59 protein-coding genes, 1 pseudogene and 3 riboswitches (2 of these 63 only partly in view) are annotated in these 57671 nt (G+C 39.3%); of the genes and pseudogenes, 45 read left to right on the top strand and 15 right to left on the bottom strand.

The window, feature by feature from the left end:
- The 3 genes from E2K98_RS07080 to E2K98_RS07070 all read right to left on the bottom strand — a co-directional run.
- Positions 1-432: the beginning of a GerAB/ArcD/ProY family transporter gene (locus E2K98_RS07080; protein ID WP_133333550.1), read on the bottom strand. Its footprint begins 657 nt before the window's first position; only the first 432 of its 1089 coding nucleotides appear in the window; its start codon is at positions 430-432; its stop codon lies beyond the left edge, outside the window.
- A gap of 17 nt (positions 433-449) precedes the next feature.
- Positions 450-1937, bottom strand: coding sequence for a spore germination protein (locus E2K98_RS07075; RefSeq protein WP_133333549.1), 1488 nt, complete (start codon positions 1935-1937; stop codon positions 450-452).
- A gap of 143 nt (positions 1938-2080) precedes the next feature.
- Positions 2081-4141, bottom strand: a complete 2061-nt coding sequence (locus tag E2K98_RS07070; protein WP_133333548.1) for a peptidoglycan D,D-transpeptidase FtsI family protein — start codon at positions 4139-4141, stop codon at positions 2081-2083.
- A 222-nt stretch (positions 4142-4363) separates the two neighbouring features.
- On the opposite strand from E2K98_RS07070, the gene E2K98_RS07065 reads away from it, so the two are divergent.
- Entirely contained in the window at positions 4364-4750 is a 387-nt protein-coding gene (locus E2K98_RS07065) for a hypothetical protein (RefSeq protein WP_235824740.1), read from the top strand.
- A gap of 20 nt (positions 4751-4770) precedes the next feature.
- Here the strand turns inward: E2K98_RS07065 and E2K98_RS07060 are convergent, their stop codons facing one another.
- Genes E2K98_RS07060 through E2K98_RS07050 form a run of 3 tightly spaced genes read right to left on the bottom strand, consistent with a single transcriptional unit; the run spans position 4771 to position 8434 of the window.
- Complete coding sequence (locus tag E2K98_RS07060) at positions 4771-5259, bottom strand: (2Fe-2S)-binding protein (protein ID WP_133333547.1); 489 nt, start codon at positions 5257-5259, stop codon at positions 4771-4773.
- On the bottom strand, positions 5256-6095 hold the full coding sequence (locus E2K98_RS07055) for an FAD binding domain-containing protein (RefSeq protein ID WP_133333546.1): 840 nt from the start codon (positions 6093-6095) through the stop codon (positions 5256-5258). The genes E2K98_RS07060 and E2K98_RS07055 overlap by 4 nt, the downstream gene beginning before the upstream one ends.
- Positions 6092-8434: a xanthine dehydrogenase family protein molybdopterin-binding subunit gene (locus tag E2K98_RS07050; RefSeq protein ID WP_133333545.1), complete on the bottom strand. Its 2343-nt coding sequence runs from the start codon at positions 8432-8434 to the stop codon at positions 6092-6094. Before E2K98_RS07050 ends, E2K98_RS07055 begins: the two co-directional genes overlap by 4 nt.
- A 248-nt stretch (positions 8435-8682) precedes the next feature.
- Between E2K98_RS07050 and E2K98_RS07045 the strand changes: the two genes are divergently transcribed.
- On the top strand, positions 8683-10215 hold the full coding sequence (locus E2K98_RS07045) for a carboxypeptidase M32 (protein ID WP_308913268.1): 1533 nt from the start codon (positions 8683-8685) through the stop codon (positions 10213-10215).
- Positions 10216-10568: 353 nt separating this feature from the next.
- Entirely contained in the window at positions 10569-11336 is a 768-nt protein-coding gene (locus E2K98_RS07040) for a TerC family protein (protein ID WP_133333544.1), read from the top strand.
- 51 nt (positions 11337-11387) lie between these two features.
- Here the strand turns inward: E2K98_RS07040 and E2K98_RS07035 are convergent, their stop codons facing one another.
- Positions 11388-11813, bottom strand: a complete 426-nt coding sequence (locus E2K98_RS07035; RefSeq protein ID WP_133333543.1) for an EamA family transporter — start codon at positions 11811-11813, stop codon at positions 11388-11390.
- Positions 11814-12008: 195 nt separating this feature from the next.
- Here E2K98_RS07035 and E2K98_RS07030 point away from each other — a divergent pair, with 195 nt between their 5' ends.
- From E2K98_RS07030 to pssA (E2K98_RS07005), 6 genes are all read left to right on the top strand, one after another.
- The gene (locus E2K98_RS07030; RefSeq protein WP_133333542.1) at positions 12009-12614 is read left to right on the top strand and encodes an undecaprenyl-diphosphatase; all 606 of its coding nucleotides are present in this window, start codon (positions 12009-12011) and stop codon (positions 12612-12614) included.
- Positions 12615-12675: 61 nt separating this feature from the next.
- Complete coding sequence (locus E2K98_RS07025; RefSeq protein ID WP_133333541.1) at positions 12676-14364, top strand: DUF6044 family protein; 1689 nt, start codon at positions 12676-12678, stop codon at positions 14362-14364.
- 21 nt (positions 14365-14385) lie between these two features.
- On the top strand, positions 14386-15378 hold the full coding sequence (locus tag E2K98_RS07020; protein WP_133333540.1) for a glycosyltransferase family 2 protein: 993 nt from the start codon (positions 14386-14388) through the stop codon (positions 15376-15378).
- An 8-nt stretch (positions 15379-15386) separates the two neighbouring features.
- Positions 15387-15812 (top strand): GtrA family protein, encoded by a 426-nt coding sequence (locus E2K98_RS07015; RefSeq protein ID WP_133333539.1) that lies wholly within the window; start codon positions 15387-15389, stop codon positions 15810-15812.
- Between the two features lie 67 nt (positions 15813-15879).
- On the top strand, positions 15880-16542 hold the full coding sequence (locus E2K98_RS07010; RefSeq protein WP_133333538.1) for a phosphatase PAP2 family protein: 663 nt from the start codon (positions 15880-15882) through the stop codon (positions 16540-16542).
- 21 nt (positions 16543-16563) lie between these two features.
- On the top strand, positions 16564-17265 hold the full coding sequence (gene pssA, locus E2K98_RS07005) for a CDP-diacylglycerol--serine O-phosphatidyltransferase (protein ID WP_208025325.1): 702 nt from the start codon (positions 16564-16566) through the stop codon (positions 17263-17265).
- A 70-nt stretch (positions 17266-17335) separates the two neighbouring features.
- Here pssA (E2K98_RS07005) and E2K98_RS07000 read toward each other — a convergent pair whose 3' ends face one another.
- On the bottom strand, positions 17336-18106 hold the full coding sequence (locus tag E2K98_RS07000) for a HipA family kinase (protein ID WP_165976197.1): 771 nt from the start codon (positions 18104-18106) through the stop codon (positions 17336-17338).
- Between the two features lie 172 nt (positions 18107-18278).
- Between E2K98_RS07000 and pssA (E2K98_RS06995) the strand changes: the two genes are divergently transcribed.
- Positions 18279-18770 (top strand): CDP-diacylglycerol--serine O-phosphatidyltransferase, encoded by a 492-nt coding sequence (gene pssA / locus E2K98_RS06995; protein WP_133333536.1) that lies wholly within the window; start codon positions 18279-18281, stop codon positions 18768-18770.
- A gap of 40 nt (positions 18771-18810) precedes the next feature.
- Here the strand turns inward: pssA (E2K98_RS06995) and qoxD are convergent, their stop codons facing one another.
- From qoxD to qoxA, 4 genes are read right to left on the bottom strand one after another with little or no spacing between them, the layout of a single operon-like run.
- Positions 18811-19107, bottom strand: coding sequence for a cytochrome aa3 quinol oxidase subunit IV (gene qoxD / locus E2K98_RS06990; RefSeq protein ID WP_133333535.1), 297 nt, complete (start codon positions 19105-19107; stop codon positions 18811-18813).
- 1 nt (position 19108) lies between these two features.
- Positions 19109-19714 (bottom strand): cytochrome aa3 quinol oxidase subunit III, encoded by a 606-nt coding sequence (qoxC, locus tag E2K98_RS06985; protein WP_133333534.1) that lies wholly within the window; start codon positions 19712-19714, stop codon positions 19109-19111.
- Positions 19704-21683: a cytochrome aa3 quinol oxidase subunit I gene (qoxB, locus tag E2K98_RS06980; RefSeq protein WP_133333533.1), complete on the bottom strand. Its 1980-nt coding sequence runs from the start codon at positions 21681-21683 to the stop codon at positions 19704-19706. The genes qoxC and qoxB overlap by 11 nt, the downstream gene beginning before the upstream one ends.
- Entirely contained in the window at positions 21673-22695 is a 1023-nt protein-coding gene (gene qoxA / locus E2K98_RS06975) for a cytochrome aa3 quinol oxidase subunit II (protein WP_133333532.1), read from the bottom strand. Before qoxA ends, qoxB begins: the two co-directional genes overlap by 11 nt.
- A 365-nt stretch (positions 22696-23060) precedes the next feature.
- Between qoxA and E2K98_RS06970 the strand changes: the two genes are divergently transcribed.
- From E2K98_RS06970 to E2K98_RS06960, 3 genes are all read left to right on the top strand, one after another.
- Positions 23061-23372: an iron-sulfur cluster assembly accessory protein gene (locus E2K98_RS06970; protein WP_133333531.1), complete on the top strand. Its 312-nt coding sequence runs from the start codon at positions 23061-23063 to the stop codon at positions 23370-23372.
- A 308-nt stretch (positions 23373-23680) separates the two neighbouring features.
- Positions 23681-24436, top strand: a complete 756-nt coding sequence (locus E2K98_RS06965; protein ID WP_133333530.1) for a Cof-type HAD-IIB family hydrolase — start codon at positions 23681-23683, stop codon at positions 24434-24436.
- Positions 24437-24552: 116 nt separating this feature from the next.
- Positions 24553-24753 (top strand): cold-shock protein, encoded by a 201-nt coding sequence (locus tag E2K98_RS06960; RefSeq protein ID WP_026575266.1) that lies wholly within the window; start codon positions 24553-24555, stop codon positions 24751-24753.
- Between the two features lie 177 nt (positions 24754-24930).
- On the opposite strand, the gene hpaB is transcribed toward E2K98_RS06960, so the two are convergent.
- Positions 24931-26364 (bottom strand): 4-hydroxyphenylacetate 3-monooxygenase, oxygenase component, encoded by a 1434-nt coding sequence (gene hpaB, locus E2K98_RS06955; protein ID WP_133333529.1) that lies wholly within the window; start codon positions 26362-26364, stop codon positions 24931-24933.
- Positions 26365-26550: 186 nt separating this feature from the next.
- On the opposite strand from hpaB, the pseudogene E2K98_RS31415 reads away from it, so the two are divergent.
- Both E2K98_RS31415 and E2K98_RS31605 read left to right on the top strand, forming a co-directional pair.
- A pseudogene (locus tag E2K98_RS31415) lies at positions 26551-26658 on the top strand (catalase); the annotation flags it as partial.
- A gap of 9 nt (positions 26659-26667) precedes the next feature.
- Positions 26668-26769: a hypothetical protein gene (locus E2K98_RS31605; protein WP_235824754.1), complete on the top strand. Its 102-nt coding sequence runs from the start codon at positions 26668-26670 to the stop codon at positions 26767-26769.
- Between the two features lie 47 nt (positions 26770-26816).
- On the opposite strand, the gene E2K98_RS06945 is transcribed toward E2K98_RS31605, so the two are convergent.
- Complete coding sequence (locus tag E2K98_RS06945) at positions 26817-27731, bottom strand: DMT family transporter (RefSeq protein ID WP_133333527.1); 915 nt, start codon at positions 27729-27731, stop codon at positions 26817-26819.
- 198 nt (positions 27732-27929) lie between these two features.
- Between E2K98_RS06945 and E2K98_RS06940 the strand changes: the two genes are divergently transcribed.
- The 26 genes from E2K98_RS06940 to thiE all read left to right on the top strand — a co-directional run bounded on the left by E2K98_RS06940 (position 27930) and on the right by thiE (position 51686).
- Positions 27930-28418 (top strand): Lrp/AsnC family transcriptional regulator, encoded by a 489-nt coding sequence (locus E2K98_RS06940; protein ID WP_372512651.1) that lies wholly within the window; start codon positions 27930-27932, stop codon positions 28416-28418.
- A gap of 139 nt (positions 28419-28557) precedes the next feature.
- Positions 28558-29022 (top strand): GyrI-like domain-containing protein, encoded by a 465-nt coding sequence (locus tag E2K98_RS06935; RefSeq protein WP_165976196.1) that lies wholly within the window; start codon positions 28558-28560, stop codon positions 29020-29022.
- A 107-nt stretch (positions 29023-29129) separates the two neighbouring features.
- A riboswitch (FMN riboswitch) is annotated at positions 29130-29274 on the top strand.
- 128 nt (positions 29275-29402) lie between these two features.
- Positions 29403-30485: a bifunctional diaminohydroxyphosphoribosylaminopyrimidine deaminase/5-amino-6-(5-phosphoribosylamino)uracil reductase RibD gene (gene ribD / locus E2K98_RS06930; RefSeq protein WP_165976195.1), complete on the top strand. Its 1083-nt coding sequence runs from the start codon at positions 29403-29405 to the stop codon at positions 30483-30485.
- 10 nt (positions 30486-30495) lie between these two features.
- Positions 30496-31155 (top strand): riboflavin synthase, encoded by a 660-nt coding sequence (gene ribE / locus E2K98_RS06925; protein WP_133333524.1) that lies wholly within the window; start codon positions 30496-30498, stop codon positions 31153-31155.
- Between the two features lie 23 nt (positions 31156-31178).
- On the top strand, positions 31179-32372 hold the full coding sequence (locus E2K98_RS06920) for a bifunctional 3,4-dihydroxy-2-butanone-4-phosphate synthase/GTP cyclohydrolase II (RefSeq protein ID WP_133333523.1): 1194 nt from the start codon (positions 31179-31181) through the stop codon (positions 32370-32372).
- Between the two features lie 38 nt (positions 32373-32410).
- Entirely contained in the window at positions 32411-32878 is a 468-nt protein-coding gene (gene ribH / locus E2K98_RS06915; RefSeq protein ID WP_133333522.1) for a 6,7-dimethyl-8-ribityllumazine synthase, read from the top strand.
- Between the two features lie 138 nt (positions 32879-33016).
- A riboswitch (cobalamin riboswitch) is annotated at positions 33017-33208 on the top strand.
- A gap of 171 nt (positions 33209-33379) precedes the next feature.
- A complete protein-coding gene (locus E2K98_RS06910) occupies positions 33380-34342 on the top strand; it encodes an ABC transporter substrate-binding protein (protein WP_133333521.1) in 963 nt (320 codons plus the stop codon).
- Positions 34308-35369: a FecCD family ABC transporter permease gene (locus tag E2K98_RS06905; protein WP_133333520.1), complete on the top strand. Its 1062-nt coding sequence runs from the start codon at positions 34308-34310 to the stop codon at positions 35367-35369. Before E2K98_RS06910 ends, E2K98_RS06905 begins: the two co-directional genes overlap by 35 nt.
- A gap of 3 nt (positions 35370-35372) precedes the next feature.
- Positions 35373-36839, top strand: coding sequence for an adenosylcobinamide amidohydrolase (locus E2K98_RS06900; RefSeq protein ID WP_133333519.1), 1467 nt, complete (start codon positions 35373-35375; stop codon positions 36837-36839).
- A complete protein-coding gene (gene cbiB / locus E2K98_RS06895) occupies positions 36836-37819 on the top strand; it encodes an adenosylcobinamide-phosphate synthase CbiB (RefSeq protein ID WP_133333765.1) in 984 nt (327 codons plus the stop codon). Before E2K98_RS06900 ends, cbiB begins: the two co-directional genes overlap by 4 nt.
- The gene (gene cobD / locus E2K98_RS06890) at positions 37776-38864 is read left to right on the top strand and encodes a threonine-phosphate decarboxylase CobD (protein WP_133333518.1); all 1089 of its coding nucleotides are present in this window, start codon (positions 37776-37778) and stop codon (positions 38862-38864) included. The genes cbiB and cobD overlap by 44 nt, the downstream gene beginning before the upstream one ends.
- Positions 38834-39409, top strand: coding sequence for a bifunctional adenosylcobinamide kinase/adenosylcobinamide-phosphate guanylyltransferase (locus E2K98_RS06885; protein ID WP_133333517.1), 576 nt, complete (start codon positions 38834-38836; stop codon positions 39407-39409). Before cobD ends, E2K98_RS06885 begins: the two co-directional genes overlap by 31 nt.
- A complete protein-coding gene (locus E2K98_RS06880; RefSeq protein ID WP_133333516.1) occupies positions 39406-40914 on the top strand; it encodes a cobyric acid synthase in 1509 nt (502 codons plus the stop codon). Before E2K98_RS06885 ends, E2K98_RS06880 begins: the two co-directional genes overlap by 4 nt.
- A complete protein-coding gene (cobS, locus tag E2K98_RS06875) occupies positions 40911-41690 on the top strand; it encodes an adenosylcobinamide-GDP ribazoletransferase (RefSeq protein ID WP_133333515.1) in 780 nt (259 codons plus the stop codon). Before E2K98_RS06880 ends, cobS begins: the two co-directional genes overlap by 4 nt.
- The gene (locus tag E2K98_RS06870; RefSeq protein ID WP_133333514.1) at positions 41648-42259 is read left to right on the top strand and encodes a histidine phosphatase family protein; all 612 of its coding nucleotides are present in this window, start codon (positions 41648-41650) and stop codon (positions 42257-42259) included. Before cobS ends, E2K98_RS06870 begins: the two co-directional genes overlap by 43 nt.
- Positions 42211-42657 carry a bifunctional adenosylcobinamide kinase/adenosylcobinamide-phosphate guanylyltransferase gene (locus tag E2K98_RS06865; RefSeq protein WP_133333513.1) on the top strand — a complete coding sequence of 149 codons (447 nt, stop codon included), beginning with the start codon at positions 42211-42213 and terminating at the stop codon, positions 42655-42657. The genes E2K98_RS06870 and E2K98_RS06865 overlap by 49 nt, the downstream gene beginning before the upstream one ends.
- A gap of 2 nt (positions 42658-42659) precedes the next feature.
- Positions 42660-43244: a cob(I)yrinic acid a,c-diamide adenosyltransferase gene (locus E2K98_RS06860; protein WP_133333512.1), complete on the top strand. Its 585-nt coding sequence runs from the start codon at positions 42660-42662 to the stop codon at positions 43242-43244.
- Complete coding sequence (locus E2K98_RS06855; RefSeq protein ID WP_235824738.1) at positions 43234-43737, top strand: ECF transporter S component; 504 nt, start codon at positions 43234-43236, stop codon at positions 43735-43737. Before E2K98_RS06860 ends, E2K98_RS06855 begins: the two co-directional genes overlap by 11 nt.
- Positions 43734-44450 (top strand): ATP-binding protein, encoded by a 717-nt coding sequence (locus E2K98_RS06850; RefSeq protein ID WP_133333511.1) that lies wholly within the window; start codon positions 43734-43736, stop codon positions 44448-44450. The genes E2K98_RS06855 and E2K98_RS06850 overlap by 4 nt, the downstream gene beginning before the upstream one ends.
- A gap of 54 nt (positions 44451-44504) precedes the next feature.
- Positions 44505-44615: riboswitch (TPP riboswitch) on the top strand.
- A 74-nt stretch (positions 44616-44689) separates the two neighbouring features.
- Positions 44690-46024, top strand: coding sequence for a solute carrier family 23 protein (locus tag E2K98_RS06845; RefSeq protein WP_133333510.1), 1335 nt, complete (start codon positions 44690-44692; stop codon positions 46022-46024).
- Positions 45993-47111, top strand: a complete 1119-nt coding sequence (locus tag E2K98_RS06840; protein ID WP_133333509.1) for a LuxE/PaaK family acyltransferase — start codon at positions 45993-45995, stop codon at positions 47109-47111. The genes E2K98_RS06845 and E2K98_RS06840 overlap by 32 nt, the downstream gene beginning before the upstream one ends.
- Positions 47112-47122: 11 nt before the next feature.
- Entirely contained in the window at positions 47123-48589 is a 1467-nt protein-coding gene (locus tag E2K98_RS06835; RefSeq protein WP_133333508.1) for an acyl-CoA reductase, read from the top strand.
- A 16-nt stretch (positions 48590-48605) separates the two neighbouring features.
- Positions 48606-49373 (top strand): 3-oxoacyl-ACP reductase, encoded by a 768-nt coding sequence (locus E2K98_RS06830; RefSeq protein ID WP_133333507.1) that lies wholly within the window; start codon positions 48606-48608, stop codon positions 49371-49373.
- Positions 49374-49392: 19 nt separating this feature from the next.
- A complete protein-coding gene (thiM, locus tag E2K98_RS06825; protein ID WP_133333506.1) occupies positions 49393-50211 on the top strand; it encodes a hydroxyethylthiazole kinase in 819 nt (272 codons plus the stop codon).
- A gap of 1 nt (position 50212) precedes the next feature.
- A complete protein-coding gene (gene thiD / locus E2K98_RS06820; protein WP_133333505.1) occupies positions 50213-51037 on the top strand; it encodes a bifunctional hydroxymethylpyrimidine kinase/phosphomethylpyrimidine kinase in 825 nt (274 codons plus the stop codon).
- Complete coding sequence (gene thiE / locus E2K98_RS06815) at positions 51021-51686, top strand: thiamine phosphate synthase (RefSeq protein ID WP_133333504.1); 666 nt, start codon at positions 51021-51023, stop codon at positions 51684-51686. Before thiD ends, thiE begins: the two co-directional genes overlap by 17 nt.
- Before the next feature lie 236 nt (positions 51687-51922).
- On the opposite strand, the gene E2K98_RS06810 is transcribed toward thiE, so the two are convergent.
- The gene (locus E2K98_RS06810; protein WP_133333503.1) at positions 51923-54025 is read right to left on the bottom strand and encodes a transglycosylase domain-containing protein; all 2103 of its coding nucleotides are present in this window, start codon (positions 54023-54025) and stop codon (positions 51923-51925) included.
- A 191-nt stretch (positions 54026-54216) separates the two neighbouring features.
- On the opposite strand from E2K98_RS06810, the gene E2K98_RS06805 reads away from it, so the two are divergent.
- The 4 genes from E2K98_RS06805 to E2K98_RS06790 form a co-directional block, all read left to right on the top strand.
- Entirely contained in the window at positions 54217-54483 is a 267-nt protein-coding gene (locus E2K98_RS06805; protein WP_133333502.1) for a phage holin, read from the top strand.
- Positions 54484-54676: 193 nt separating this feature from the next.
- A complete protein-coding gene (locus tag E2K98_RS06800; protein ID WP_133333501.1) occupies positions 54677-55858 on the top strand; it encodes a hypothetical protein in 1182 nt (393 codons plus the stop codon).
- A 62-nt stretch (positions 55859-55920) separates the two neighbouring features.
- On the top strand, positions 55921-56910 hold the full coding sequence (locus tag E2K98_RS06795) for a lysylphosphatidylglycerol synthase transmembrane domain-containing protein (protein ID WP_133333500.1): 990 nt from the start codon (positions 55921-55923) through the stop codon (positions 56908-56910).
- A 2-nt stretch (positions 56911-56912) separates the two neighbouring features.
- Positions 56913-57671, top strand: the 5' portion of a protein-coding gene (locus tag E2K98_RS06790; RefSeq protein WP_133333499.1) for an alkaline phosphatase family protein. 735 nt of this gene lie beyond the right edge of the window; the window shows 759 of its 1494 coding nt (coding positions 1-759); the start codon lies at positions 56913-56915; its stop codon lies off the right edge, out of view.

Genomic DNA, 57671 nt, shown 5'->3' with positions numbered 1-57671 from the left:
GACAGTTCTAAAACCTCCGTATAATATATAGATTCCTAATCCACAAAAAGCCAAGGAAAACCAAAAGGTACTTAAATCTTCAAACATCCAGGCTTGAATGACTTCAATAAAAGGTCTTAACGTGATAATAGCCGCAAGCAAGTATACCAAAACAAATGGTAAGGACAGGAGGTTACCCATTATTTTCCCAAATATAAAGGTATGGACTGACATTATATCTCCATTTACTGTTTCTGAGATTCTGTACATCATCCAAATAATGATATTTACACTTAAACCGGCAATCACAACGGAAATCCATGCATCATATCCCGCTGTTAATGCGATAATGCGTTGGAAGCCGAGGACCCCGACACCAAACTGCATCGTATGAATGAGAAAAAATACTAAGAAAGGAGATACTTTTGCTTTTTCAGGCAGTACTTGTTCCATATTCCTTCCTCCGGTTCCTATTCGTCAATATCACTTTTTTTACTTTTTTTACTCGGAGTAAAACGAATAGGGTTTTGTGTTCTTAAAGTTAACGGCCGGTGTGATTGTTTGCTGAATGGAAGCCTAATAAGTGAATCTTTAAGGTCTTTCATTCTAGGTGGATAGAGTGGTTCTAAAAAAGGCCGATTAAGGGATGTAAGTCGTATTAAGTGGGTTAATAATATACAAAAACAGAATACGATTCCAATCAGTCCCCACAATTCAGCAAAAAACAAAAATGGAAAGCGCAGTAAACGAATCGAATTGCCCATTTTATAAACGGGTGTTGTAAAAGACGCGAGTGCTGCAAGTGCTACGATAATCAGGAGGACATTACTTGTCAATCCTGCTTGAACAGACGCAGTTCCAATAACGATACCGCCTACGATACCAATGGTCTGCCCAACCTTGGTCGGAAGTCTTGCCCCTGCCTCTCTGAGCAATTCGATGGTGAGCTCTAAAAATAGAGCCTCAAGGATAGGGGGAAGTGGAATGGCACGCCGGGACGTAACCAATGTATTCATCAAATCCGTAGGTATTAGTTCGTAATGGTAAGACAATGTAGCTACATACACTGGGGTTATTAAAATAGAAAATGCAACGGAAAACAACCGAATCAGCCGAAAAAAAGATGATAAAATCCAGTTTAAGAAATAATCCTCGAATGAGCTAAAAAATTCAACCAATGTTGTTGGCGTAATTAAAACATGTGGAGATCCATCAACAAATATGGCAACTTTACCTTCTGCCAGGATTGCTGTAACCCTGTCCGGACGCTCCGTATCTAGAAGCTGCGGGAAAGGGGAATTTTTATTATCCGATATTAATTGAACAATATAGGAACTGTCAGTAATCGCATCAAATTCAACATTTTTTATCCGTTCTTTAACTGTTTGGACATTGACGGGATCTGTAATGCCGTCAATGTGCATTATCACCACTTTTGTTTTAGAAAGAGAACCTACTGTTAACTCGTCTAAAATAAGTTCTTTAATAGGCAGCCTTTTACGAATTAAGTTAATATTTTGCTCGATTGATTCAACAAATGCTTCCTTCGGACCGATAACACTAAACTCTACCTCTGGAGTTGTGACACTTCGGACAATTTCTTTTTGCGCAGCTAAAAACGCAAATTTCTTTTTTTCTGATTCAAGCGTCAGGAGAATATATCCATTAAATAATTTTTGTTCGATAATACTTTGATCCTCGCTGATTTCCACGTCCGAGAGGGGGATGATTTTTTTTATGTCCTCGATTGTTTCAAACGATTTTTCAAGTAAGTAAGGAAGTGCGCTTTTCTGTATAATTGACTCATCAATGAGAGTGGAAATAAATGAAAAGCTAAAATGGTTGTTGGTTTTCTGATTGACATAAGAAACTTTTTTAAAATCTTTTGATTGCTGAAGATATTGTTCCAATGCTTCTTTTTTATCATATTGTCCTTGTTTGTTTTTAAACCAAACCATTGATTCCAACTCCCAGGCATCTTTCTTTTCCGATTATGTTTCCCTTTTTTGGAATAATTATGAATCCTAATCTTATTTGCAAAAAAGGATATCTTTAAATGAAAAATAGCTTGGAGTCATGAACTCCGAGCCATTTTTGATGATTATTTTTGTTTTAAATGAAAATAAGTATCCATTACCCTACGGCCAATGCGGAAATTTGCTTTATTTTCTGATTGACCTGTATAGGCCCATGGTACGAGCACAGCCATGGCAACTTGAGGATTGTAGCTCGGTGCATAGCTCACAAGACTTAGGTTAATAACCCCCGGTGGTTCTTTACCATATCTCCAGCGGTCAGGCCCGTCATAAAATCCTTCCGCCGTTCCTGTTTTTCCTGCCGGAGAATAGGGGGCACCCTTAAAGTACGGATAGGCGGTCCCACCGGGCTCTTGAAACACTTTTTTAAACCCTAGCTGAACTCGGCTTATCCACTCTGGTTTCATGTCAAGCATATTCAAAACTTTCGGGTGGATTTGTTTAAAAACAGGACCGACCACCTCAGAGCCAGTTAATGGTTCTCGAATTTCTTTTACCATATGGGGCTGCATCCGATAGCCGCCATTGGCAAGTGTCGAAACATATTGAGCCATTTGCATTGGAGAATAGGTATCATATTGTCCGATGACAAGGTCAAGTAAAAATCCCGGCAATCTACTTGAACCTTTAAACCCTGCTTGTTCGTTTGGAAGGTCAATTCCGGTTCTCGTTCCTAGACCAAAGCTTGCAAAGGAATTACGAATAATATCAAAGCTATTTGGTTTTAGTGATAATGGATGATCGGGAATATAATTTCCCCCGCCAATTTTGATGGCTGTCCGGAACATATAGACGTTAGAGGACAGTTTTAGGGCATTAAGATCGTTTAAGGTCCCTAAATACATCCATGATTTCTTAACAGGCGTACTCTTAATTCTGATTGGTTCGTCGCTCAAATAGGTATTAGGAGAGATTGCCCCTGTTTTATAACCAGTTAATACAGTAGCTCCTTTAACAGCAGAACCAACATTATACGTTGTGGTAAAAGTTCCAAGTGCATCGTCAATCATTTCGGTTCTTCCAGTTTTCTCATCCCGAACGATGCGTTTTCCCGCCATTGTTAAAATTTCACCAGTTTTAGGGTCCATTAAAACAACATAGGCACGATCTAAGAAATGAGTACCAGGCAGTCTCTTTAATGACCAGAGCTCTTCCTCAATAATGTGTTCGACCTTTTTCTGCAATTCCATATCAATGCTTAGAACAACGTCTTTCCCACGCTGGCCATCATATACAACCTCAGTATCTACCACATTTCCTTGTGTATCGGTGACGTTTTTAACCCGTGATTTATATCCATGCAGGATATCTTCATATTGGGCTTCTAAATAACTTTTTCCGACACGGTCATTTCGATTATAACCTTTTGATAAAAAATAATGCAGTTGATCCGCAGGCAGCCCTTCATCTGATTTCGTAACTTTACCTAAAACAGATTTTAAGGTCTTATCAAAATTATAGGATCTTTCCCAATCCGTTGCCGTATCCACGCCAGGAAGGGACTGAAGATTTTCGCTGACAACTGCAAATTCCTTCTCCGTTACATCTTCATTTTTAACGATTTGCGGGGTGAATTTATAACCATTTCGGAATTCACGAAAAATCGCAGCCACCTCTAGGTCTTCTGGTGTAAGTTGTTTTAAATCCTGCTTGGTAATCCGCATTATTTTTAATTCATATAAGTTTTTATCTTTTAATTTTTTTGCTTTGTATAGTTCATTTTCACTTTTAGTGATTTTGTCGTCCGCTAACTCGGGGTATTTTAAAATCCAATAATCTTTTTTATCCCAATCTGTCAGTTTATCAGTTTTTTTGTCGATAAGTTTTGCTAAAGTCTTTGCAGTATTCAGCATTTCCTCTTGGTCGGATCCCATGTTTGTATAGGTAATGGCTTTTTTCGGGATGTTATTGACAATCACTTTATAATTACGATCGAGCATTTTTCCCCTTGGAACAGGATTTTTTATCGTAATATCCTCGTTCCTTTCAAGGTCACGCTTGAAATTCTCGCCGTAAACAATTTGTACAAAACCAAGACGTAGTATAAGTGCAGAAAATAATAGAAAAACGCAAAAAAACAATAGATTAATTCGAAAAGGAAAGTGGGACTTTTGCTTTTTCTCCATTTTTGTAACACATCCTTTATGCCAACCGTGCTAAGTCTATTTTATTATGCCCTATCCATAAGTTGGTATTATTACTATTTATTTTACAGATGGAGCTGCATAGGTGTAAAGGATTACCTTCTCAACAATTTTTTGTAAATAGGGCTTTAAAAAAATGATGGATAAAAGGAAATTGATTAATGAAAGCTAGAAGAAGAGGGAAAATTAAAGGAGGTACTCTTTGTGGAAAGACATGCTCAGCAGCAATCGCAAAGCTTTCAGCAGCAGCAAATGATACAGCAGCAACAACAGCTGCAGGAAAATCAGTCCATGATGGAGCAGCAATTTCAAACCCAGAAACAACAGGCGCTTCAATCGATGCAGCAAGCAACATCAACTATACAACAAAGTGCTTCCATGAATAATCTCCAGTCACTGCAGCAAGCTCAGCAACAGCTGCAGCAGGCGACCCAGCAGTTAAACCAAATGCAAGGGATTGCCATTACACAATCGACCACTGCAACCCAGCAACAATTAGAACAGGTCCAGCAGCAAATTGAGCAGGCTTCACAAACCCTTGGCCTAATTGACAGCCTGAATCAAGGAAATAACAGCTTTAAAAAAGGCTAAAAATAGTGCCCAGCTTCGATTTATGAAGCTGGGTTATTTTTTGCCTCCGCTAGTACAGCCCCAATCGCCTCTTTTATTTCATGATACCCAGTACACCTGCACAAATTGGATTCCATCCACTCTTCAATAACAGAATCATCAGCATCGGGATGTTTTTCCGCTAGGGCATGACAATTCAGAATGAATCCCGGTGTGCAATAACCACATTGGATGGCCCACTTTTCGATAAAGGTCTTTTGGATAGGGGAATCTAATAGACTTTCAATGGTGCTAATTGACTTGTTAATCGTTTCAATTGTCAGTGACAGGCAAGAATGATGTGGTTCTCCATTCACTAATACCGTGCACGCTCCACAGTCACCATTTTCACAAGCCCTTTTAGCACCCGTCAGTCCCAATTGCTCCCGTAAGGTATGTAATAGTGTATCTGCACTTCGAATCATTACTTCCTTGGTCCCTCCATTTACATGAAGCTTGGCAACTGTTTTTTCTGAACCATTTGAGATCATGTAATGGCCTCCTTTAAAGCTTCAATCGTTTCCGATAACGCATTTTTAAAAACAAATTCCCGGTATTCTGCGGAGGCTTGTATATCATGTACGATCGTTGAAGGCAGCCGTTCCACAGCCCGCTGTACGCGACCATCAACGGGAAGAGAAGAATCATTTAAAATATTTTCAATTTCCATTGATCGAAACGGGTAGCTACAAATCCCACTGAAAGCGGTCCGTAATTTTTTGTCCTTTACTAAGGCGGCGATAGATACAACTGGATAGCCAACCTTCGTACTCTTTGTTTTCTTTAAACTAAAATGCAGGAGGTGAAGGTAGGATTTATTTATTAAAATTTGTACAAGGAACTGACCTTGACTGATTTGTAAGTTCTGTTGGAAGACCTCTTCCAAAGGTATTAGAGTTTCGCCTTCGGAACCGGCCAATTTAACCATTGCGTTGGATAAAAGCAGGGGTAATATCCCTTCCCGATAAATGAGCCGGCTGTTTAGATTACCCCCGATGGTAATTTTATTCCGTGAGGTATGGTCTGCCACTTTTTTTACGGCTTCCCCTAATAAAGGGAACAAATTGGATTCCGTTATATGATTTAATGTTACACCGGAACCGATAACCAATTGCTCCTCTTGAACTTCTAAAACATTGCATTCCGGGATTCCTTTTAAATCTATCACGGCATCTGCTGTAAGATGATTTCTACGCGAAAACGTAATAAATTCAGTTCCTCCACTATAGTACAGGACGGATTTACCTTGTTTTTGGATATCCTCAAAGGTTTGGACAGCTTCTTGTATCGTCTCAGGTCTATAGTACTCAAAGTCAAAAGGAATCATTTCATGTTCTCCTTTCTCATTTTCCAAATGAGTTCCGGAATTAATGGCAGGTAATTTAACTCTACTTCGGCTGCAGCCGATAAACTATTCGCAAGTGCGCCGGCCATGCCAATTACACCATATTCACCAATCCCCCTGGCTCCATATGGCCCGTCAGCTGCTGGGGATTCAACAAAGTCAACTAGGTATTCTGCCGGCTGTTCGCCAAAACGCAGCATTTGATAGTCCCTTAATTGCGTATTTTGTACCACACCATTTTCATCAAAATGAAATGACTCACAGCTGGCAAAGCTTAAACCCAAATACATCCCGCCTCTCATTTGCTGTGTCGCTGTTTGATAATTAATAATCGTTCCACCGTCTAAAACGGTTACTGCTTTAATAACCTTGTAGGAGTAATCCTTCGGGTTCCATTCGACCTCCACAGCCTGGGCGCCAACGGACCACCAAGGCCCCGGCTTGCCGAATCCGGTTTCCTTATCCATTGGTGTCAGATGTCTTTGGATATACTTTCCGTGACCGACCACTTGACCTTCAACGGCATGGCCATTTGGATACTTATATCCGAGAGCGATATCCTCAAATTTAACACCGTATTCAGGGCTTGGTTTTAGGTAGACACGGCCGCCGCCCAGCTCTAGATCTTCTTCCGAACACTGCAGAGCGATAGCAGCTGTTCTTTTTAATTGGGAGATGGCATCATCTGCTGCTGCCATTACCGCTCTTCCTGCTAAAAAGGTGGTACTGCTGGCCACCGTCCGCCACTGATGGGGATCGTACTGGGTATTGACCTCCATCGTGACATGAATTTTGTTCATATCCATTTTTAATCGTTCAGCTAAAATCTGAGCAAGAATTGTTTTGGTACCCTGGCCCAATTCAATGGCAGCACAGTTCAAATTTACACTGCCATCTGCTTCAAATGTGATAATGGCACCTGCCTGCGCATTGGTAGCCGTTGTGGAGGTTTTCCAAAAAACACTGATTCCTTTTGATTTAATCATTTCAGTATCAGTTTCGATTCGCTGACCCTCATCCCATTTCACAAGTTCCTTGGCCCGTTCAATACATTTCTCGACATCGCCAATATTACTCGCATTAAGTACTGTTTGCGTCGGGGAAGTATTCCCTGGTTTAATGGCATTAATTTTTCTCAGTTCAATCGGGCACATGGTTAATTTTTTTGCAAGCTGATCCATTGTACGCTCGACAGCAAAGGTTAATTCAGGATGTGCATACCCCCTGAAAGAGGTCGCATACGGGTGGTTCGTATACATACAATAAGAGTCACACCAAACGTTTGGTACATCATATGGACCAGTACAATCCAGCGCCATTGCTCTCGTAATCCCGGCAGCCTGATCCGTGTATGCACCGGAGTCAATCAGGAAGGTATACTGCCCCGCAATAATTTTCCCGTCCTTATCCGTTCCTAGTGAAATGGTCGCATCAAGACCAATATGGCAGGGAGCGGTGATCAAATCCTCTTCTCGTTCATATTCGAGTTTAACCATTTTCCCGCCAATTGACTTTGAGGCTAAATAAGCAAGCGGCTCGAGTTGAACGGTTCCCTTGCCGCCGAACGCTCCGCCCACTAATGGGACATGTACAACAATATCTCCAACCGGAATATTGAAAAATTGATTTAACACCTTTTTAATCGTGTAGGGTGATTGTGTATTGGAATGGACTACAACTTTTCCCGCCGGGTTGATTTCAACTCTGGTACCGCGCGTTTCCATTGCTGCGTGGTCGGAAAGATTAAAAGAATAGGTTTCTTTTATTTTTGTTGCACAGTTCTCCCAGGCAGTTATGAAATCACCTTTACGGATTTTGATATGACTGCCGATATTGGTCCCCTGAACAGGATAAACATTACTGATAATTTTTACATATTGCCCTGAGTTTTCATGAATTAAAGGAGCATCGTTTTTAAATGCATCTTGAACAGAATTCACAACTGGCAATGGTTCATATTCTACCTTAACCATCTTTGCTGCTTTTTTAGCTTGATGTTCATGGTCGGCGACAACAATCGCTATCGGTTCTCCATAGTATCGTACTTTATTAAAAGCAAGCGGTGGCCGATCCGCTAAAATGGGACCGATGTGAAAGGGGAACATATTTCCCGTTACAATCGACCGAACACCGGGGCACTTCCATGCTTCTGTTACATCAACGTACTTAATCTTGGCATGTGCCTGTGTACTTGTAACCAATTTAGCGTGGGCCAGGTTGGGCATGGAAAAATCTCCAATAAACCTTACCGTCCCAGTGGCTTTTTCGATGACATCCACTCGTTGTTCGGGCTTTCCAATTGTTTTTCTAACTTCCAACATTTTTTTGCTGCCTCCTATAAAACATGATGGCCTATGTAAGATCTAAGATAATTTATATTTTTCTCTTTTAGATGTAAAAATTATACAGGGGAACTGGGAATTAAATGCATTAGGAAACCAAGATTAAAAAAATTGTCAATAAAAAGATTTTTTAAATTTTTCCCATATTGGATGGATTATTTTATAATTAGAAGGGAATGGGCTGGTTTTGAATTAGCTTGTTTAATACCATTAGGGGGTCATACATAGTGGAGAATAAAGTGGTTGATCCAACTGTTCAAAAGGCTTTAGAAAAATTTAGAGTATTAGATGAAAAAATTTCACATTTTTCTAGCATCATTGGTTTATCAGACTGGGATCAAAAGGTGATGGCACCCAAAAAAGGTAGGCATACCTTTGCGAAGGCTATCGGTACATTAAGGACGGAAGTATTTAAACTGTCGGTTTCAGAGGAGATGGGGAGCTTAATAGACGTGCTTAGTGTAAATGAAAGCGCTTCATCATTGGATGCTGTTACGATGGCAAAAGTAAGGGAGTATAAAGATTATTATCAGAAGGCAAAAACTATTCCGGCGGACCTCTTTCAGGAATATTCAATCTTGACTGCTCAAGCAAATGACGCATGGGAAGAGGCAAGGGGGACAAATGATTTTGATCTTTTTCTACCTTACCTTGAGAAAATTATAAATTATAAAAGAAAGTTTGCCGAAATTTATGGTTATGAAGAGCATCCATACGATGCGATGTTAGCTGAGTTTGAGCCGGGCCTAACCGTTAAAAAACTCGATCCATTGTTTGCTAAATTAAGAGAATCAACTGTGAGCTTACTAGAAAGAATTCAACAATCAGGAAGGCCAACACCAGCGGAAATTTTTGACCAATCCTATGATGTGGAAAAACAAAAAGCATTTAACCGCTTCATATTGCCGCTGATTGGGTTTGATCTGGAGGCGGGGCGTTTGGATGAAACCGTCCACCCTTTTGCCCAAACAGTCAATACCGGAGATGTCCGCTTAACAACCCGTTATTTAGAGCATAATGTTCGATCAGCTTTGTTTGGCACGATTCATGAAGCGGGTCATGGAATTTATGAGCAAAATATCAATCCGGAATTTGAAGGCTCTGTTCTTCAAAGCGGTGCCTCCTTTGGAATTCATGAGTCCCAATCAAGATTCTTGGAAAATATGGTTGGTCGCAGTAAAGAATTTTGGAATTATTTTTATCCGCAGATTCAAAATCAATTTCCGGAGGCACTTGAAAATGTTACGGTTGAGGAGTTTTACCGTGCTGTTAATACCGTACAGCCATCGTTTATTCGAGTGGAAGCAGATGAATTAACCTATAATCTTCACATTATGATTCGCTATGAAATAGAAAAAGCTTTAATGGCGGGAGAAATTGAAGCAAAAGATCTGCCAGCTATCTGGAATGAGAAAATGCAGGATTATCTGGGAGTCACACCAGGCACTGATACAGAGGGAGTGCTGCAGGATGTCCACTGGTCATTTGGCGGAATTGGCTATTTCCCTTCATATTCATTAGGGAATTTGTATGCGGCACAAATACTAAGAAAGATTAAACAAGACCTGCCAGATTTCTATTATCATATTGAACAGGGAAGATTTGATCTTATTCAAGATTGGTTAAAGGAAAATATTCATCAATATGGTAAGCTCTACACCCCGAATGAATTGATTCAAAAGGTAACGGGTGAAGAATTGAATGCAGAATATTTAGTTGAATACTTGGAGAAGAAATATTCTGAGGTATATGGGTTGTAATTTTATTGACAAATATGAAACACTAAATATATAATTATAGTAATTAAATATTTCCTTTTAAAGGGGAGTAGCTGTACAGTAAAGTCGTCATTTCGAGAAATCAGATTTCTCCGGCTTTATTGGCAACAATGACGTTGTTAGCAAGACCTTTACTTAGGGTAAATGATCAAACATTTATTCTCAGGTAAAGGTCTTTTTGTATTTTTAGGCCATTACCAGGGGGAAAGTTAGGCTTTTACCCACGGGTAAAGGCCTATTTTTATTGCTATAGCTCACATTCTTGTAGATACTGAGCTTTCGCAATATTCAAATGGCAAAAGGAGAAATTTAAAAAATTTAAGGAGGTTTGTTTAATGGATTTTACAGTTTTATTGGAGTATGGCTGGGTATTATTGGTTCTAGTGGCTTTGGAAGGTCTTTTAGCAGCAGATAACGCGTTGGTGCTGGCAATCATGGTGAAACATCTTCCGGAGGAAAAACGAAAAAAAGCTTTATTTTATGGTTTAGCAGGTGCATTCATGTTCCGTTTTGCTTCATTATTTGTCATTTCTTATCTTGTGGATGTTTGGCAGGTACAGGCAATAGGAGCCATCTATTTGTTATTCATGGCGGGAAATCATATTTTCCGTAAGTTAGTGAAGAGTAAAACGGAAGAGCAGCCGAAAGAGCCAAAAAAGAGTGGATTTTGGACTACAGTTTTAAAAGTTGAATTAGCCGATCTTGCTTTTGCGGTTGATTCCATTCTTGCGGCGGTGGCTATGGCGGTGGTGCTGCCTGAAACAAAGCTTCCAAATATAGGTGGTCTTGATGGGGGTAAGTTCTTGGTGATTTTTGCAGGAGGCTTCTTGGGATTAATCATTATGCGCTTTGCCGCAAACAAGTTTGTCCAGTTATTGGAGAAACGCCCTGGTCTAGAAATGGCGGCCTTTATGATTGTCGGTTGGGTAGGGGTAAAGCTTGTTGTCTATACACTTTCACATCCAGCACTTGCGATTTTAAATGAAGAATTTGCTCATTCAACCGAGTGGAAAATGAGCTTTTATCTCGTCTTAGTTGGGATTGCTGCAGGAGGATGGTTTCTTTCAAGGGAATCAGCGAAAAAAGAATCGAAAGCTTCATAATATACACTTAAAAAAGTAAAGGCATATTATATTTGCCTTTACTTTTTCATTTTAATGAAATGCCGTCAAAATCACTCCTATCGCAATTAATACTACTCCCATTCCATTCACCAAGCTAAGCTTCTCCCCAAAAAGGAAAATGGCCAGCAATGTTGCAATAACCACACTTAATTTATCTACAGGAGCCACCTGAGAAACCTTGCCTAATTTTAAGGCGAAAAAATAGAACAACCACGAAGCAGCACCTGCGATACCACTCAAAGTGATAAATAAAATAGCCTTTTTATCATGTAAAATACCAGGGATTTTATTGAGATTCCCCTCAAACACAACAACCCCCATTAAAAAGAATGCCATCACAATCGCTCGAATGGCGGTAGCCGTATTTGCATCAATATTTTGCAATCCTATTTTTCCGAAAATTGAAACAAAGGCAGCAGATACAGCAGATAATAGGGCAAAAATAAGCCACGACATAAATTCATCTCACCCTCCATTTCTTTTATCATTTCAATTTTTTAATGGGTAAACCCTCTTTTACAATCGAATTTAATAAATATTTAATACTCGATTCATACAAAATTTATGCTGGAGGTCTATTCTAATCATGTGTGGGTAAAAATGTTTTTTACTAGGAATATTTTAAAAGAGTGAGATAAAGGTGGAGGAAGAATGTTAACACACTTAGATTATACAGCATTTCAATGGGTTAATCATTTAGCCATTACGGACCATTTTATGAATCCATTCATGGTATTTTTAGCTGATAAAGCAGAGTATTTATTTTTTGCAGGTATTCTATTTTATTGGTTTTTTCATAAAGAGCAAAATCGGAAAATGGTTGCAACTGCCTGTATTGCAGCTTGTCTTGCATTAGCAACAAACATGATTATTGGAGACTTTTATTATCGTTCCCGTCCATTTGTCTCCCATCATGTAATTATGCTGATCTCACACGCAAAGAATGCTTCTTTTCCAAGTGACCATGCGACCGCAGCATTTGTGATTGCCATGACTATTTGGCTATGGAAAAAGCGCGATGGCTGGATTTGGTTGATTTTAGCTGCAGGAATTGGAATTTCTCGCATTTGGACAGGTGTTCATTATCCATTAGATGTCATCGCCGGTATGGTAATTGGAATAGTAACTGCAGTTGTAGTTTATCTACTAACAGTAAGATGGGGGAAATTTAATCAGTTTATTGGTGTTCTTATCAATGTTTATGAAAAACTTGAAAGCAAGATTTTCAATACTACTCTTATAAAAAATGAAAAATAGTTCGAGATAATTGGAAAGTAAAAAGGGAATAGAACAATATGATTTAAGAATCGGTGGGAAAATGAAGATATTCTGGACAAATTTGAGTAAAGAAAAACAGCATTTATATTTTGCAGCCTTTTTATTAGCCCTTTATTTATCACCATTATTTATTCTAGGTGAAAATTCACATATCCGGGTTCATGATAATTTGGATTCGAATATTTCTTGGTATAAAGTGCTTAATGATAGTGGACAACTGTTTGGCGGAATAAACTCGGTTATCCCGCAAATCATTAATGGATTACCAAGAAATGCATTTGGGACAGAATTCAGTGGGATCCAGTGGCTGCATAATTTGTTTCCGTCGATGCTTGCCTTTTCAATCAGTCAGGCAATTACAAGGATTTTTGCATTTTTGGGTATGTACCTTTTATTAAAAAGACATTTTGTTAAGACGGAGGAGTCTTATTTAATCCGTATCTATGTTTCGCTGGCATTTGCACTTACGCCATTTTGGCCTTCGGGAATGCTGAGCACTCTCGGTATGCCACTTGCACTTTGGGCTTTCTTAAATATAAGAGAAGGAAGGTACTCTTGGAAGGAGTGGCTTACGCTCATTCTGCTTCCTTTTTATTCAAGTTTTGTGCTTGGATTTTTCTTTTTTCTTACAGCGATTGGGTTGCTCTGGCTCCGGGATTTAGTGGTTAAGAAAGAAGTAAACTGGGTCTTCTTTGGCAGCATTTTTGCCATGACACTAATCTATTTAATAATCGAGTACCGCCTTGTTTATTCTTTAGTGTTTCCTGAGGCCCCGACAAATCGGAATGAATTTTTTGAATCAACCAATGGTTTCTGGAGTACGATTCGTTTAATTTTCAAAAATTATTTTCTTGGACACACCCATGTAATGACCCTGCATACATTTGTGATTGTTCCGCTATCCTTCCTTGTGATTTGGGTCATAAAGAATCGACAGAAAGGTCATATCGAAAAACGGTTTCTTTACCTATTTCTTTTGAATTTTATACTATCTGTTTGGTATGCTTTTTGGTTTTACAAAGGATGGATACCGTTAAAAGAAAGAGTGTCTTTTTTAAATACCTTTAATTTTTCTAGATTTCATTTTTTAAGGCCATTGATTATATACCTGATGTTTGCCGTCGGTGCCTATATTCTATGGAGGAGGGGTAATCGTTGGAAACTATTGGTAAAATTATGTCTGGCAGCGCAGCTCCTAGTGCTTTTTGGGGCAAATAATGAAATCTATTATCGTGTGGCAGGAACACCGACCTTTAAACAATTTTATGCAACTACTCAATTTTCCGATATTAAAAAGTACATTGGTAAGCCGCAAAATAGCTATCGTGTTGTCAGTATCGGAATTCATCCTGCTATCGCTCAATACAATGGTTTTTATACGCTGGATACTTATAATAATTTTTATCCACTAGCGTACAAGCATCAGTTCCGCAAAATAATTGCAAAAGAATTGGATAAGAGTCCCACTTTAAAATCCTATTTCGACCATTGGGGCGGGAGATGTTATATTTTTGTTTCTGAATTAGGAAAGAAGTACGATTTTACAAAGGATTCAAAAGTCGAAATCCATCATCTGCAGCTTAATACGAAGGTATTGAAAATGATGGGAGGAAAATATATTTTCTCGGCTGTTCCAATTCTAAACGCCAAAGAAAACCAGCTGGAATTTAAAAAGGCATTTAACCAAAAGAGTTCTGCTTGGAAAATTTATCTTTATGAAGTAAAATAATGTGGTTTAAGGAGTCTTAACATGAATAAACCGGTATTAACCATCGTTGTACCTTGTTATAATGAAGAAGATGTCTTTATGGAAACATCTACCCAATTATCACATGTATTGGAAATGTTAATCGCTGACTCGCTTATTTCAAGGGAAAGTAAATTATTGTTTGTGGATGATGGCAGCAAGGACAGGACATGGGAGTTAATAGAGAGTGAGAGTGGACATAATTCTTTTGTTAAAGGTTTAAAGCTTGCTAAAAATGTCGGACATCAAAATGCATTAATGGCGGGTCTTGAAACGGCAGCGAAGAAATCGGATTGTGTCATATCCATTGATGCTGATTTACAGGATGATATTAGCGTAATCCAAGCATTTCTTGAAAAGTATTGGGAAGGGTATGATATTGTTTATGGAGTGAGAGAAAGCCGGAAAACAGATACCTTTTTTAAAAGAACCACTGCTGTCGGGTTCTATCGTTTTATGGAGAGAATTGGGATAAAATTAGTTCCTAATCATGCGGATTTTCGGCTTATGAGTAAACGGGCACTTGAGGAATTATTTAAATTCAAAGAGACGAACCTTTTTTTGCGCGGCTTGGTCCCACTTGTGGGATTCTCATCTGCAAAGGTATATTATGATCGTAAGGAGAGGTTTGCGGGAGAATCAAAATACCCGTTAAAAAAAATGCTTGCCTTTGCATTCGATGGAATCTCTTCCTTTAGTGTAGCCCCAATCCGCTTTGTAACCTTTATTGGTTTCTTGGCGATGTTTATTAGTATTCTTGCCGGAGTCTATGCACTAATTCAAGACCTATTAGGACATACTGTTTCAGGCTGGACATCACTAGTCATTTCCATTTGGTTTGTTGGAGGGTTGCAGCTATTGGGGTTAGGTATTATTGGTGAATATATTGGCAAAATATATTTTGAAGTGAAGAAACGTCCAAGATATGCGATTGAAAGAGACAGCTTTTCCGTTAGTCAAACAAATCAGCAAATAAAAGAGGCAATTGGTCATTAGGAGCAGGTATGAAATATACTTTTATTCGTTTTGTCATGGTAGGGATTTTGAATACGATTGTTGGGTTATCGGTCATGTATCTTCTTTTACATGCGTTCCACTTTTCATACTGGATCTCAACCTTCATCGGTAATTCCATTGGAGCGATTGTAAGCTTCTTTTTAAATAGAAGCTTTACATTTAAAAGTCAGAATGCTGTTTCAAAAACTGCCATCCGTTTTATTGTGGTCATTTTGTGCTGTTATTTTATTTCTTATGATTTAGGAAAAAATTTAGTTTCAGCCATCCTACTTTCAAATCAATTCTTTACTGAAAAAATAAGAACCGATTTGGCGGTCCTTGTCGGTACTGGACTTTATACCGTGCTTAATTATTTAGGGCAAAAATTGTTTGTTTTTTCAAAAAAGGATGTTTTAGTTGAAACAAAATCATGAGATAAACGTAGAAAAACCAGGAGGTTCTGACCGGACCTCTTTTTTCTATCATAAAAGGAGTAAGCTCATGAATATAAAAAAATATTTATTTATTGCCTTTATTATTAGCTTGGTGAGTGTAATTGGTTTTGGGATGATTTCCATACTTATTAGTGATGAAAAAATAGGGCATTTTGACAGTACTGTTATTTCGGCGGTTCAAGGACTCGAAACGCCCGGTCTTACAAAGGTAATGAAATTGTTTACCTTTATTGGTTCCACACAGGTTGTTATCATTCTTTCTCTTGCCCTTTTGATTTTTCTCTACAAGGTACTGCATCATCGCTTGGAATTGATCTTATTTGTAAGTGTCATAGCTGGTGCAGGAATTTTAAATGGTGTTTTAAAGCATTTTTTTCAGCGGGCACGTCCTAATTTACACCGTCTGATTGAGATCAGCGGTTATAGTTTTCCTAGCGGTCATGCTATGAGTGCTTTTGCTTTTTACGGTGTGATTGCCTTCTTACTTTGGCGCCATATTTCAACCAGGATTGGGAGAACCATTTTAATTATTGTTAGTTGCTTTATGATTCTTGCCATTGGTATAAGCCGGATTTATCTAGGGGTACATTATCCAAGTGATATTATTGGGGGATATTTTGCAAGCATTTTTTGGCTGACTGCTGCTATTTGGGTTTTTCAATTTTATAAAGAAAAACGGTATAATAGGAAGCAGGGATATAATGAGTGAGAGGTTTTTGAAAAAATTGGAGTGATACATATTATAAGAAACAGTATTCCTAACCTTTTTACGCTTTTAAATTTATTTTTTGGATTTTTATCTGTCATGTATTCGGCGCTTGGGGATTATAAAAATGCGGCAATTTTGATTCTGATTGGAATGATGCTCGATAGTATGGATGGGCGTATTGCCCGGATGTTGAATGTCGAAAGTGACCTTGGAAAGGAATTAGACTCACTTGCCGATATTGTAACCTTTGGTGTTGCGCCGGCGATGATGGCCTATTATTCCTATTTTTCTGATTTTGGTATATTTGGGATGGCGATTTCAGGATTATTCCCGTTATTTGGTGCATACCGATTGGCGCGATTCAATATTAATGCGGTCAAATCATCACTACATTATTTTACGGGTGTCCCCATTACAGCAGGTGGGGGACTACTAACGCTTTTAACCTTATTTCACGGCAAAATGCCAGCGATTATTCTGCCGATTGCCTTTTTTGTCATTTGTTATTTAATGGTCAGCACCATTAAAATCCCAAGCCTAAAGGATATTCCTTTGCCGAAATATGGAATTATTATCACCTTATTCCTTGGTTATGCTATTTATATTGTCTTTAAGAAAGAGCAGCATCGTTTTCCTTACTTCATATACGTAGCCATTCCGCTTTATGTAGCTTTTATAAGTTATCAATTAGTTAGGATTAAGCGAAGCGGTCCAAAAAAATAAAATTCAAAAAAAGAGAAGTACAATTCACTTGAACTGTACTTCTTTTGAATATTTCAATCAACCTGATTCATTAATCACGGAAATATTTTTTGATGAATTTTAATATTAAAATAGGCAGTGCCTTTTTTGCAGAGAGGAGATATTGGTACATTGCTTTCTTTTCCGAAGAAGATACATCCCAATCGTCAGGTATGGTGTTGATGACCGATAAGATTTGCTCAGAAGGAAGTGCAAGGACTTTTTCTGTAAATTGCATAAGTGATTTGGGGTCGTCTATTTGAGTAACACCCCATGTATGAACAGGCTGTTTTAGTAAATTCATGGGGACTTTTTTCAACATATCTTTTGAAAGTGCATATCCTGGAAAACATAAACCGTGATCAATTAAATGAAGATAGCATTTGTTGTCAGAAAGCCTTTCTAACAGAACATTTCCCGTATCCCGATCATTGTTATTCACCCAATAGTCGAATACAATAATACCCGGCAATGCATCGCGATTGACAATTTCTTCATTAATTCGAGGCTCCCAAAGGCCCGTACAATCTTTAAGCAAAAGACTGGCAAATTGATGTCCAGGTGTAAACCCATACCGGTAAAGAACAGGGAACTTTTTAAAATCAGATTTGGAGAAATAAGCCACCTCAAAAGATGCTACAGGCAGTCCTAATAACTGTGCAAGTTTCCCCACCACCCAATCATTCACGAGGACCCTTGTTCCTTGGGGATTGTCTTTAAATTTTACAAGATAAGTATTTCCGTCATTCATTTCAAATAGTTGAGGCTTTGAAAAACCCTCCTTGAACTTTCCTAAGTAGCGAACCGGAAAAATACGATTCAAAATGATATTGCCTCCCTTTTTCTTCATATTATCAATATATGTACAATCCCATCTCTCGGTATAGTTGAATTTAAAAGAATGGAAATAAATTTCTTCTCAAAAAGTGAATAAAGGAGAAAACGAAAGAAAATTATAGATAAGAGGAGTTTTGCTTAATGAAGGGGGAGGGAAGTTGGTTAATCATCTTGTCAAAGCAGTGCCCAATTTATTTACCATCGGAAATTTTTTATGTGGTGTTTTTTCTATCACCTTTAATATGAGTGGATTTATTGGAGGTGCCTCGATTTTTATTTTTTTATCGGCTATTTTTGATCTCTTCGACGGACGGGTTGCCAGAAAATTAAAGGTGAACAGCGAACTTGGAGTGGTATTGGATTCACTGGCGGATATTGTTAGCTTTGGGGTAGCACCTGCGCTTATATTTCATTCAATCGCAGCACCGTCTATTTTAACTTCTCTAGCCTTTATTCTTTTCCCTACTATGGGTGCTCTAAGGTTGGCAAGGTTTAGTGTGAACCCAACCATTGGGTATTTTAAGGGTCTGCCGATTCCAGCTGCTGGCCTGCCATTAGCCGGAATGGGATTGTTTACATATTCCAATGCATGGATCACGATTCTTTTGGCTGTTTTAATGGTAAGTCCGATTAAAGTAAAGAAATTATGAAAAAACCTAGTCTGTATGTAGACTAGGTTTTTAAACAATTTTACATTCCACCAAATGACATAACCCAAATCGATCCGGCAACGGTAACGACGGCAATAAAAACACCATATATCACGTTAATCGTTTGTGCTGCACTGTCTTCACCATCTCTTAAGTGCATGAACATAAACAGCTGCAGACCGGCTTGTATGACAGCGAGAGTGCCGATAATCCACATAATGGCATTGAAAGATAAACCTGTTTTTAAAGCTACAAAGAGTGCGACAAAAGTTAAAACTAATGAAAAAACAAATCCTAATACTTGTGTTAGTGGTGTACCATGTGAATGTTTCTCCATCTTAAGCCACCATCCCTTTTAAATACACAAATGTGAAGATGAAAATCCAAACAACATCAAGGAAGTGCCAGTATAGACCGATAATAAAAGCCTTACGGGCTGTTACTGGTGTCAAACCTTTTTTCGCAATTTGAATCATTACCATAACAGCCCAGCCAATTCCCATACTTACGTGCAATCCGTGTGTACCTAAGAGGACAAAGAATCCTGAAAGGAATGCACTAGTTTGCATCGTAGCACCTTCATGAACGTAGGCAATAAATTCTTCAATTTCCATCCCAACAAACCCGGCACCCAATAATAAAGTAATAATCATCCAGGTTAATAGACCTTTTTTATTACCTCGGTGCATTTCATAAATGGCTAAGCCGCACGTAAAACTACTGGTTAGGAGCAGGATGGTTTCAATCATAACCCCTTTAATTTCGAAAAGTTCATGTGGGGTAGGACCACCGGCATAACGGTGGTCAAGTACTGCATAGGTTGCGAAGAGTGTTGCAAATAGAATGATTTCCGCACCTAAGAAAATCCAGAAACCAAAAATATTCATTCGGCTTTGTTCTGTTTGATATTCAAGCGGTAGCGCAGTGTTTACATTAGCTGACATGATTTTTCTTCACTCCTTTTTGGAGGTCTCTCCATGCTTTTTCTGTCTTTTTAATTTCATCTACCGGTACATGGAAGCCATCCTTATAATCAAAGGAACGGCAAATCAAGCAGGCGAAGATGCCTAAAAGTGCGACAAGTGCAGCGATTTTCCATTCAAAGATGAGGAAGAATCCTGCGATTCCCATGACAACTGCCATCACAATTGGAAGACCTGAATTGTTTGGCATATGAATTTCTTCCAAGTCATCTTCTTTTAACTCTAGACCTTCATTGTGTTTCTTCATGTACCAGAAGGCATCAATTGATTTCACTTCAGGTAGTTTGGCAAAATTATAGAATTGAACAGGGGAAGCTGTAGCCCATTCAAGTGTTCGTGCATCCCATGGATCGCTTGAAATATTGCGGTCCGCATATCTTGCACTCCAATAAATGTTATAACATAAGAAACCAAAGCCAATCGCAAGAATTCCTGCACCAATTGCAGAAACGAGCATCAATGGTCCAAAACCTGTTTCCGCAGAGTACGTATAAGCACGTCTGACGGCACCGTCTAATCCAAGGAAGAACATTGGCATAAAGGTCATATTAAAACCAACTACAAAGAACCAGAAATGAAGTTTTCCAAGCTTTTCGTTCAGCATATGACCAAACATTTTTGGCCACCAGTAGTAAAGTCCAGCGAATACAGCAAATACAACACCTGGAATTAATACATAGTGGAAATGCGCTACTAGGAATAGTGTATTATGGTATTGATAATCTGCTGCACCCATTGCAAGCATAACCCCGGTTACGCCTCCAATCAAAAAGCAAGGGACGAACGCTAATGCCCAAAGCATTGCTGTTGTAAATTGAATGCGTCCTTTACGCATTGTAAACAGCCAGTTAAACATTTTAACTCCTGTAGGGATAGCAATCATCATCGTTGTAATCGAGAAAATAGAGTTAACTGCAGGCCCTGCACCCATTGTAAAGAAATGATGGACCCAAACAAGCATACTTAAAAGGGCGATACCAACAATCGAGAAAACCATTGATTTATAACCATACAGCATTTTACGAGAGAAGGTTGAAATAACCTCTGAAAACATTCCAAACGCCGGAAGAACAACAATATATACTTCGGGGTGACCCCATAACCAGAACAGGTTCGCCCACATCATTGGGTTTCCGTCACCTGAAACGGTAAAGAAATGCGTTCCGAAAATCCGGTCAAATGTCATTAATGCAAGAGCAACAGTGAAAATAGGGAAGGATGCCCAAATAATTACTGATGCGATGAAGGATGTCCAAGTAAACATGGGCATTTTCATTAACGTCATACCGGGAGCTCTCATTTTTAAAACTGTGACGATAAAGTTGATCCCCGTCATTAATGTACCAATCCCGGCAATCTGGATGGCAACGGCATAAAAGTTATTCCCAATACCAGGAGTAAATTCTTTTCCTGCAAGAGGGAAGTAAGCAGTCCAACCTGCATCCGGAGAACCACCGATAACAAACGAAATATTAAACAGCATCGCTCCGGCAAAAGTTAACCAGAAACTTAATGCATTCAATTGCGGAAATGCAACGTCTCGAGCACCGATTTGCAAAGGAACAACCACGTTCATTAATCCGATTAAGAACGGCATAGCCATGAAGAGGATCATTATGACGCCGTGTGTTGTGAAAATTTCATTATAGTGCTGTGCATCAAGTATTTTTCCATCTGGGGTGGCGGTTTGGGCTTTCATTAATAACCCGTCAATGCCACCGCGGAAAAACATGAGTACTCCGACAAGAATATACATAATTCCAATCCGTTTATGATCAACAGTTGTGAACCATTCCTGCCACAGCCATTTCCATTTTTTAAAATAGGTTACACCTACAACAATACCAATCATGGTTAAAGCAATTGCAACTTGAGAGCCTAAGATTAGAGGGTCTCCGGTAATAAAAAACTTATCCCACTTAATGTCCACTATGGTCACCTCCATTGGAATTTCCACTCATGTCCATGTCCTTCATATCCATATTATTCATTTCCATTGACTTTCCTTCTGCCTGACCCTCCATGTGCATTTCATGGTTATCAGGTTCTTTAAAAATTTTCCCTGGGTAGTCGTGATTTCTGTACAATTCAGGGAATGTGTAAGTTTTCGAATGCATATCACCGTGATCAACATAGGCTAGGTGTGTGTTTGAAAAGGTTTGACGGCCTAAGTTTGATGGTTTTAATAGTTCAACATATTTCTTTTCCGATAATTTTGGTGCAGTGTTCTTTACATCCTTCACCCATTTGTCAAACTTCTGCGGTGATTGGGCTTCCACAGTAAATTCCATTCCTGCATAGCCTTTTCCGTTAAAGTTTGTGTTTTTCCCGATATATTCACCAGGTTGATCAGCTACAAGGTAAAGTTGAGTTTCCATTTTTGCCATTGTATATTTTTGACCGCCTAAAGCAGGAATCCAAAAAGAGTTCATCGTACCCGCAGAGGTAAGCTTAAATTTAATAGGGGTACCAACTGGAACGTTCAAATAGTTCACCGTTTCAATTCCTTGATCCGGATAACTAAAGATCCATTTCCAATCTGCGGAAGTAACATTGATTGTGATTGGCTTTTTATTTTCATATCCTTTCGGAACTTTTTCAAGATTATAAATTGATTTTACCGTCGGAATGGTAAGCGCAATAACAATCAGAATCGGGATGACAGTCCAGGTGATTTCCAATTTTGTACTGCCATGTTCTTCTGGTGGCTCGTAATCTTTATTTTTATCTGTTGCGCGATATTTCCACACAATAAATACAAACAAGCCAATAACAACAATTACAACAAGTGCCATAAAAATTAGTGACCAGTTAATCAGGCCTAAAATTTCTCTTGCTGCAGGCCCCTTAGGTTGAAAAACAACCATATTTGGCTCACAGCCGCTTAAAAATAATACCGGTAAAAAAGCTAATAGGGGAATCAAATAACCCTTTTTAAACATTTTTTACGCTCCTTTCAATAAAGTTGTTCATATTTTCACAAATAAATGTGTGAATTCATTCACAATATTGTACAAGATCCAACCCTACTAATCTTTTAATATTGTGATTTGACTTGCCATTTCATGGTCCCTATACCTGGGTTGTTAATTTTAATTAATTTAGAGTGATTCTTCTTAAAGTCATCTTAGCAAGTTGTCTGTGATGTTTGTATAGGTTTTTGAAAATATTTGTGACAAATTTGTTAAAGTTTTTGACATTTGGGTAGAAAGTGGCGGAATTTGAGGAAAAATGTGGATAAAAGGTGTCTATTTTGATATATAAATGGGATAATAAAATTAAATTATTTTGGAATAGGAGAATAAAAGTGAAAGTCAAAATTAATCGAAATGCAGCAAAAGCGTTGAAAAAAATGTTGGAACAAGAAGAGGCACAAGGGAAGTTGTTTCGTGTATTTGTTACCCATATGCATGGGGATCATGCTCATTATGATTTAATGCTGGATACACCGACTGAAAAGGATGAGGTAGTAAAAACAGATAAGGACATTGATTTTATTCTTGAAAAAGGCGATGAATATTTGGACGGTATCTGGATTCAATTTTTCCAGGTGCCAAAAGAAGAATGGTTAATTACCAATCCATCAAAAGGTGATCATCACCATCACCATCACCATTAATAATAGTTAGGCTGTGTTAAAGGACAATGTTGATTTTGAACAACGTTGATTGAAGCGAAGTGCCTGGATCGGAAATCAACAACCAGGTTTAGCAGAGCCAATAGTTAAATAAACAGCAATGATAAAAATACCCCGCGATTTGATCGTGGGGTGTTTATTATTTTTAGTTATCATCACCTTGATGATTGCCATCTTTTAAGCCTAATTCGCTAAAAGTAATAAAATTATGTAAAGTGAAAAGCTCATTTTTTGATAATGACATGAAGAAGATGTTACTCTAAACGGTAAAGAGAGAAGGGAGTATATAAATGGATAATTTCATAAATAAACCTAATATCAAGCTTATTGCCCTTGATATGGATGGAACCCTTTTAAATGATAAGGGAGAAGTTTCAGTGGGAAACCGTGAGGCTATAAAAGAAGCGCAGGCAAAGGGAATCTATGTTGTCCTAAGTACAGGACGCTCCTTACGAACATGCAGGGAGCATGCAGATTCACTTGAACTCACATCCTTTCTTGTAACTGTAAATGGGAGTGAGGTCTGGGACGAAAAGCGTGAATTAGTCGAAAGAAATCTAATGAAGGCTGACCTAATCCAATGGATGTGGGAATTGTCAAAGCAGCATAATACGAAGTTTTGGGCAATCAGCACGGAACGAAACTGGTTTAATGATATGCCGGAGGACCTGCATAGCTTTGAGTGGTTAAAATTTGGATTTGATATTGATGATGATGAAATTCGAGAAATCATTAATAAAGAGCTTCAATCCAAAGGTGAATTTGAGCTGAGCAATTCAACTCTTAAGAATATTGAAGTCAATCCGCTTGGTATAAATAAGGCCAAGGGATTAAAAATGGTTTGTGAACGTCTTGGAATTGATATGGAGAATGTCATGGCTTGCGGGGACAGTTTAAATGATATAGCGATGATTAAAGAAGCGGGTCTTGGTGTGGCGATGGGCAATGCACAGGAAATCGTGAAAGATACTGCTGAATGGGTTACCGCAGCCAACAATGAAGATGGAGTGGCAAAAGCAATTCGAAAATGGGCACTGAGAAAATAAAATTTTTTCAAAATTGATGATTATGGTTTAAAAATAATTTTTTTGGGAAAAGCTATTCTAGCAAGTATATTTTTGCAAAACATGTATTGGCTAAATGCTAGGAGGCTACAAAAGAAATGGAACATGGTAAAGTAAAATGGTTTAACAGTGAAAAAGGCTTTGGATTTATTGAGCGTGATGGTGGAGATGATGTATTCGTTCACTTTTCTGCCATTCAAGGCGAAGGGTACAAAACATTAGACGAGGGCCAAGAAGTTACCTTTGATATCGAAAATGGACAACGCGGTCCACAAGCTGTAAATGTGCATAAAGCATAAAAATGATAAAACAAACTCCAGTTAGTGGAGTTTGTTTTTTTGCACTTTAAGAAATTATAAAATTGCTGCGAAGAAGAAACTCGACGTAGAAGCAATTTTTAGTGGAAAAGTATAAGTGCAACTACGCCTCTGTCTTCGCCCTTAAGGGCGAAGACAGAGGCGTGTTTTCTTTATGTTTTAGTGATTATTTAGAAATTCCTTCACGAATCCAATTGAATGTTCCCGGTGGTAGGTTTGATATACATTACTGGCCATTTTAACAGGATCACCGAAAAAATAGCGTTCGTAAAGGGATTGTCTTGTTCCAAAAGCGCTCATACTAATATCCCACGCCAGGCGAAAAAGTGTAACACGATCAAATGCATTGGCATTTGCAGCCTGTAGATACTGGTCAAGATCTCCCTTTATTTCTGATGAAAAATCCGCTTCACCTGGAATCGAAACGAGTCCGCTAGCCCCGATTTGCTGTAAAATCTCACAAAGCCTAGGATAAAGACGAGAATAACTAATAATTGCTGTACCTAATGGGGTGAAATCAGGAGTCATCGTTCCCCATTGATCTAGTTTCGCATTCACTTCGGAGGCCAACAGCAATGCTTTTATCGTCTCTAGTCCAACAATGATCTCACTAATTTTTTCCTGGATATGCTGGTATTCCCCGACATTAATTGTATCTACAAGCATTTGTGCGACACCCAAAATAAATTCGGTTTTTACCACCCTCCGTGCAGTTACTTGATGACCTACTAGTGGATAAAAACTGCTTTCGGAAAAAATCCTATAGGAACTCTCCGGATTCTGGTAGCAAAAGACACGTTCCCAAGGAACGAAAACATCATCAAAAACAACGATCGTATCGATCTCATCAAACCGAGAGCCGAGAGGATGGTCAAATTGACTATCCTTGTAACGGAAGGACTCACGGCAAAGGAACCTAAGTCCAGAAGTGTTGCTTGGTATTGAAAATGCATAGGCAAAATCCTTGTTAATTGAAGCCATATGCGTCGGAAACACGAGAATTTCGTCAGTAATTCCGCCTTGTGTTGCTAAAAGTCGTGCACCTTTAATAAAAATACCATCTTCATTTTGCCTTACGGTTTTGGCCGAGATGACATTTACTGAATCCTCTGTATAAGCTTGAGAACGATTGACTTGTGGATTTATAAACGTATGAGTAAAGGTCAAATCTCTTTCTCGTGCATCTTCATATAACTTCCGCAGGTTTTGATCAAATAGTTTTGAGGAATCTGAAAAAATAGGTGCAGCAGCAGCAAAAGCCATCACTGCTGTATTCATATAATCCGGTGATCGTCCCAACATCCCGGCACTCGTTCTCGCCCAATTTTGCACCATTTCTCTTCTAATGGCCAAATCTTCCTTTGTTTTTGGTTCAAGGAAAGAAACACCAACCTGATTACCGCTGGTAGGAGATGTATAGGTCATGTTGTTCATAGAAACCTGCAGGTCAAATAATTTTGCCTGGCTTTTCATGACACCAGCAAATGCAGGATGTTCAGAAATATTTCCACTTACTTGTTTACCCTCAATCCAAATCTCTGCATGATTATGATTGATTCTATCAATATATTCTTTTCCCGATATTGCAGGCATTATCTACACCTTCTTGTCAGTCTTATTTACAGTAAATGTTGAAAGCTTGATTTGGTTTGTACATCCGTCTAAATTTGCACATTTAAAAAAATTGGACATTAATTTTAAAAGAATTGGAATAACAACTTGTAATTTTAATAATTTAATAGTAGTAAAGGGGCACCGGTAGGAGATAATCAAAATTTAATGACAGCAAGGAATCGCGGCCCGACATTAATTCAAGACGTACATTTAATTGAAAAATTGGCCCATTTTAACCGGGAATGGGTCCCGGAGCGGGTTGTTCATGCCGAGAGGGAGGATATTAAGCTACGAGTAATCCAGAATTTCTATAAAGCAGACCCTGAATATGGCGAACGCATTGCCAAAGGATTATATTTAGCCATTCCACAGGGAATCAAGTAATCTAGTATAACTTGATAGAAGGTTGTTCAAAGTGAACAACCTTCTTTCTATGACCCAAATTTAACATGTACTTTTGTTGATTTTCCGTTCATACCTGACCTTAACCAAGAAAATAGGAAACATCCGGCAATAACAATGACACTGCCGCCAAATTCTGACCAGGACATTCTTTCGCCTAAAAAGAAATAGGCAAGGATGGATGTAAAAATAGGGTTAAAGTTTAAAAAGATTCCCGAACTCGTTGCGCCGATTTTTTGAACCCCAATATTCCATAGTACCATACAAACAACAGTTGAAATTACCCCAGTATATAGAATGGCCCAAAGGAAGCTTGAATTGAGATTGGAAATTTGGAAGCTGGATATATTGAATGGAATCAAAATTACCAAACCAAATACCCCAGAATAGAAAGTTGCCAGCATGGGTGACATTTTTTTCATCACCCATTTACTACAAATAGAATAAAGCCCCCAAATGATGACAGCTGCAATCATCCACAAATCCCCAATATTAAAATGAAGGGATAATAAATGTGATAATTCCCCCTTCGCCAATACCATTAATACCCCTAAAAAAGAGACTCCCATTGAAAATATCTGCAATATTTTTAGTTTCTCTTTTAACAAATAGGAAGAAAAGATTGCAATAGAAATCGGGTTTAAGGTAGAAATCAATCCAACATTTGTTGCAGAGGTTTTTTCAAGTGCCAAAAATTGAAATAGGTTGAAAAAAACAACTCCTGTTAATCCCATAAATAGTAATGGGATAATGGATGATTTTGGGGGAATTAGCTTTTTTTCCTGCTTTAAAACAATCGGCAATAGGACAAGGATGGCAATCATCCACCTTAATGTTGTGATGGTCATCGGTGAGGCATGACCGACAAGAAATTTTCCGAAAACAAAATTTCCTCCCCATAGAAGACTGGTAAGAAGCAATAAAAAAACATAAAAGATTGGCATTATGATTTGCCCCTTTTCAATGATATTATATTAATAATAGTAACAGAAATATCGGTTTTTTTATGATTTATTTTGTAAATATGGATATAATAAGAATAATTAAAAGTAAAATAAGTATAAAATGTATTATTGTTAATTTGATGTGTTATAAAATGGTGGTAAACAATCAAATATTCGGTACAAGGAATGAGGGATAAGATGTTTGATGTAATGGAAGGGAATAAACCGTTAGATTTACTTGACCGAAAGATCTTAGATTTACTGCAAAAGGGTGCACAACTTAGTAATGCAGAATTGGCAAGAAGGGTGAATCTTTCTCCTCCTGCGACTCATGCTCGAGTTAAGCGCTTGGAGAATGAAGGCTATATTGACCGTCAGGTTGTAGTTTTGAATTCTAGGAAGCTTGGATTTGATTTACTTTGTTTTATCTTTGTAAGTACGAATATACACCAAAAGGAACAACTCGAATATTTAGAGAAGGCGCTGAATTTGATGCCGGAAATTCTGGAATGCCACTGCTTAACAGGGGAATATGATTATCTTTTAAAAGTTGCCAATCGAAATCGCGAGGAACTGGAGAAATTTATTCGTAAGTTGAACTTACTCCCTGGTGTAAATCGGATTCAAACAAGTTTATCCCTACGTGAGATAAAATTTAGTACAGCATTGCCGATTAATACAGATTAAAGATACCTAATATTCTAAAATAATTTTACAAAAGCATCCCTTTTTAATTTGGATGCTTTTTTTGTTTGATTATAGGCAGGAATTTCGGTACTAAATTAAGAATTATAAAAATAGGATGTTTGTAAAAGGGGGAGTTATTTTGCAGGTAAAAGTGGTAGAAAAAGAGGAATTAAAGGTTGTTGGGATTGCATGGAATGGAACATATTCACAAACTAAGAAGATTCCAAATCTATTTACTGTGATGGAAGAGCGACTACGTGAAGTACAAAATAAAACGAATGAACCTGTTTTGATTGCTCCATTCCATAGCAGGGAAACTGAGTTTACCTATTTTGTTACTGCACCAGTGGAAGAAATTACTGAAGTTCCTGAAGGCATGGTTGGATTCACGATTCCACGTAAAAATTACGTATTTACTACCCATAAGGGGAAAGCGGAAGAGGTTGAAAATACATACCGGAAGATTTTTTCGTGGATGAAAGACTATGGATATGAACAGGATCACCAGGCATTAAGCATAGAAATTTATAAAGAGGAATATAAGCCTGAGTATGCTGTAGGGAATTTGATTTTTGACATTTATCTGCCGGTAAGAAAATATTAACAAAATTATCGTAAAAAAAGGAAAGTCGAAAATTCCCTATAAATTATGAACAAATCATTTCCCTTTCTGGATTGAATTCGATATACTTAAAATAATTTAAAATTAAATAGTTCCTTCGGGGTCAGGTGAAATTCCTAACCGGCGGTGATGAAGCATTGCTTCTTAGTCCGTGACCCGGTTAACATTAGTTAAACGGTGGATCTGGTGAAACTCCAGGGCCGACAGTTAAAGTCTGGATGGGAGAAGGAAAAAATAAGCAGGATTAAAAATTGGTTAAAAAACCCTCTTTTTTAAGCCTCAATTTCCTATTGCCTTTATTAGGACCCTGAAGAAATTTTTTCAGGGTCTTTTTATGTTCTGATAGAAGGAGAAACGCCATTATGAATGATACAGACTACATGAGCCTAGCATTGAATTTGGCAAAAAGCACTTTGGGACAGACTGCTCCCAATCCAGTAGTTGGAGCAGTAGTGGTAAAGGACAATCAAATCGTTGGCATGGGTGCCCATTTAAAAGCGGGCGAGCCCCATGCAGAGGTCCATGCCATTGAAATGGCTGGCGAAAAAGCAAAGGATGCAACCATCTATGTCACCCTAGAACCCTGCAGCCATTTTGGTAAAACACCACCATGCTCGGATTTAGTCATTCGTACAGGAATTAAGAAAGTATTTGTTGCAACTACTGACCCTAATCCCCAGGTGGCAGGCAAAGGTATTGCAAGAATAAGAAATGCCGGGATTGAGGTGGAGGTAGGGCTGCTTCAGGAAGAGGCACGTGAGCTGAATAGGATGTTTTTTTACAACATTAGTACCGGTTTGCCATACGTAACATTAAAAACCGCCAACAGTTTGGACGGAAAAACAGCCACCGCAATAGGCGAAAGCAAATGGATTACCGGTGAGGAAGCAAGGAAGGACGTTCATGTATTCCGCCATCAGCATGACGCCATTCTAGTAGGAGTCAATACGGTCATTAAGGATAATCCCAGCTTGACAACAAGGTTGCCTTCAGGCGGCCAAAATCCAATTCGAATTATCCTTGATACGAATCTTCGAACTCCTCTAACTGCAAACGTTGTAACGGATGGTCAGGCGCCGACATGGATTGTTACCTGCTCTGGCATTGATGAGAAAAGGGAAAAAGAATACCATGATTTAGGGATTAAGCTGATTAAATTGCCGGAAAAGCAAATAATCATCCGTGAAATGTTAAAAGTAATAGGAGAAATGTGCATTTCATCATTATTTGTTGAAGGAGGCGCGGAGGTGCATGGAAGCTTTTTAAAGGAACGTGCATTTCAACAAGTGATCACCTATATTGCACCTAAATTGATCGGTGGTAAAATGGCTCCAGCTTCTTTTGGCGGTGAAGGCTTTGAAACAATGGAAGAGGTTGTTTCTTTAAAAATAAAAGAAGTGAGCCGCATCGGCAATGATATCCGGATAATTGCGGAACCTAAGTGAGGAGAACACTATGTTTACTGGAATTATTGAGGAAATTGGTTTAGTTTCAAATATTCAGCGAACGGGAGATTCTTTCGTTCTTACCGTTGAGGCGAAGAAAATTCTTGATGATGTTCATCTTGGTGACAGTATCGCTGTCAACGGTGTATGTTTAACAGTCACTTCCTTTACCGGAAAACAGTTTACCGTAGATGTTATGCCGGAAACAGTGAAGGCATCCAGTTTAAATTCAGTTAAGCGCGGCTCTAAGGTGAACCTGGAAAGGGCGATGGCGGCCGGGGGAAGATTTGGGGGTCATTTCGTATCCGGACATATTGATGGGACCGGGGTGATTAAAAGTAAAAAAGCATTTGAAAATGCCATCTATTATGAAATTGAAGCCAATCAAGAGATATTAGACTACATTATTTTAAAAGGCTCAGTTGCAATTGATGGTACAAGTCTTACCGTCTTTGGCAAGACAGAGCATACTTTTACGATTTCACTCATCCCCCATACATTATCTGAATCGATCTTAGGTCTAAAAGGTTCAGGCGATATTGTCAATTTAGAATGCGATATGATTGGAAAATATGTGGGTCATTTTATAACTGGTATAAAAAGTGATCAAGGGAAAAAAGGAGCATCCGGCATAACAGCTCAATTTTTAGCTGATAACGGATTTGCTTAAATAATAGAAAGGAGTGATGCAAAATGTTTAATACAATAGAAGAGGCTTTAGAAGATTTAAAACAAGGAAAAGTTGTCATTGTCTGTGATGACGAGGATCGGGAAAATGAAGGTGACTTTATCGCCCTAGCGGAGAAAGCAACACCAGATGTAATAAATTTAATGGCTACCCATGGACGAGGACTAATATGCGTGCCAATTCAAGAGGAATTGGCGCAAAAACTTGATTTGTTCCCGATGGTATCGGTTAATACGGATTCACATGGTACGGCTTTTACTGTAAGTATCGACCATAAATTTTCAACGACAGGGATATCTGCGTTCGAGCGTTCCGCAACTGTTTTAAGTTTGCTCGACCCAGAATCTAAACCTTCAGATTTTAAAAGGCCGGGGCACGTTTTCCCGTTAGTCGCAAAAAAGGGCGGTGTTTTAAGAAGAACGGGGCATACGGAGGCGGCAGTTGATTTAGCAACATTATGTGGAGCTAAGCCGGCAGGTGTGATTTGTGAGATTATGAACGAGGACGGCACAATGGCACGCGTTCCTCAACTACGAAAAATTGCGGATTCGTTAAATGTAAAATTAATTACGATAAAAGACCTGATTGAATATCGCAATAAAAAGGATCAGCTTGTTAAACGTGAAGTGGAAATTAATCTGCCAACTGAATTTGGTAATTTTAAAGCAGTTGGGTATTCCAATCTTGTTGATAGTAAAGAGCATGTGGCATTAGTAAAAGGGGAAATTGATCCTGAGAAGCCGATTCTTGTCAGAGTTCATTCCGAGTGTTTAACCGGGGATGTTTTTGGTTCCTACCGGTGTGATTGCGGTCCTCAGCTTCATGCGGCTTTGAGCCAAATTGAAAAGGAAGGTAACGGCATCCTTTTATACATGCGTCAGGAAGGCCGCGGTATTGGTTTATTGAATAAACTCAGAGCGTATAAGCTTCAAGAAGAGGGATACGATACCGTTGAAGCAAATGAAAAACTTGGTTTTGGAGCGGATCTCAGAGAATACGGGATAGGCGCACAAATATTGAAGGACCTCGGGGTTAAACAAATGCGTTTATTAACGAATAACCCTAGAAAAATTAAAGGCTTAAAAGGTTATGACATTGAGGTGGTCGAGCGTGTTCCGCTACAAATGGAAATGAGAAAAGAGAATGCGAACTACCTTCGCACAAAGCACGACAAATTGGGGCATCTTTTACATTATTAAGGAAGAAAAAAATTAAGGAAACAAATGGAGGAAGAAGCATGGGACATATTTTTGAAGGTAATTTAGTTGGATCAGGATTAAAAGTAGGAATCGTAGTAGGTCGTTTTAATGAATTCATTACAAGTAAATTATTAGGTGGGGCACAGGATGCTTTAAAAAGACATGGTGTCAGTGAAACAGACGTGGATGTTGCCTGGGTACCAGGTGCGTTTGAAATCCCGTTAATTGCGCAAAAAATGGCGGAAAGCAAAAAGTACGATGCCGTTATCACCCTTGGTACGGTTATTCGCGGCTCCACACCACATTTTGATTATGTGTGTAACGAAGTGGCAAAGGGCGTTTCTGCTCTCAATTTAAAAACAGGGATTCCAGTTATTTTTGGCGTATTGACAACTGATTCAATTGAACAGGCGATTGAACGTGCTGGAACAAAAGCAGGCAATAAAGGCTGGGACGCAGCATCAGCTGCGATTGAAATGGCCAACCTTTGCAGAACAATTGAATAACTTTCGCCACATTTCGGAAAATTAGAGTTAGATTTTTTGCTAGAACCATGTTTAGATGAAAGTTTTTCCTTTGAACGGAAATTTTTCTAAAAACATATACAAATTATTTTCTTTTCCTATATAATGAAGTAGTCATAAAAATAAATTTAAAAAATAGGTGCTAAAATTTTTAAAAAGAATTTAAGCTTAAAAGGGAAGTTTGGTGCAAAACCAACGCGGTCCCGCCACTGTAAATGGGAGCAACCTATAGAATGTCACTGTCGTAATGATGGGAAGACATAGGAAGCGATGAACATGAGTCAGGAAACCTGCCTATTTATGTACGCCAAATAACCTACGAGGATAGGGAGGTGTGGAAGGCTAGACTCTTCTTACTTTCGAATAAGTAACTGAATCTAATCGAACCAACATCTCCATGATCCTATGGAGATGTTTTTTTGCGGTGCAAAATATTTTTTTGATAAAAAGCAATCAGCTCAGTTAAAAACAGGGGGAATAGACGTGAAAAAATGGTATTCACTATTGTTAGCTGCAATGTTAATAATAGGTATGTTAGCAGGTTGTGCCGGAAAACAAGACCAAGGAAAAGAGAACAAAAATGCTGGGGAAAAGAAAACTGAACAAGCTGCCTTCCCGGTAACGATTACAGATGCATTAGGGGATAAGGTTGTCATTGATAAAAAGCCTGAAAGGATTGTGTCATTAATCCCAAGTAATACAGAGATTGCATTTGCTTTGGGTCTTGGGAAAGAAGTAGTGGGAGTATCTGATTACGATAACTACCCAGCAGAAGTATCGAAAAAAGAGAAAGTTGGCGGACAAGAAATAAATGTTGAAAAAATCATCTCTTTAAAGCCGAATTTAGTGTTAGCTCATGAATCCGCTGCAAGTATTGAGAAAGCGGCGCTTCAACAGCTAAGAGATGCAGGGATCAAGGTTTTAGTGGTGAAAAATGCTGATCATTTTGAGCAAGTGTATAGTACCATTGACACAATTGGGAAAGCTACCGGAGAAACCGAAAAAGCAGCAGAAATCATCAAAGGGATGAAAGATAAGCTTGCGGTTATTCAAACAAAGGCAAAAGAAGTTAAAGACAAGAAAAAAGTATTAGTAGAAGTGTCTCCTGCACCAGAAATTTATACTGCTGGAAAAAATACTTTTATGGACGAAATGTTATCAATGATCAACGCAGACAATATCGCAAACGATCAAAGTGGCTGGATTAAAATAGATGAAGAAGCCATGGTAAAAAGAAATCCAGATGTAATTGTGACTACATTTGGTTTCTACGTAAAAAACCCAACTGAAAAGGTTTTAAAACAAAAAGGCTGGGAAAATGTCAAAGCCGTTAAAAACAAACAGGTTTTGGATGTTAATGCTGATAAAGTAAACCGTCCAGGCCCTAGGATTGTCGAAGGAGTAGGAGATCTTGCAAAGGCCATCTATCCGGATGTTTTTAAATAATAAATACACTGCATTTTGTTTGGCAGGAATTTTCCTTGTTTTTGCAATTTTATTAGGAATTTCGATGGGAACGGTATCCGTTCCCGTTCTTACTATTATTAAGATCATTTGTTCAAATGTTTTTGGAATACATTTTACAGAGCAACTGGACCCCATGTATCAAAGCATTGTAATGAACATTCGACTCCCGAGGGTAATTTTGGCCGGACTTGTAGGTGCCGCACTTGCAATCAGCGGCGCCGCCTTTCAGGGACTGCTTAGAAACCCATTGGCCGATCCATATACATTAGGCGTATCCTCTGGGGCATCTGTAGGGGCGGTTTTGACATTATTTTTTCGCTTTTCGATTCCAGTTTTAGGAGCATTTACATTACCTGTGCTAAGCATTCTCTTTTCTTTTATAACCATTTTTTTGGTGCTTACGTTAGCAAGGAAAATTGACCGTTCCATGCGAGTGGAAACGATTATTTTAACGGGGATAATTTTTAGTTCGTTTTTAGGAGCACTTATTTCACTGATGATTGCTTTAACAGGAGATGAACTTCGAGAAATTATTGGCTGGCTCCTAGGCAGTGTCTCGATGCGAGGCTGGGAATACATAAAGCTTATTTTACCATTTTTTATAATAGGGGCCATCGTTTTGATCTTTAATGCCAAAGAATTGAATGCCATGTCATTTGGCGAAGAGAGAGCTCAGCATTTAGGGGTAAACGTCCAAAAAAGGAAATTAATTATCTTAACAGCAGGTTCGATTCTAACAGGTGCTGCAGTAGCTGTATCAGGAACCATCGGTTTTGTCGGATTGGTTATTCCGCATCTTTCTAGATTATTATGGGGACCTGATCATAGGCATCTACTTCCATTAACATGTTTATCCGGGAGTGGTTTTTTAATTTTAGCCGATCTTGTTTCCCGAACGATTATCTCACCTACTGAATTGCCAATTGGTGTTATAACGGCATTGATTGGTGCACCCGTATTTGCAATTATTCTCATGCAGAGAAAAAGGAAGGAAAGAAGTGGTTAACAAATGCTTACCGTTAAACATGTTTCAGGTGGTTATGCAAGTGAAACCGTTCTTCAGGATGTTTCATTTGAAGTAGAAAAAGGTGAATTATATGGTATTTTAGGTCCAAATGGAAGTGGGAAAACAACTCTTTTAAAAATGTTAAGTGGAATCCTTCCCGTTCAACAAGGTGATATTTTAATTAATGGAAAAAGACTCATGGAGTATGGCTCAAAACAACTTGCGCAAATGATTGCCGTTCTTTCACAGCACTCTTCTGAGTCTTTTTCTTATACCGTCAAGGAAACAGTCTCACTAGGAAGATATGCACATCAAAAGGGCTGGTTTCAATCATGGTCAAAAGAAGATGAGATAATCGTCAGGCGGGTGATGGACCAGACGGGTATTTCCACATTTCAAAATAGAAATATTCAAGAGTTATCCGGTGGAGAAAAACAAAGGGTGTTTTTAGCTCAAGCCCTGGCCCAGGAACCAAAAATTCTTCTTTTAGATGAACCAACGAACCACTTGGATTTATCTTATCAAAAAGAATTACTTGATTTATTAAAACAGTGGACAAGGGAAACCGGTTTGACGGTTATTTCTATTTTTCATGATTTAAACCTTGCCGGTTTATATTGTGACCGCCTGCTCTTGCTCGAAAACGGCACAATCAATATCAATCATATTCCGAATGAAGTGCTAAGAGAAGAAAAGATAAGGGACGTATACCATACAGAAGTTCTAAAACATCCTCATCCGAAAGTAGCGGCACCGCAAATGTGCTTATTGCCAGAAGGGATTAAAAAAGATTCGATTAAAATTGTAGATGAATCAATGGTAGGCATTTCGTCTGAGTTTATCGTGCTGCGTACACCTGCACCATTACGGACAATGTCTTCAGGTGTGATTGGCTCAGGAACGGGATGGCACCAAAATTTTGTGAATCGTCATGTTGACAAAAGTTATAATTGCAGTGACCATCGCCTCGAAATGGCGACATTTTTAAAAGCGAATGGGTTTGAGCCATCTGAAACCGTGGGAATGATGACTGCTGTTATTTTAGAGGATTTGGTCTACCGTTCCTATGAAGAAAATGACTTTTCTATCTTTATCGTGGTAACTGCAGGTGTTGGAAATGCCATTGATGCTTCGAAAAGTGAACTGCACTCCTTTGAAAGAGTGCCCGGCACGATTAATACCTGGATTTTTGTTAATGGAGAGCTGACTGAAGAAGCATTTATTCAAAGTATCATGACGGCCACAGAGGCAAAAGTGAAGGCCATCCATGATTTACAGGTAATGGACAATGTTACGGGGACTATTGCGACAGGAACCTCGACGGACAGTATCTTAATTGCTGCGACCCAAACAGGATGCGTTCTGGAGTATGCCGGTACGATCACTCCGTTAGGAAAGCTGATTAGTAAAGCGGTATATCAATGTACGACCGAAGCGATTCAAAAATCACAAAAGAGGAAAAAATCGTGATTATCCATCATTTAATTTCAATTACCATTGCAATCATGATTGATTTGCTTATTGGCGATCCCCCCAATTGGCCCCATCCGGTTCGCTGGATTGGTTCACTAATTTCATCTTTTGAAAAGAATTGGAACCATGGTCAAGCGAAAAAAGCAAAAGGGGTATTGATGCTAATCTGTGTTTTACTTATTGTTTTTCTTTTGGTATTCATTATTATTTTTATAGGTTATCAGATTCACTTGTATGTGGGGATCTTTCTTGAAGCGATTATCATTTCGACAACCATTGCCCAAAAAAGCTTAAAGGAATCGGCTCTTGAAGTGTATCAACCATTGAAGGCTGGAGTGATAGTCGAAGCAAGGAAAAAATTATCCTATATTGTTGGCAGGGATACCGATTCCTTAAGTGAAGGGGAAATTGCCCGTGGAGCAATTGAAACTGTTGCTGAAAATACAAGTGACGGTGTTACAGCTCCATTATTTTGGGCGCTAATTGGCGGAGCTCCTCTTGCCATATTGTACCGGGCCACGAATACCTGCGATTCAATGGTTGGATATAAAAATGAACGGTACAGAGAGTTTGGCTGGGCATCTGCCAAATGGGATGATGTGATGAACTGGATCCCCAGCAGGTTGACAGGATTAATCATGCTTTTTGGAAATCAGCCAGAAAAAATGAAGTATCGTCATGCATGGAAAATCTTGTTCCGAGATGCAAAAAAACATCCAAGTCCTAACAGCGGCTGGGGAGAAGCGGCAGTTGCCGCGATTTTAGGGATTCAGCTTGGAGGAATAAATTATTATAAAGGAATGGTTTCAGACCGGGCAAAAATGGGAGAGCCGCTATTGCCGATAAAGGCAGAGCATATCCCAAAGGCGAATACGATTCTAGGGAAAACTGTTTTTTTATTTTTATTATTATTATGGGCAGGAGGGATCATCATTGAAATGGCCGTCACATGGATCCAATCCACGCTATTTGTATGAAGCAATGGGGCTTTCACTTCCAAAGGAATATGTGGATTTTAGTGCAAACATTAATCCTTTGGGACCACCTCCTTTGCTAAAAGAAAAATGGATGGCGTTTTATCAGGATATTCATGTATATCCAGATCCTTTTGCAAGTGGGTTGAAGGAAAGAATTGCAAAAAAGGAACAAATCCTGGATGAGTCTATTTTGATTGGAAATGGCGGTGCCGAGTTAATTGCTTTGGTTGCCCGAAGGTTCTCGGGTAAAAGGGTTGTCATCATTCAGCCCACTTTTTCAGAATATGAAAAAAACTGCCGGGTGAACCAATGTGAAATTGTCTATCATACATTGGAAGAGCCAGAATTTGAATTAAATGTTGCAGAGCTACAGTCTAGTCTGATTGGGGCTGATGCTTTATTTATCTGTAACCCAAACAATCCAACAGGGATTCAATACCCTGCTGCAAGCATCCATGCCATAATAGAGGCATGTAAAGAACAAAACTGTTCTGTCGTCTTAGATGAGGCATTCTATGACTTTCTCATAGATTATCATTCATTTCTACCCTACATAAATCAATATTCCAATTTAATCATCATTCGTTCCATGACCAAAATGTTTGCGATACCAGGAATTCGATTAGGGTATTTAGTAGCAGAACCTTCTGTAATTGAACAACTAAGTGAGCTGCAATCGCATTGGAGTACGAATACGATTGCCTTATTAACCGGTGAACTTTGTTTGCAAGAGGAATTGTTTATCAAAGAAACGCAGGATTATATTTTTCATGAACGGGAGAGACTATTAAATTTTTACCAAAAACAAAACTTTGTGGTAACACCATCTGACGTTAATTTTTATTTATTAAGAGATCCATATATATTCGATCAATTTGAACTCTTTGAATTTCTCCTTCACAACGGGATGATTCCACGGCATACATTCAATTTTCCAGGACTGGAGGGAAAATGGCTTCGTTTTGCCATAAAGAGCAGTAACGAGAATGACCGACTTCTGGAGGTGTTTACAAAGTGGCGGAAGCACCATCCCTTATCTTCATAACTGGCGGCGTTAGGAGCGGCAAAAGCAGTTTTGCTGAGAGAAAGGCACTGGAGATTGCTGTTGAAACTGGAGGAACCCCCATTTATTTCGCAACCGGGGTTGCTTCAGATACGGAAATGAAGGAGCGTATCAGCAAACATCAACTGGATCGTGAGGCAGGCAAATACAAGTGGAAAACCGTTGAACAATCCATAGATATTGGCAAGCGGGCAAAGGAAATGACGAAACAGGATATTGTGCTGCTTGATTGTGTAACGACACTCTTGAATAATGAGCTGTTTTCTACAGAAGAATCATGGGATTGTAGCTTTTTAGAAGTGGTCAAGGAAAGAATTCTCAATGGAATTACAGCGATTAACATTCAGGTGAAAACGTTGATAGTTGTTAGTAATGAAGTGGTGTACGAGTCATTATCCGAAAATGAGCTTGTCATGAAATATGGTAGATTGCTTGGATACATCCATCGTCAACTAGTAAAAGCTGCAGATGAAGCGTATTTGGTTGAAGCAGGTATCCCCATCTTAATGAAAGGAGTGAAACAATGAAAGGGGTTATGATCCAGGGAACAGCGTCAGATGTGGGTAAAAGCTTGGTTGTTACTGCTTTATGTCGAATACTATCGACTGAAGGTGTGAAGGTTGCACCGTTTAAATCACAAAATATGTCCAATAACTCTTATGTAACCATTGATGGGAAAGAGATTGGCAGGGCGCAGGGAATTCAGGCGGAAGCAGCTAGAACGGAGGCAACGGTTTGGATGAATCCAATCCTATTAAAACCACGTTCCCACCAGGACTCAGAAGTGGTCTACTTAGGCAAAGCGATTGAGACCTTTTCCGGGCGAGAATATAGGGAAAATTTTTATGAAAAAGGGTTGAATGTGATTAGAGAATCCTTTCAAATGCTGTCAAATCAGTTTGAAATGGTAGTGATCGAAGGAGCTGGCAGTCCGGTTGAAATAAATTTAAAGGATCGTGAGCTGGTCAATATGAAGGTGGCTGCTTTAGCGGATGTGCCGGTTGTGCTTGTTGCCGATATAGACCGTGGCGGTGTTTTTGCCAGTATTATCGGCACCCTTGAACTAATGGAACCAGACGAACGAAAAAGAGTAGCTGGTGTGATCATAAATAAATTCCGCGGGGATATTACTTTATTTGAAGATGGGGTTCGCTGGATTGAAGAAAAAACAGGGATTCCCGTGTTAGGGGTATTGCCCTATATCGAGCATCATATGATTGATGGGGAAGATTCATTGTCTATCGCTAATCAATTTTCAAATCAAAAAAGAGGGGATGTTGATGTTGTAGTCATCCAACTCCCTTTTATTTCAAATTACAGTGATTTAGAACCCTTTTTATTTGAAGATGATGTATCAATTCGCTGGGTAAAACATGTTGATGAATTTGGTGCGCCAGACGCGGTCATCATTCCGGGGACAAAAAGTACGATTCAAGATTTAAAGTTCATCAAAGATCAAGGGTTGGACGTGAAAATTAAAAATCATTTTAAAAACGGCGGGTTTACAGTTGGGATTTGCGGTGGATACCAAATTCTGGGTGATGAAATGATTGATGAAGCCGGCTCGGATACCGGAATCGTAAACAGTAGGTTACAGGGTATCGGGTTGATTCCGGGAAAAACCATTTTTTATAAAGAAAAGGAAACGATTAGAACAGTGGCGGCGTATCACGAAGATACGGGTTTTCCTGAAAAAATTCCATTGGAAGGATATGAAATTCATCTGGGAAAAACGGTGATCAAGCAAAAAGGATGTTCGTTTCTTAAATTGGAAGACGGAAAAGAAGAAGGCTATTTTCATTATAACGGCCAACTCATCGGAACGTATCTGCACCACCTTTTTCATAATGACGAATGGAGAAATCGCTGGTTAAACCTTATTCGGAAAAGGAAGGGGCTCGCGGTAAAAGAGATAAGGAATTTGCGAGATTATAAGGATCAAAGATATACCGCTCTTGCAGTAGAAATGAAAGCGCATCTAAAGTGGGACCTTCTAAAAGAAATAATCGAAAATTGGAGTTCTGGGGAATGATGTTTTTAAAAGGTTTTCTCATTGGCCTGCAGTTTTTTACTGCGGTCCCGATTCGACGTGAGCTGCCAATGGATTCGGAACATCTTGGTAAGACGGTACAGGCATTTCCACTTTTAGGGTTGTTCCAAGGGATCATCTATGCCAGTCTATTTTTTTTACTAAAAGAATGGACACCATTTTCCCACCTTGCCGCAGCCTTTTTACTTTGGCTGGCAACGATCCTTCTTACCGGCGGTATTCACCTTGACGGTTGGATGGATGCGAGCGATGCTTATTTTTCCTATGGCAATCAAGAAAAAAGGCTGGAAATTATGAAAGACCCGCGAACCGGAGCGTTTGGAGTACTCTCTGTTATTGTTTTATTAAGCTGCCGCTTTTTATTTATTTTTGAAATTACTGAATCTACTCCATATTTTCTGATTGCAGCGATTCCTTTTTTCAGCAAGAGTGTAATGGGGCTTTTGCTTGTAACGGTCCCATCATCCAGAAAAGAAGGGCTTGCAGCGATGTTTCAAACAGCGGTCTCTCTCAAATTGTTAATTATTTATCCTATCTTTATCATCATTTTTTTGGTCCTAGTGATTTTCTTAAATGAAAATATCATTCATGTCACAATCTTATTGTTGGCTGCTGGTGGATGTTATTTCCTTTGCCGCCGTAATGTGTCCAATTGGTTTGGCGGCATCACAGGTGATGTTTTGGGAGCCTCTGTAGAAGGGACGGAGTTAATCTTATGGATGACAGTGTGGTTATTGCATTATTTCGTCATGGCTTGACAGAAGCGAATAAACGAAAAGCTTATTTGGGGTGGACGGATTCACCAATATGTATAGGGGAAATCAAAGTTCCGGTTAAAAGTGTTTATGATGGTTATTTTTCCAGTGACCTAAAAAGATGCATAGAAACTGCAAAGATATTTTTTCCGAATACAAATCCCAAGCTTTTAAAAGAGTTACGAGAAATAAATTTTGGTGCTTGGGATGGAAAAACCTACGATGAATTGAAAGAAGATTCACGATATCAGAAATGGCTCTCAGATCCATTTCAGTATTATCCGCCAGATGGGGAATCGTTTCAGCAATTTCAGAAAAGGATTCAAGCTGGCTGGAGACAGATGGTAGATGAAATTCTTCTGAAAGACTTACAAAGCTGTGTGGTAATTACCCATGGTGGTGTCATTCGTCAACTCTTGACTAAGTATGCGCCAGAAAAGAAAGAATTTTGGGAGTGGCAATCTCCCCATCATCGAGGGTTCGAATTAACCACTAACCGGGAAGCGCTAAGGAGGGGAGAGCGGTGCACTTTGTTACAGGAGGTGCCTTTAATGGAAAAAGGGAATGGGTAAGAAAAACTTATCCGATTCAATCAATAGAACAATGGAAATCAGCCTATCAAAATGACCCATTTCCATTTGAACTTGAAGAACATCCTGAAGAATTGCTTGTTCTCGAAGGAATTGAAACATGGGTAAAGGCATTAATGAAAGAATATGAACCTGGCAAATTACGTGAAATATGGAAAGCCTGCTTAAACCATTGGACTTCTTGGGAGAAAGCTGAGAAAAATCGAAAACTAGTGGTAATTGGAACAGACATTACAAAAGGAATTGTTCCGATGGAGAAAGAGAACAGACTTTGGCGCGATTTGGCGGGATGGGCCAATCAGGACATCGCGGCAGTAGCGGACAAAGTCGACGTCATTTGGTATGGATTAAATCAAACCATAAAAGGTGGAGGAATGTAAGGATGAGAATTTATACAAGAACTGGTGATAAGGGAAAAACAAGTATCATTGGCGGCCGAGTCGATAAAGATGACACAAGGGTGGAAGCATATGGAACCGTTGATGAAGTCAATTGCTTTGTCGGTCAGGCAATTCAAGAGCTTGACCCGGAAATTTTCGCAGATGTATTAGCCGACCTTGAAACCATTCAGCACGAATTATTCGATTGCGGCGGAGATTTGGCCAATGTTTCAGACAAACGAGAAATGAAGCTGCAGAAAGAATCAATTGACTATTTGGAAAAGAAAATCGATGAGTATATTGAAGAGGCACCTGAGTTAGAAAGATTTATTTTACCGGGAGGGACAAAGCCAGCTGCCTCAATTCATATCGCAAGGACCGTGACAAGAAGAGCAGAACGCTTGGTGGTAAAACTAGTAAAAGCTGATTCGAAGTCTCCTGAGGTGGCACTGCAATACTTAAACCGACTGTCAGACTATTTCTTTGCCTTGGCAAGGGTCGTTAACAATCGGTTAAATGTAAAAGATGTGGAGTACGTTAGGAGCGCAAAAGTGTTCAGGGGCGGGAAACGTTCAGATGAAAAATAGCTTTGATGTAAAAATGCTAAGCTGGCTTGCCCTTTTCACCGCTTTATCTGTTGTCGGTGCTTCCATTAAAATACCTGCGTTTGTTGACAGTGTTGCCTTGGATGTTTTTCCGGCGCTCTTGGCAGCTGCTTTTCTTGGAGGAAGATTTGGCGCGATTGCCGCTGCCTTTGGACATTTATTGTCGGCCCTATTTGGCGGATTTCCACTTGGACCCATGCATATTTTAATAGCCGGAGAAATGGCCGTACTTGTTTGGATGTTCGGTGTCTTATATAAAAATAGAAGAATCGTTGCTGCCATTCTTTTTGTGTTAGGTAATGCATTTGCCGCACCTCTCCCGTTTATTTTTTTAATGAGTAAAAGTTTTTATTTGGCGATCGTTCCATCGTTACTGATTGGTTCAATCATCAACGTGGTGATTGGCCTAGTGTTAATTCCAAGGCTTTCCGGATTATTTAAGACAGCTGTCCAAAAAGAGGAGCCTAAACAATGAGGGATTTTGTTACGCTCACTTTAAATGAACGGGAATCACTCATTATTGCAAATGATAATAGCGGCGGTATTGGAATGAAGGATGACGATTTCGTAAAAGTGTCCTATGAAACGGTTGCCTATTATTCTTTTCGTGTTGCTGCTATGGAATGTTTGGCTGGTGGTGGAGAACCTTTTTCTGTGGTGCTTCAAAACTTTTGCGGCAATGAACCTTGGGAGGATCTTCTCAAGGGTGTTCAAAAGGGATTAAATGAACTTAATTTAAAGGAAGTTTCCATTACGGGAAGCACGGAAAGTAATTTTTCCTTAAAGCAATCAGCTCTCGGGATTATCGTAATTGGGAAAAAGGAAACAGATACAGTAATGGAAGTACCTTTTTCAGACACTTTAAGAGTTGCGATAATTGGGATGCCTCTTGTTGGAAATGAAGTGGTGGAACAACCGGATAACGTGGTACCATTGGCACTTTTCAAAGAAATTTGCAAATTGAAAGAGGTGGTTGTTTTACCAGTGGGATCAAAAGGAATCTTATATGAGTTGAATCAACTGTTTTTAAATATGGTTTTAGAAAAAGAAAATCTAATAACGGATGTAGATGTTTTTAAATCATCCGGTCCTTCCACTTGTTTTATTGCCGTCTATCCTAAAGGTCTTGAAGAAAAAATTAAGAGAGCATCAGGGGATTATTTCCACTCGTTGCATATAGAATTTTAAAATATTATTGTTGCTATTCACTTTAATAAGGTATAGGATAAAATTATTAAATTCATAAACTACTAGGGGTGCCCGGATGCAGGGCTGAGAGAAAAACAATTTGTTTTTTAACCCTTTGGACCTGATCTGGATCATACCAGCGTAGGAAAGTAGTGGAAAAAATTAATTTTTTCTATTGCCTATAAGTCAGGTCCTTTTATGGATCTGGCTTTTTTATTTTTTATAAAGGGGAGTACAGCATGAATGAGAAAGAAAGTATTGTAATAGGGGTAGAGGAAGAATTACCGCCAGTTAAAAGTTTTTTATATGGATTGCAGCATGTCTTTGTTTCAAATGTCTGGCTAGATCCAATTTTTGTCGCTGCGATGATTGGATTGCCGCTGTCCTTATCAGCCAATATTGTCAACGCCATTTTTATCTCTGCCGGACTGGTTACCTTGATACAAGCAACGAAGCTTGTCAGATTGCCGATTGTTCAAGGACCGTCCGCAGCCTTTGATTCCATCATGATTTCAGCAGGTAAAGCAAATGCGCTTGCGGCTGCAAGTGGCAGTATCTTTTTAAGTGCAATTATTGTTTTTCTATTATCCATTACCGGAATAATCGGAAAGCTAAAGGCTCTATTTACACCAGTTATTTCCGGAACCGTTATTTTTATCGTCGGAATTTCCTTATCAAGCTTTACATTATATGAATTTTTAGGCGGAACACCGGGAATGGACAGCTTTGCAAGCTCGAGTACGCTTGTCATGTCTATCCCAACTGCCTTGGTAGTTATTGTTTTATCTCTTTTCGGCCGCGGCATATGGAAGTCATTCTCCTTCCTTATTGCCCTGATTGTTGGGGATTTGATTGCCATTTGTATTGGGAAAACAAACTTTTCAATCATTAGTGAAAAAGGCTGGTTTGGCATGCCTCATTTTCTCCCCTACGGAGAATTCACCTTCCATTGGAGCTGGTTTTTGACTTTTTTTGTCGCTTACATTGTTGCGATTATCGAAGCAATGGGAGTTTATCAGGCATCCGCGGAAATGCTTGATATTGATTTGGATCGAAAAAGAATCCGAAACGGTTTTGCAGGTGAGTCCGCTGGTTCACTTATTTCCTCATTAATCGGAGGATTTCCTACTACTGCATATGCTCAAAATGTAGGATTACTAAGATTAACAGGTGTAGGGTCACGGAAACCGGTAATTGTAGCGGGAATCATCTTTTTAGTTCTTGGCTTTGTGCCAAAGGCTGGTGCCATCCTTGCACTGACACCGGATGCTGTTGTCGGCGGAATCTTTTTACCTGCGGCAGCAAGTTTAGTTTTTACCGGTATTTCGATTTTGGCAAAGGTGGAAAAGAACGAAACCAACTATATGATTATCGGACTTTCTATTCTTTTAGCGATTAGTTTGCCTACCTATTTTAAAGATGTAAAAGGAACTATCGGAACATTCCTTTCCAATAGTATTTTTATCGGGGCATTTTTCTCGATTATTCTTCAAGTTTTATTGGTCAATTTACCAAAATGGTTTAGAAAAGAGGCAGTAAAAAATGAGACCGGAGTCACAACAAATTACGAATGAAATTTTACAATTTATTCATCAGTATCCGGAAGGGCTTCCTCCAGAAGCAGAGACAAACTTTAATGAACTAGCAATAAAGTTATTTAATTTTCAATTTAAATTTAATCTGCCATACAAAAAGTTTTGCCAAACAAAGCGCAAAACCCCGTTAACGGTCAAGAATTGGAGGGATATTCCGGCCATTCCGCTTCAAGGATTTAAAGAAATGGTGTTATCCTCTGAATCTGTAGAGGATGCTGAGGCCGTTTTTATGACAAGCGGCACTACAAACCCGAATGCCAAGGGGAAAAACTATCACCCAACTCTGGCAGTTTGGGATGCTTCAATGAAGTGCCCATTTAAACATTTTGTCTTGCCTGATGTAGAAAAAATCACGATGTTTGTGCTATCACCGGCAGCGAATCTTAATCAAAATTCCTCGCTATCCAGATATTTAACAAATGCTGTCACCTTTTTTGGGACTGAAAATAGCCGTTTCTTTTTCAATGAAAAGGGACTGGATATGGAAGGGCTGACAAACGCTTTAAAGGAATCGGAGGAACGTGGAGAGCCGATTCTCCTGATAGGAGCAACGTTCGCTTATGTGCATGTTTTGGATTATTTAAAAGAAAAGAACGTCAGGTTCCAGCTAGGAAAGGGCAGCCGGATTTTTGATACAGGCGGTTTTAAAGGGCAGTCACGGGAAATAGAAATGGACCATTTATATTACATGTTCAAGGAGTATTTCCATGTCGATCGTACAATGTGCATCAATATGTATGGAATGACGGAATTAAGCTCGCAAATCTATGATCAAACTATTTTATCAAATTATTTAACTGGAACAACTGTATTCGATAAAACAGGACCTGCCTGGGTGAAAACCATTGTGCTGGATGCAAACACATTAGAGCCTGTAAGCAATGGCGTGGCAGGGGTAATTGCTCATTATGACCTAGCCAATTGGAATTCCTGCCAGGCAATCTTGACAGAGGATTTAGGTTATAGAACGGAGGAAGGCTTTGTTTTACTTGGAAGAGTAAAGGGGTCAGAAGCCAGAGGCTGCTCGATTGCAATTGACCAATTATTGCAGGCAAATGGAAAATGAGGGGATGACTTATGGTAGATGATAGAGTAGTAGAAATCCCAGTCTATAAGGTACCAAAGTCAATCCAGCTGACTGAATTTCGTGAGGAATTGTTCGAAACAGAAAAGGGTGTTTTTATTCTAAAATATCCGATTCTATCCGCTGGTAATATCACCAAGATTTCTCGGACTGTTCAGGAAAATAGGGATCGATATTTAGCTGTTCTCTCAATAAACGATATCGTAGCAAAAATTGACCAGGCCGTTCAGCAATGGCTAAATCCTGATTACCGGTTACGACAATTTGCGGAAATTCTAATACCTAGAATTACTGGATATGATTCGGAGATGGTACGGCTTGAATTAAAACGGTACATCAGAATGTTTCGCAAAAAAGAACTCCTGCGCTTCCTAGATGAAGAGTTTGACCAGCCAGCCATGCTCGATGAGTTTCGTCCAAGAAAAACAGGGGGGATGAGCAGAGCGTTTGGACCAAGGTCGATTTTTCATGTCTTCTCCGGAAACGTGCCGGGTGTACAAATCTGGAGTTTAATCATGGGGCTGCTGCTGAAATCCGCAAATATTGGAAAAACCTCAACGACGGAGCCGCTATTTCCTGTTTTGTTTGCTGAATCATTAGCAGAAGTGGACCCGCTATTAGCTGAATCCATTGCAATTCTTCCTTGGAAAGGCGGGACAAAGGAACTCGAGGAGCAGGCAATTGCAGCGGCGGAAGCGGTGATTGTTTATGGATCCAATACTACGGTAGAAACAGTACGTGAACTTGTGCCGTTTGGAAAGAAATTTTTATCCTATGGGCACAAAATTAGTCTGGCTTTGGTTGGCAAGGAGGCGCTCACTGCTGACCATTATTTTGAAACGATCCATAAGTTAGCAGAGGATGTTTCGGTTTTTGATCAGCAAAGCTGTTTATCTCCCCAATCGGTATTGGTGGAAGAGGGGGGCGCTGTCAGTCCGAAGCAATTCGCCCAAATGCTTGCAGCAGAATTAGAACGTTATCATAAAAAACGGCCGCGGGCCACGCTTACCGCTGAAGAAGCAATGTCCATTCAAAAGGTAAGAAATCACTATCATTTGGAGTCATTGTCAAGGGATGGCATCAGTGTCTTTGCAAGTCTAAATGCTTCAGCATGGACGGTGATTTATCATGCCGAAGCAGGAATGGAAGGGTCACCGTTGAATCGAACAATCCATGTGTTCAACTCACAAAGATTAGAGGATGATTTTGAAAAAATAGCACTATATCAAGACTATTTACAATCCTGCGGCCTTGCGGTATCACCTAATCGTCTTTTTCAAATCGCTGAATTACTAGGAACATTGGGTGTTAATCGTATCGCTCCAATTGGCGAAATGAATCGGGCGAAGCCGGGATGGCATCATGATGGCGGTTTTAACTTACTGGATTTAGTGAGGTTTACCGATATTGAACGAAACCTTGAACTGGATTTGGAACGGTTTGACCCGGATGTCGAGTAGAAGGAAGGTTAAAAGAATGATATTAAAAGATAAAATTATCTTGGTAACAGGGGCGAGCCGCGGGATTGGGGCAGCAGTTGCTAAGAAAGCAGCATCTGAAGGTGCGTTTGTGATTGTGAATTACTTGCGAAATGAACAGCTTGCAGGTCAGGTCGTTTCGGAGATAGAGGCAAATGGAGGCCAGGCAGCCCCGCTCCAAGCGGATGTCCGTGATGAAGTGCAGGTCGAGGAAATGATCAACCAAATCATTGACTCCTTTGGCGGAATTGATGTCGTGGTCAATAATGCCCTCAACCATTACACGTTTAACCCAAAAACACGAAAAACAGCTTGGGAACTGGAGTGGGCGGATTACGACCAGCAAATCGCAGGCAGTCTTCAAGGTGCCTTTCATATTTGTAAAGCGGCAATGCCTTATATGAAACAGCAAATGTCAGGCCGGATTATCAATATCGTCAGTAATTTAATTGATTTTCCGGTCGTCCCGTATCATGATTATTCAACAGCGAAAATGGCGCTGCTTGGGTACACAAGAAATCTTGCAAAGGAACTGGGTGCCTTTGGGATTACTGTTAATGCGGTTTCTCCTGGTCTTACATATCCAACTGATTCAAGTTCGGAGACAAAAGAGGATGTTCGGGAAATGATTATTGGTTTGACCCCAATGCACCGTCTTGCTATGCCGGAAGATATTGCAGGTGCTGTTCTATTTTTGGCATCTGATTGGGCTTCCTTTATTACCGGACAATGTATAAATGTCGATGGCGGATTAGTGATGAATTAATAGAAGGAGGAAATTTAATATGAATAAAGATTATATTAGCGCAACATTACAAAAGGTGAGAGAAAAAAACCCGTTGGTCCATAACATCACCAACGTAGTGGTAACGAATTTTACCGCAAATGGACTGTTGGCACTTGGTGCTTCACCAGTGATGGCTTATGCTCCTGAAGAAGTAGCGGATATGGCGAAACTAGCTGGAGCGCTTGTCTTAAATATTGGAACGTTAAACTCAGCAGAGGTTGAATCCATGATTATTGCAGGGAAATCTGCTAATGAATATGGCGTCCCTGTTATACTTGACCCGGTTGGAGCAGGGGCAACAGTTTTCCGCACGGAAACAGCAAAACGACTCATCAATGAGATTCGGATTTCCGTAATCCGTGGGAATGCCGCCGAAATCGCCAATGTTGCCGGTCTCGATTGGGAAATTAAAGGCGTTGACGCCGGTCAGTCAAATGGGGATTCAGTGGAATTGGCGATTCAAATAGCACAAAAATTAAAAACAGTTGTAGTCATTACTGGGAAGGATGACGTCATTTCTGACGGACAGCGCACCTTTATCGTTCATAATGGACATCCAATCCAAACTAAAGTGACTGGATCAGGTTGCCTATTAACCTCGGTGATTGGAGCTTTTGCAGCTGTTGAAAAGGATTTGGTATCAGCCTCCGTTTCAGCACTAGTCTTCTATGGATCTGCAGCTGAAATTGCAGCTGAAAAAACTGCCGCTATGGGACCAGGCAGTTTTCAAATTGAATTTTTAAATCAGCTCTATCAAGTTTCAAGGGCAGAAATTGAGAAATATGGTCATTTTACTCAGGCAGTAGGGAGCGAATAGGATGGATGTCAGAAAAGCATTAACGATTGCAGGCTCTGATTCTGGCGGCGGTGCTGGAATCCAGGCCGATTTAAAAACGTTTCAAGAGCTAGGTGTTTTCGGAATGTCTGCTCTAACGGCAGTTACGGCACAAAATACATTGGGTGTGCAAGCAGTTTATCCGATGACAAAAGAAGCAGTGGCGGCACAAATTGACTCCATAGGAGCTGACATGGGGACTAATGCTGTTAAAACAGGGATGCTTTTTAGTTCAGAAATTATTTGTGCGGTTTCTGAAAAAATTAGTCAAAATCAGTGGGAAAAAGTTATTGTTGATCCGGTGATGATTGCAAAAGGCGGCGCATCCTTGCTTCAAATGGAAGCCATTGAAGCTTTGAAAAAATATCTTTTACCATTGGCATGGGTGGTAACCCCAAATATTCCTGAAGCCGAGGTGTTAACAGGAATGACGATTACTACTATTGATGATCGAAAAGAAGCAGCAGAACGAATCATCGAATTTGGGGCAAAGCATGTAGTGATAAAAGGCGGCCATGATGAGAAACTCGAAGATGCTGTTGACCTTCTCTATGATGGAACCGAATTTTACTATTTTAATAGTAAGCGGATTTTAACAAGAAACACCCACGGTACAGGCTGCACTTTTTCAGCGGCGATTACGGCAGAAGTAGCGAAAGGTTCCAATGTTTATGAGGCTGTTGCAACTGCCAAAGAATTTATTCAAGCGGCAATCGAAGCAGATTTGTTCATTGGTACCGGCCATGGGCCAACGAACCATTGGGCGTACAACCGAAAGAGGGGCATTTTAAATGGAACGAATGAATAAGGAATTGATCCAGGCAGCTTTAAAAGTTTACTTTATTATGGGGAGTAATAATTGTAATAAAGATCCTGAAACGGTGTTGGAAGAAGCGATTGCTGGAGGAATTACCTTGTTTCAATTTCGAGAAAAAGGAAAAGATGCTCTTGATGGAGCAGCAAAATATGATCTTGCAAGAAGGCTCCAGCAAATTTGCCGGATGAACGGAATTCCTTTCATTGTCAATGATGATGTTGGGTTGGCGCTAGAATTAGATGCGGATGGTATACATATTGGGCAGGACGATGAACCGGTTGAAACCATTCGTGAAAGGATTGGTAATAAGATTCTGGGGGTTTCTGCTCACACGCTTGAGGAAGCCGAGGTAGCTGTCAGGTGCGGAGCTGATTATCTTGGAATTGGTCCGATTTTTCCAACCAGTACCAAAGAGGATGCGAAAGCGGTACAGGGCACATTGTTAATTGAAAAACTGAGGGCCAACGGTTTTACAATTCCGTTGGTTGGGATTGGTGGCATCAATGCTGGTAATGCTTATGGTGTAATGGAAGCAGGGGCTGACGGGGTGTCTGTTATTACAGCGATTAGCAAAGCCGGGGATATAACTGAGGCTTCAAGACAATTATGGTTTGCGGTTGTTGGGGATAAAAATAGGTAAATGATGTTCGCCTGGTCCCTGACGGGGTTGATAGTGCCCGTGGGAAGGAAAAAAGAGAGCGTCCGGGCGTTGATATAGGTTGTTAGTGCCCGCAAAGATAAAATAAGTGAAGCTGTAGGCACTTTTGAAGCGCACAACAGGTCTATAAAAATATAGGACCATATCTTTACTTGTTTTTGATAAGACCATAAAATAATAAATGGCCCCCAGCCACTGGGCTGGGGGCTTTTACCATTCTATTGCACAGCTCCGCGAACCTTTTGGATCAAAGAATCCACCGCTCCGCCAACTTTATAAAGAACCTTATCCAGATTCTCCTTCCAAACAGGGGCATTTTCCTTAATTGTTTTGCCAATCTTTTCGGCATTCGCATTTAATTCCTTTTTAATTGCTTCTGCCTTTTGCTGCATTTCCTGCTTTGATTGGGTTTTTCCAGCAAGCTGATCATTCACCGAGACCACATCAAAATTCTCCCGTGGAACATAGGGTAGGGAAGATCGCATGATCTCCTTGAAAATCGGTACAACTTGGACTGAACTTGCGCCCGTCAAATAATGCTGCCTGTCCGTTTGGTCAAATCCAATCCAGATCGCTCCGACAAGATTTGGAGTATAGCCGACCATCCACTGAGCCTTTGTGCCCGAAACACCACTAAAAGGAAGCTGAGTAGAACCTGTCTTTCCGGCTATTTGAACACCCGGAATATGAGCAAGCTTTCCTGTTCCTGATTCCACAACATTTAACAACATAGAAGTCATCTGATTTGTAACCTTTTTAGACGTTACTTTTGTTGCTTCTGACTTATGTTCCACAATGACATTCCCCGTTGGACCGACAATTTTCGTAATCAGATGGCTGTCATACCGCTTCCCGCCATTTGGAAACGTTGAATATGCATCAGCCATTTGCAGAGGGGAAACTCCTTTACTCATTCCCCCAAGCGCGATTGCTAAGTTTTTATCTGCTTTCTGGACAGGGATACCGAAACGGTTTAAGGAATTAAGACCTTTATTAAGACCGATTTGATCCAATAGCCAAACGGTCGGAATATTCAAGGACTCCTCGAGAGCTTTATACATCGGAACCTTCCCGCTATAGGTTCTAGAGAAATTCTCCGGTTTATATTTGCCAAATGAAATCGGCTTGTCTACCAGTTCTGAGGAATAATCATATCCCTCTTCAAGTGCAGGCGTATAAACCGCTAGCGGCTTAATCGATGAACCAGGCTGAGCATTTAATTGCGTTGCTCGGTTAAAGCCGCGAAATACATGTTCACCTCGTCCGCCCACAAGAGCCCGCACTCCTCCTGAGGCAGGATCCATTAATACAGACCCACTTTGTGATAATTTGCCACCCATACTTCTTGGGAACAAATAATCCTTACTATAAACATTCTCCAAACCTGTCTGCAAATTCTGATCCATTTCGGTATAAATCCGATAACCGCGTGTCAAAATTTCATCCTGCGTCAAGCCATAACGATAAATTGCCTCATTTAAAACCGCATCAACATAGTAAGGGTATTTCCGGTCAACAAAGCTTCCACCGCCATTATCAAGCACAATTTTTTCATTTATTGCCTGTTTGTATTGTGAAGCGGTAATGAATTTTAGTTCTTTCATTTTCACTAAAACCACATTGCGGCGTTTTACGGCCTCATCATAATTTTTATAAGGGTCAAGGTAGTCCGGAGCATGTAGCAATCCGGCCAAGAGAGCCGCCTCACTAATGGATACATCCTTGATGTCCTTATTAAAATACTTCTTTGCTGCATTTCCAATCCCCCATGCACCGCTGCCAAAGTAGACCTGATTCAAATACATTTGCAAAATTTCATTTTTGGTATAAACCTTTTCGATTTTAACGGCTAAAAATAATTCCTCAGCCTTCCGCTTGTAGGTCCGTTCTGGCGAGAGCAAAGCGTTTTTAGCAAGCTGCTGGGTTAAGGTACTTCCACCTGCCGTAACTCTTCCAGAAAATAAATTTCCAAAAAACGCTCGGGCAATCCCTCTGACATCGAAGCCGCCATGCTGATAAAAGCGCTCGTCCTCAATCGCAACAACAGCATTCGGAACATATTTGGGAATTTCTTCAATGTTCACGCCTTTTGTCCGATTCGTTAATACATTCGTTGCCACTTTTCCATTTTTATCATAAATAACAGTTGGCTGGTTTAACCCCTGTTTTAACGATTCCACATTTGCTCTTATCGCAATCCAACCAAAATAAAGAATCGTAAATAAAACAACGACCAATAAAATTAATAAAAAAATTTGAGTAAGATGCCTCTTTTTCCAAAAAGATACGATTTTTTCCCAATAGGGTTGCAATTTTTCCATTTTATCTCCTAACTTTCAAAGGAATTTTGCTTTTTTCATTATAAGTTTTCTTGTCGAAAAAGACCAATAATACGGTAAATTTTCTAGAAATATACCCATTTTTTTTAGAACCAGTTTTTTTGGACAACCATTTATGTCATAAGCATATGTTATAGAAAAGAGAGGTTACAACATATGAAGGGAGTAGGAGCATGATTAACTGGAAAGTTCGCTTAAAAAACAAACATTGGGTGCTTGCCTTTGTTTCACAAGTGATGATCGTTCTACAAATGATTTTGTCTGGATTAAATATGTTGGGTTTAATCCATTTTGAATTGACACAAGCAGTTCAGAGTTCAGTATTAACCTTTATTAATGCAATTTTTGTCATTCTTTCTATGCTTGGTCTCGTTCAAGATCCAACCACAAAGGGATATGGGGATAGTGACCGTGCCTTAAATTATAAAGACCCAAATTAAAAAGAATATTATATGAAAGAAAACGTCCAAACTTCCAATTGATTATTAGTATGGACGTTTTTATTTGTGTCTAATTTGTAACAATTAAAAAAACTTCGTTGACACTGATAATCATTCTCTATTATAATGATAAATGTAAATGATAATCATTATCAAATATAAAAATAAGCTACATACGGGGGAGAAAAGCAAAATGGCAATGAAATTTAAAGTGTTTGCAGCAATGGCCGCATTATCACTGGTACTAGGAGCTTGTGGCAAAGCAGAAGAGAGTGCAAATAAATCAAAGGTTGAAAGCAATCAAAATTCAGAAGTAGAGAAAAACGAATCTGCTGAGAAAGAAAAAGTAGAATATGCAGATGTTTTTACAGAAGCAGTGACAGAGCTAGAGAAAGCCAAGGAAGGCAAAAAGGTTGATTTTGATAAAGTAACAAAATTATATAACAACAATTTGAAAGAATTAGTTCAAAATAGGGATGCAGAATTTGAAGATACTGTTGATGAAAAAATCACGGCCGCATTAACAGCTGGCAAAGACGGATCATTGGACCCGGTTGTGGTAAAACAGGTTTTTGATAAGCTTATGCAAAAGGTATTTTATACATCAATTAAGCATGATTTTACTGAAGTAGCTGATAAATGGGGCAAAACTGAAGAAGTAAACCACGAAATTGAAGAGGCAAAAGAATATTATGCAATTCTAAAAACTACAGTTGAAAAACGTGATGCTGCTTATGGTACCAATCTTGTAAGTGCAATTGATGGCGGTTTTAACGAAATCGAAACAGCTGTTAAAAACAAAGATGAATTAGGCTTTAATCTTGGTAAACAAGTAGTGGACAAAACCTTAATGAAGACCTTCTACTTAGCAACTGGAGCACTACCAAACGGCTATGCTACAAAAGCGGCAAATGAAGCGAAAAAAGATGAAAAGGCAGCAAAAGTAGAACAAGCTGAAGGCTGGGCATTCTTCCAATCTGTATACTCATACCTAAACAAACATGCTGCTGATGAAACAGCATTTATCGAAAAACAATTTAATTTAGAATCGAATGTTTCGGAGCTTGACCCAGCTGCAGTAAATAAAGCATTTGTTCGCGGATTTGCGAAAATTGCTATCAGTGAGTACGGTGAAAGCAAGGAATTACTTGGTAAAGATGATAAAGCGGTAGTAACTGGTTTAGAGGGTGCATTATTTATCGACATCATTGGTGAAGATATCAAAACCATGCTTGGTGAGGATGCCTACAAGAACCTGAACGAGAAAGCACATAAATATGTTGAAACCGCAAAAGCAAAAGATAAAGCTGCTGGCGAGGCGCAATTGAAGGACCTGATCTCCACTCTGAATACAATCGTAGAAAAAGCGAAATAATTTAGTGGAAAAACCTTGTAACAATTGCAAGGTTTTTCCTGTTTTTAGGGAATAGTATACATATGGAGCGGATGGAAGTGTATAAGGGTAAATCAAGCAAAGTGGCAAAGAAGTCAAGAAGGAATAAAGCTTGGGTAAGAACAGGCGGATTTTTACTAATTATCGTCTTTGTTTTTCTCTCTGTCCGTTATTTTCATGCGGAGCAATTTTGGAAGGAAACGAGGAAGTTTTTTGTCGATAACCCACTGATTCTTCTGATTGTAACTATATGTTATTTTTTATCATTTTGTCTGCGTGCCGAAGCATGGAGAATTTACTTAGGGAAAAAAGTTAGATATTTTAGCTGTCTTCAGGGGCTTCTCTTTAGTTTATTCATTAACCATATTACTCCGATTAAGGCAGGGGATGCTGTAAGGATTGGCGTCCTGTCCTGGAGGGAAAAGCATATTTCAACTTCGATATCTGCTCATTCGGTAGTGGTGTTAAGAGTATTAGATATGTTAATTTTACTGCTATTTTCATTCATGGGACTCTTGGCTTTTTCACGAGGTATTCTGTTTAAATCATCCATTGTTTTACTAATAGCTGCTTTTGTTTTCATCATCCTTGCAATATGGTTCTTGAGGAGATACCTCCCAAAACTTTTCAAAAAGCATCTACATCTATTAAAAAATAGTTTTCAGGCTAAAAATTTTCTGCCTATCTTCACACTTACAGTTTTGAGCTGGGCTCTTGAAGGTGTAGTTGTTTTTGGAGTGACCTCATCAATTGGCCAGCATCTTGGCCCATTTAAAGCCATCTGGGTAAACTCCATAACAGTTGGGGGACAGGTTTTTCAAATTACCCCTGGGGGAATTTCTACATACGAATCAGTGATGACAGCAGCATTAACCAGTTTTCATTATCCGGTAAGAGAAGGGTATATGGTTGCATTAATTAGTCACAGCTATAAATTTATCTTTTCTTATTTTGCAGGGATCATGCTGCTTTTGATATCCCCTGCTGTAAAAATGCAACAAATTAAAGCGTTACTACGTTTGAGGAGAGGTTAAGGATGAAAAAAGCATCAAAATTTGAAAAGGTTGCGGCAAGATGCTGGAACCTCTTAAATGAAGGAAAGCCGTTTACCCCCATTTTTACTGTGGGAACAATGATTCTATACATAATCTTTAGAATTGGTGAAGCACCTAATCCGGTTGATGTTTTTGCTGGTTTTCTTGGTATTGTGCCGCTATTAATTATTTATTACTTGTTTGACTTTCCATTGTTCCTTCGAAATTATCTCTGGATTCCATACATTGCTTATTTAATGATTTGGAATCAAGTAAACCTTGGATTGCTGTTGTTTGCAATTGGTCTCTATTTCTTCTTTACCGTTTTTTTCTGGGGAACCTTTTACTATCATTTACGAATCGGCACCTCCTGGCTGAATTTCACCCGGTTTTGGAAGCTAGTTTTAAAAAATAGTGACTCTACAAGTGGAAATGCTCAAGAACAGCTGCCAAAGTTCCTTCTATTATTATCGTTATGGAATTTTGGTACTGCAAGCACAGGATGGACTGGTAAGGAATTATCTATGTTGGCAGTTTTTTATGCGGGAATTCTTTTATTTGCCTGGATTCTACATAAAAACCTATTTGATTGGAAACCGAAGGTAATTCCCACCTATACCGATAATGTTGACGTGCCGGGTAACGCTGTAAATGAGAAAGTCATCGTGATGGTCATCGATGGAATGCGGAAGGAACGTTTTGAAGAAGCACATACACCTTTCCTTGATTATTTGCGAAAAAATGGTACAGAGTATACTAGA

This window comes from Bacillus salipaludis (assembly GCF_004358205.1).
The sequence above is the reverse complement of the archived record's forward strand: the minus strand, read 5'-3'. Positions and strand labels throughout refer to the sequence as shown.

Bases quoted from the DNA above. Each gene is read 5' to 3' on its own strand.
- E2K98_RS06805 (WP_133333502.1), top strand. From the start codon at position 54,217: ATGATTAACTGGAAAGTTCGCTTAAAAAACAAACATTGGGTGCTTGCC.
- qoxD (WP_133333535.1), bottom strand. From the start codon at position 19,107: ATGGAGAAACATTCACATGGTACACCACTAACACAAGTATTAGGATTT.
- qoxC (WP_133333534.1), bottom strand. From the start codon at position 19,714: ATGTCAGCTAATGTAAACACTGCGCTACCGCTTGAATATCAAACAGAA.
- E2K98_RS06835 (WP_133333508.1), top strand. From the start codon at position 47,123: ATGGTAGATGATAGAGTAGTAGAAATCCCAGTCTATAAGGTACCAAAG.
- hpaB (WP_133333529.1), bottom strand. From the start codon at position 26,364: ATGCCTGCAATATCGGGAAAAGAATATATTGATAGAATCAATCATAAT.
- E2K98_RS06840 (WP_133333509.1), top strand. From the start codon at position 45,993: ATGAGACCGGAGTCACAACAAATTACGAATGAAATTTTACAATTTATT.
- cobS (WP_133333515.1), top strand. From the start codon at position 40,911: ATGATGTTTTTAAAAGGTTTTCTCATTGGCCTGCAGTTTTTTACTGCG.
- E2K98_RS07010 (WP_133333538.1), top strand. From the start codon at position 15,880: ATGAATATAAAAAAATATTTATTTATTGCCTTTATTATTAGCTTGGTG.
- E2K98_RS07020 (WP_133333540.1), top strand. From the start codon at position 14,386: ATGAATAAACCGGTATTAACCATCGTTGTACCTTGTTATAATGAAGAA.
- E2K98_RS06795 (WP_133333500.1), top strand. From the start codon at position 55,921: ATGGAGCGGATGGAAGTGTATAAGGGTAAATCAAGCAAAGTGGCAAAG.
- E2K98_RS06945 (WP_133333527.1), bottom strand. From the start codon at position 27,731: ATGCCAATCTTTTATGTTTTTTTATTGCTTCTTACCAGTCTTCTATGG.
- E2K98_RS06920 (WP_133333523.1), top strand. From the start codon at position 31,179: ATGTTTAATACAATAGAAGAGGCTTTAGAAGATTTAAAACAAGGAAAA.
- E2K98_RS07075 (WP_133333549.1), bottom strand. From the start codon at position 1,937: ATGGTTTGGTTTAAAAACAAACAAGGACAATATGATAAAAAAGAAGCA.
- E2K98_RS07035 (WP_133333543.1), bottom strand. From the start codon at position 11,813: ATGTCGTGGCTTATTTTTGCCCTATTATCTGCTGTATCTGCTGCCTTT.
- E2K98_RS07040 (WP_133333544.1), top strand. From the start codon at position 10,569: ATGGATTTTACAGTTTTATTGGAGTATGGCTGGGTATTATTGGTTCTA.
- E2K98_RS06965 (WP_133333530.1), top strand. From the start codon at position 23,681: ATGGATAATTTCATAAATAAACCTAATATCAAGCTTATTGCCCTTGAT.
- E2K98_RS07060 (WP_133333547.1), bottom strand. From the start codon at position 5,259: ATGATCTCAAATGGTTCAGAAAAAACAGTTGCCAAGCTTCATGTAAAT.
- E2K98_RS06870 (WP_133333514.1), top strand. From the start codon at position 41,648: ATGGATGACAGTGTGGTTATTGCATTATTTCGTCATGGCTTGACAGAA.
- E2K98_RS06830 (WP_133333507.1), top strand. From the start codon at position 48,606: ATGATATTAAAAGATAAAATTATCTTGGTAACAGGGGCGAGCCGCGGG.
- E2K98_RS07050 (WP_133333545.1), bottom strand. From the start codon at position 8,434: ATGTTGGAAGTTAGAAAAACAATTGGAAAGCCCGAACAACGAGTGGAT.
- E2K98_RS07025 (WP_133333541.1), top strand. From the start codon at position 12,676: ATGAAGATATTCTGGACAAATTTGAGTAAAGAAAAACAGCATTTATAT.
- E2K98_RS06860 (WP_133333512.1), top strand. From the start codon at position 42,660: ATGAGAATTTATACAAGAACTGGTGATAAGGGAAAAACAAGTATCATT.
- E2K98_RS06880 (WP_133333516.1), top strand. From the start codon at position 39,406: ATGAAAGGGGTTATGATCCAGGGAACAGCGTCAGATGTGGGTAAAAGC.
- E2K98_RS07070 (WP_133333548.1), bottom strand. From the start codon at position 4,141: ATGGAGAAAAAGCAAAAGTCCCACTTTCCTTTTCGAATTAATCTATTG.
- E2K98_RS06845 (WP_133333510.1), top strand. From the start codon at position 44,690: ATGAATGAGAAAGAAAGTATTGTAATAGGGGTAGAGGAAGAATTACCG.
- E2K98_RS06850 (WP_133333511.1), top strand. From the start codon at position 43,734: ATGAGGGATTTTGTTACGCTCACTTTAAATGAACGGGAATCACTCATT.
- E2K98_RS06940 (WP_372512651.1), top strand. From the start codon at position 27,930: ATGTTTGATGTAATGGAAGGGAATAAACCGTTAGATTTACTTGACCGA.
- E2K98_RS06960 (WP_026575266.1), top strand. From the start codon at position 24,553: ATGGAACATGGTAAAGTAAAATGGTTTAACAGTGAAAAAGGCTTTGGA.
- ribE (WP_133333524.1), top strand. From the start codon at position 30,496: ATGTTTACTGGAATTATTGAGGAAATTGGTTTAGTTTCAAATATTCAG.
- thiM (WP_133333506.1), top strand. From the start codon at position 49,393: ATGAATAAAGATTATATTAGCGCAACATTACAAAAGGTGAGAGAAAAA.
- E2K98_RS06800 (WP_133333501.1), top strand. From the start codon at position 54,677: ATGGCAATGAAATTTAAAGTGTTTGCAGCAATGGCCGCATTATCACTG.
- E2K98_RS07055 (WP_133333546.1), bottom strand. From the start codon at position 6,095: ATGATTCCTTTTGACTTTGAGTACTATAGACCTGAGACGATACAAGAA.
- ribD (WP_165976195.1), top strand. From the start codon at position 29,403: ATGAATGATACAGACTACATGAGCCTAGCATTGAATTTGGCAAAAAGC.
- E2K98_RS06810 (WP_133333503.1), bottom strand. From the start codon at position 54,025: ATGGAAAAATTGCAACCCTATTGGGAAAAAATCGTATCTTTTTGGAAA.
- E2K98_RS06900 (WP_133333519.1), top strand. From the start codon at position 35,373: ATGCTTACCGTTAAACATGTTTCAGGTGGTTATGCAAGTGAAACCGTT.
- ribH (WP_133333522.1), top strand. From the start codon at position 32,411: ATGGGACATATTTTTGAAGGTAATTTAGTTGGATCAGGATTAAAAGTA.
- thiD (WP_133333505.1), top strand. From the start codon at position 50,213: ATGGATGTCAGAAAAGCATTAACGATTGCAGGCTCTGATTCTGGCGGC.
- qoxA (WP_133333532.1), bottom strand. From the start codon at position 22,695: ATGTTTAAAAAGGGTTATTTGATTCCCCTATTAGCTTTTTTACCGGTA.
- E2K98_RS06855 (WP_235824738.1), top strand. From the start codon at position 43,234: ATGAAAAATAGCTTTGATGTAAAAATGCTAAGCTGGCTTGCCCTTTTC.
- E2K98_RS07015 (WP_133333539.1), top strand. From the start codon at position 15,387: ATGAAATATACTTTTATTCGTTTTGTCATGGTAGGGATTTTGAATACG.
- E2K98_RS07030 (WP_133333542.1), top strand. From the start codon at position 12,009: ATGTTAACACACTTAGATTATACAGCATTTCAATGGGTTAATCATTTA.
- thiE (WP_133333504.1), top strand. From the start codon at position 51,021: ATGGAACGAATGAATAAGGAATTGATCCAGGCAGCTTTAAAAGTTTAC.